Source organism: Sporolactobacillus putidus, from assembly GCF_014647035.1.
Lineage (GTDB): Bacteria > Bacillota > Bacilli > Bacillales > Sporolactobacillaceae > Sporolactobacillus > Sporolactobacillus putidus.
Map to the genome: position 1 here is coordinate 288,358 of NZ_BMOK01000001.1, position 57,671 is coordinate 346,028.

Annotated in this window: 51 protein-coding genes, 1 riboswitch and 1 other annotated feature (1 of these 53 running past the window's edge); of the genes, 15 read left to right on the forward strand and 36 right to left on the reverse strand. The window is 48.7% G+C overall.

The genetic code is table 11. The annotated features are described in order from the left end of the window. The 8 genes from ccpA to IEX81_RS01505 all read right to left on the reverse strand — a co-directional run. Positions 1 to 836 carry the 5' portion of a catabolite control protein A gene (ccpA, locus tag IEX81_RS01470; RefSeq protein WP_188801132.1) on the reverse strand. It extends 163 nt beyond the left edge of the window, so the window shows 836 of its 999 coding nt (coding positions 1-836); its start codon is at positions 834 to 836; its stop codon lies off the left edge, out of view. 226 nt (positions 837 to 1,062) lie between these two features. Next, complete coding sequence (locus tag IEX81_RS01475; protein WP_188801135.1) at positions 1,063 to 1,350, reverse strand: YtxH domain-containing protein; 288 nt, start codon at positions 1,348 to 1,350, stop codon at positions 1,063 to 1,065. A 13-nt stretch (positions 1,351 to 1,363) separates the two neighbouring features. Beyond that, complete coding sequence (locus tag IEX81_RS01480) at positions 1,364 to 1,792, reverse strand: DUF948 domain-containing protein (protein ID WP_188801137.1); 429 nt, start codon at positions 1,790 to 1,792, stop codon at positions 1,364 to 1,366. Between the two features lie 168 nt (positions 1,793 to 1,960). Continuing rightward, positions 1,961 to 3,274: a UDP-N-acetylmuramate--L-alanine ligase gene (gene murC / locus IEX81_RS01485; RefSeq protein ID WP_188801139.1), complete on the reverse strand. Its 1,314-nt coding sequence runs from the start codon at positions 3,272 to 3,274 to the stop codon at positions 1,961 to 1,963. Between the two features lie 543 nt (positions 3,275 to 3,817). Continuing rightward, the gene (locus IEX81_RS16760) at positions 3,818 to 6,271 is read right to left on the reverse strand and encodes a DNA translocase FtsK (protein WP_188801141.1); all 2,454 of its coding nucleotides are present in this window, start codon (positions 6,269 to 6,271) and stop codon (positions 3,818 to 3,820) included. A gap of 51 nt (positions 6,272 to 6,322) precedes the next feature. Then, positions 6,323 to 6,937, reverse strand: a complete 615-nt coding sequence (gene ytpR / locus IEX81_RS01495) for a YtpR family tRNA-binding protein (protein WP_188801143.1) — start codon at positions 6,935 to 6,937, stop codon at positions 6,323 to 6,325. 26 nt (positions 6,938 to 6,963) lie between these two features. Then, a complete protein-coding gene (locus IEX81_RS01500; RefSeq protein WP_188801145.1) occupies positions 6,964 to 7,779 on the reverse strand; it encodes a DUF1444 family protein in 816 nt (271 codons plus the stop codon). A 513-nt stretch (positions 7,780 to 8,292) separates the two neighbouring features. After that, positions 8,293 to 8,823 (reverse strand): DUF84 family protein, encoded by a 531-nt coding sequence (locus IEX81_RS01505; protein WP_188801148.1) that lies wholly within the window; start codon positions 8,821 to 8,823, stop codon positions 8,293 to 8,295. A gap of 339 nt (positions 8,824 to 9,162) precedes the next feature. Here IEX81_RS01505 and IEX81_RS01510 point away from each other — a divergent pair, with 339 nt between their 5' ends. After that, the gene (locus IEX81_RS01510) at positions 9,163 to 9,489 is read left to right on the forward strand and encodes a hypothetical protein (RefSeq protein ID WP_188801150.1); all 327 of its coding nucleotides are present in this window, start codon (positions 9,163 to 9,165) and stop codon (positions 9,487 to 9,489) included. A 36-nt stretch (positions 9,490 to 9,525) separates the two neighbouring features. On the opposite strand, the gene trmB is transcribed toward IEX81_RS01510, so the two are convergent. The 4 genes from trmB to thpR all read right to left on the reverse strand — a co-directional run bounded on the left by trmB (position 9,526) and on the right by thpR (position 12,783). After that, entirely contained in the window at positions 9,526 to 10,167 is a 642-nt protein-coding gene (gene trmB, locus IEX81_RS01515; RefSeq protein ID WP_188801152.1) for a tRNA (guanosine(46)-N7)-methyltransferase TrmB, read from the reverse strand. Positions 10,168 to 10,281: 114 nt separating this feature from the next. Further along, a complete protein-coding gene (locus IEX81_RS01520) occupies positions 10,282 to 11,079 on the reverse strand; it encodes a phosphotransferase family protein (RefSeq protein ID WP_188801154.1) in 798 nt (265 codons plus the stop codon). 289 nt (positions 11,080 to 11,368) lie between these two features. Next, on the reverse strand, positions 11,369 to 12,166 hold the full coding sequence (locus IEX81_RS01525) for a hypothetical protein (protein WP_188801156.1): 798 nt from the start codon (positions 12,164 to 12,166) through the stop codon (positions 11,369 to 11,371). Positions 12,167 to 12,228: 62 nt separating this feature from the next. Continuing rightward, positions 12,229 to 12,783 carry an RNA 2',3'-cyclic phosphodiesterase gene (thpR, locus tag IEX81_RS01530; RefSeq protein ID WP_188801158.1) on the reverse strand — a complete coding sequence of 185 codons (555 nt, stop codon included), beginning with the start codon at positions 12,781 to 12,783 and terminating at the stop codon, positions 12,229 to 12,231. Between the two features lie 257 nt (positions 12,784 to 13,040). Between thpR and cysK the strand changes: the two genes are divergently transcribed. The 4 genes from cysK to IEX81_RS01550 all read left to right on the forward strand — a co-directional run bounded on the left by cysK (position 13,041) and on the right by IEX81_RS01550 (position 15,743). Continuing rightward, positions 13,041 to 13,973 carry a cysteine synthase A gene (gene cysK / locus IEX81_RS01535; protein WP_229727421.1) on the forward strand — a complete coding sequence of 311 codons (933 nt, stop codon included), beginning with the start codon at positions 13,041 to 13,043 and terminating at the stop codon, positions 13,971 to 13,973. Positions 13,974 to 14,289: 316 nt separating this feature from the next. Continuing rightward, on the forward strand, positions 14,290 to 14,508 hold the full coding sequence (locus tag IEX81_RS01540) for a DeoR family transcriptional regulator (protein ID WP_188801160.1): 219 nt from the start codon (positions 14,290 to 14,292) through the stop codon (positions 14,506 to 14,508). 252 nt (positions 14,509 to 14,760) lie between these two features. Beyond that, entirely contained in the window at positions 14,761 to 15,198 is a 438-nt protein-coding gene (locus IEX81_RS01545; protein ID WP_188801162.1) for a DUF6884 domain-containing protein, read from the forward strand. A 113-nt stretch (positions 15,199 to 15,311) separates the two neighbouring features. Further along, positions 15,312 to 15,743 carry a hypothetical protein gene (locus tag IEX81_RS01550; protein ID WP_188801164.1) on the forward strand — a complete coding sequence of 144 codons (432 nt, stop codon included), beginning with the start codon at positions 15,312 to 15,314 and terminating at the stop codon, positions 15,741 to 15,743. A gap of 103 nt (positions 15,744 to 15,846) precedes the next feature. Here the strand turns inward: IEX81_RS01550 and IEX81_RS01555 are convergent, their stop codons facing one another. Together IEX81_RS01555 and leuS are read right to left on the reverse strand one after the other, a co-directional pair. After that, complete coding sequence (locus tag IEX81_RS01555; RefSeq protein ID WP_188801166.1) at positions 15,847 to 17,442, reverse strand: putative polysaccharide biosynthesis protein; 1,596 nt, start codon at positions 17,440 to 17,442, stop codon at positions 15,847 to 15,849. 328 nt (positions 17,443 to 17,770) lie between these two features. Beyond that, entirely contained in the window at positions 17,771 to 20,200 is a 2,430-nt protein-coding gene (gene leuS / locus IEX81_RS01560; RefSeq protein WP_188801174.1) for a leucine--tRNA ligase, read from the reverse strand. A 68-nt stretch (positions 20,201 to 20,268) separates the two neighbouring features. Next, positions 20,269 to 20,510 (reverse strand) — a binding site (T-box leader). Positions 20,511 to 20,685: 175 nt separating this feature from the next. Between leuS and mnmL the strand changes: the two genes are divergently transcribed. Continuing rightward, on the forward strand, positions 20,686 to 21,660 hold the full coding sequence (gene mnmL, locus IEX81_RS01565) for a tRNA modification radical SAM protein MnmL/YtqA (protein ID WP_188801176.1): 975 nt from the start codon (positions 20,686 to 20,688) through the stop codon (positions 21,658 to 21,660). An 87-nt stretch (positions 21,661 to 21,747) separates the two neighbouring features. Here the strand turns inward: mnmL and tbcS are convergent, their stop codons facing one another. Further along, entirely contained in the window at positions 21,748 to 22,815 is a 1,068-nt protein-coding gene (gene tbcS, locus IEX81_RS01570) for a tetraprenyl-beta-curcumene synthase (protein WP_188801178.1), read from the reverse strand. A 266-nt stretch (positions 22,816 to 23,081) separates the two neighbouring features. Continuing rightward, positions 23,082 to 24,308, reverse strand: coding sequence for a methionine adenosyltransferase (metK, locus tag IEX81_RS01575; RefSeq protein ID WP_188801180.1), 1,227 nt, complete (start codon positions 24,306 to 24,308; stop codon positions 23,082 to 23,084). A gap of 130 nt (positions 24,309 to 24,438) precedes the next feature. Further along, a riboswitch (SAM riboswitch) is annotated at positions 24,439 to 24,545 on the reverse strand. 224 nt (positions 24,546 to 24,769) lie between these two features. On the opposite strand from metK, the gene pckA reads away from it, so the two are divergent. Beyond that, complete coding sequence (gene pckA, locus IEX81_RS01580; protein ID WP_188801182.1) at positions 24,770 to 26,353, forward strand: phosphoenolpyruvate carboxykinase (ATP); 1,584 nt, start codon at positions 24,770 to 24,772, stop codon at positions 26,351 to 26,353. A gap of 206 nt (positions 26,354 to 26,559) precedes the next feature. Here the strand turns inward: pckA and ytkD are convergent, their stop codons facing one another. The 4 genes from ytkD to IEX81_RS01600 form a co-directional block, all read right to left on the reverse strand. Continuing rightward, on the reverse strand, positions 26,560 to 27,084 hold the full coding sequence (gene ytkD / locus IEX81_RS01585; protein WP_308424055.1) for an RNA deprotection pyrophosphohydrolase: 525 nt from the start codon (positions 27,082 to 27,084) through the stop codon (positions 26,560 to 26,562). A gap of 921 nt (positions 27,085 to 28,005) precedes the next feature. Beyond that, positions 28,006 to 28,800 (reverse strand): teichoic acids export ABC transporter ATP-binding subunit TagH, encoded by a 795-nt coding sequence (gene tagH / locus IEX81_RS01590; protein ID WP_188801184.1) that lies wholly within the window; start codon positions 28,798 to 28,800, stop codon positions 28,006 to 28,008. A gap of 15 nt (positions 28,801 to 28,815) precedes the next feature. Next, the gene (locus IEX81_RS01595; RefSeq protein ID WP_188801187.1) at positions 28,816 to 29,637 is read right to left on the reverse strand and encodes an ABC transporter permease; all 822 of its coding nucleotides are present in this window, start codon (positions 29,635 to 29,637) and stop codon (positions 28,816 to 28,818) included. Next, complete coding sequence (locus tag IEX81_RS01600) at positions 29,612 to 29,881, reverse strand: hypothetical protein (protein ID WP_188801189.1); 270 nt, start codon at positions 29,879 to 29,881, stop codon at positions 29,612 to 29,614. The genes IEX81_RS01595 and IEX81_RS01600 overlap by 26 nt, the downstream gene beginning before the upstream one ends. A gap of 12 nt (positions 29,882 to 29,893) precedes the next feature. Here IEX81_RS01600 and IEX81_RS01605 point away from each other — a divergent pair, with 12 nt between their 5' ends. From IEX81_RS01605 to IEX81_RS01640, 8 genes are all read left to right on the forward strand, one after another. Then, complete coding sequence (locus IEX81_RS01605; RefSeq protein ID WP_188801192.1) at positions 29,894 to 30,106, forward strand: hypothetical protein; 213 nt, start codon at positions 29,894 to 29,896, stop codon at positions 30,104 to 30,106. Positions 30,107 to 30,120: 14 nt separating this feature from the next. Next, positions 30,121 to 31,641, forward strand: a complete 1,521-nt coding sequence (locus IEX81_RS01610) for a spore germination protein (protein WP_188801194.1) — start codon at positions 30,121 to 30,123, stop codon at positions 31,639 to 31,641. 57 nt (positions 31,642 to 31,698) lie between these two features. Beyond that, the gene (locus tag IEX81_RS01615; protein WP_188801196.1) at positions 31,699 to 32,868 is read left to right on the forward strand and encodes a GerAB/ArcD/ProY family transporter; all 1,170 of its coding nucleotides are present in this window, start codon (positions 31,699 to 31,701) and stop codon (positions 32,866 to 32,868) included. Beyond that, on the forward strand, positions 32,807 to 33,919 hold the full coding sequence (locus IEX81_RS01620; RefSeq protein WP_188801198.1) for a Ger(x)C family spore germination protein: 1,113 nt from the start codon (positions 32,807 to 32,809) through the stop codon (positions 33,917 to 33,919). The genes IEX81_RS01615 and IEX81_RS01620 overlap by 62 nt, the downstream gene beginning before the upstream one ends. Positions 33,920 to 34,002: 83 nt before the next feature. Continuing rightward, the gene (locus IEX81_RS01625) at positions 34,003 to 34,185 is read left to right on the forward strand and encodes a cold-shock protein (protein ID WP_188801200.1); all 183 of its coding nucleotides are present in this window, start codon (positions 34,003 to 34,005) and stop codon (positions 34,183 to 34,185) included. Positions 34,186 to 34,606: 421 nt separating this feature from the next. After that, the gene (locus IEX81_RS01630) at positions 34,607 to 35,158 is read left to right on the forward strand and encodes a ribonuclease FAU-1 family protein (RefSeq protein WP_188801203.1); all 552 of its coding nucleotides are present in this window, start codon (positions 34,607 to 34,609) and stop codon (positions 35,156 to 35,158) included. Positions 35,159 to 35,176: 18 nt separating this feature from the next. After that, complete coding sequence (locus IEX81_RS01635) at positions 35,177 to 35,647, forward strand: GNAT family N-acetyltransferase (RefSeq protein ID WP_188801205.1); 471 nt, start codon at positions 35,177 to 35,179, stop codon at positions 35,645 to 35,647. 65 nt (positions 35,648 to 35,712) lie between these two features. Beyond that, positions 35,713 to 35,850 (forward strand): small, acid-soluble spore protein L, encoded by a 138-nt coding sequence (locus tag IEX81_RS01640; RefSeq protein WP_188801209.1) that lies wholly within the window; start codon positions 35,713 to 35,715, stop codon positions 35,848 to 35,850. Between the two features lie 115 nt (positions 35,851 to 35,965). Here IEX81_RS01640 and IEX81_RS01645 read toward each other — a convergent pair whose 3' ends face one another. The 16 genes from IEX81_RS01645 to glpA form a co-directional block, all read right to left on the reverse strand. Next, positions 35,966 to 37,288 (reverse strand): (Fe-S)-binding protein, encoded by a 1,323-nt coding sequence (locus IEX81_RS01645; RefSeq protein WP_188801211.1) that lies wholly within the window; start codon positions 37,286 to 37,288, stop codon positions 35,966 to 35,968. Next, positions 37,285 to 38,718, reverse strand: coding sequence for a glycolate oxidase subunit GlcD (gene glcD / locus IEX81_RS01650; RefSeq protein ID WP_188801213.1), 1,434 nt, complete (start codon positions 38,716 to 38,718; stop codon positions 37,285 to 37,287). Before glcD ends, IEX81_RS01645 begins: the two co-directional genes overlap by 4 nt. Before the next feature lie 155 nt (positions 38,719 to 38,873). Beyond that, positions 38,874 to 39,986 (reverse strand): CdaR family transcriptional regulator, encoded by a 1,113-nt coding sequence (locus IEX81_RS01655; RefSeq protein ID WP_229727438.1) that lies wholly within the window; start codon positions 39,984 to 39,986, stop codon positions 38,874 to 38,876. Between the two features lie 220 nt (positions 39,987 to 40,206). Beyond that, on the reverse strand, positions 40,207 to 40,416 hold the full coding sequence (copZ, locus tag IEX81_RS01660; protein ID WP_188801217.1) for a copper chaperone CopZ: 210 nt from the start codon (positions 40,414 to 40,416) through the stop codon (positions 40,207 to 40,209). A 67-nt stretch (positions 40,417 to 40,483) separates the two neighbouring features. Beyond that, positions 40,484 to 42,889: a heavy metal translocating P-type ATPase gene (locus IEX81_RS01665; protein ID WP_188801220.1), complete on the reverse strand. Its 2,406-nt coding sequence runs from the start codon at positions 42,887 to 42,889 to the stop codon at positions 40,484 to 40,486. Between the two features lie 24 nt (positions 42,890 to 42,913). Continuing rightward, complete coding sequence (locus IEX81_RS01670) at positions 42,914 to 43,255, reverse strand: metal-sensing transcriptional repressor (RefSeq protein ID WP_188801229.1); 342 nt, start codon at positions 43,253 to 43,255, stop codon at positions 42,914 to 42,916. A gap of 199 nt (positions 43,256 to 43,454) precedes the next feature. After that, positions 43,455 to 44,006, reverse strand: a complete 552-nt coding sequence (locus IEX81_RS01675; protein WP_188801231.1) for a hypothetical protein — start codon at positions 44,004 to 44,006, stop codon at positions 43,455 to 43,457. Positions 44,007 to 44,238: 232 nt separating this feature from the next. Beyond that, positions 44,239 to 45,714, reverse strand: a complete 1,476-nt coding sequence (gene aspA, locus IEX81_RS01680; RefSeq protein ID WP_188801232.1) for an aspartate ammonia-lyase — start codon at positions 45,712 to 45,714, stop codon at positions 44,239 to 44,241. Positions 45,715 to 45,938: 224 nt separating this feature from the next. After that, entirely contained in the window at positions 45,939 to 47,765 is a 1,827-nt protein-coding gene (locus tag IEX81_RS01685; RefSeq protein ID WP_229727422.1) for a Na+/H+ antiporter NhaC family protein, read from the reverse strand. A gap of 262 nt (positions 47,766 to 48,027) precedes the next feature. Then, positions 48,028 to 49,695 carry a glycerol-3-phosphate dehydrogenase/oxidase gene (locus tag IEX81_RS01690; RefSeq protein WP_188801234.1) on the reverse strand — a complete coding sequence of 556 codons (1,668 nt, stop codon included), beginning with the start codon at positions 49,693 to 49,695 and terminating at the stop codon, positions 48,028 to 48,030. A 183-nt stretch (positions 49,696 to 49,878) separates the two neighbouring features. Then, positions 49,879 to 51,408 carry a glycerol kinase GlpK gene (gene glpK, locus IEX81_RS01695; RefSeq protein ID WP_188801236.1) on the reverse strand — a complete coding sequence of 510 codons (1,530 nt, stop codon included), beginning with the start codon at positions 51,406 to 51,408 and terminating at the stop codon, positions 49,879 to 49,881. A gap of 24 nt (positions 51,409 to 51,432) precedes the next feature. After that, positions 51,433 to 52,269, reverse strand: a complete 837-nt coding sequence (locus IEX81_RS01700; RefSeq protein ID WP_188801238.1) for an MIP/aquaporin family protein — start codon at positions 52,267 to 52,269, stop codon at positions 51,433 to 51,435. A 243-nt stretch (positions 52,270 to 52,512) separates the two neighbouring features. Further along, positions 52,513 to 53,064, reverse strand: coding sequence for a glycerol-3-phosphate responsive antiterminator (locus IEX81_RS01705; protein ID WP_188801240.1), 552 nt, complete (start codon positions 53,062 to 53,064; stop codon positions 52,513 to 52,515). Positions 53,065 to 53,511: 447 nt separating this feature from the next. Then, positions 53,512 to 54,729 (reverse strand): anaerobic glycerol-3-phosphate dehydrogenase subunit C, encoded by a 1,218-nt coding sequence (locus IEX81_RS01710; RefSeq protein ID WP_188801242.1) that lies wholly within the window; start codon positions 54,727 to 54,729, stop codon positions 53,512 to 53,514. Further along, positions 54,722 to 55,870, reverse strand: coding sequence for an FAD-binding protein (locus tag IEX81_RS01715; RefSeq protein WP_188801244.1), 1,149 nt, complete (start codon positions 55,868 to 55,870; stop codon positions 54,722 to 54,724). Before IEX81_RS01715 ends, IEX81_RS01710 begins: the two co-directional genes overlap by 8 nt. After that, positions 55,863 to 57,482 carry an anaerobic glycerol-3-phosphate dehydrogenase subunit GlpA gene (glpA, locus tag IEX81_RS01720; protein ID WP_188801246.1) on the reverse strand — a complete coding sequence of 540 codons (1,620 nt, stop codon included), beginning with the start codon at positions 57,480 to 57,482 and terminating at the stop codon, positions 55,863 to 55,865. The genes IEX81_RS01715 and glpA overlap by 8 nt, the downstream gene beginning before the upstream one ends. Positions 57,483 to 57,671: the final 189 nt, after the last annotated feature.

A 57,671-nucleotide genomic window follows, 5' to 3' on the forward strand; every position in this document is an offset into this window, starting at 1 on the left:
AGGCGTGTGTTCTCGCTGCTGATCACTTCAATATCGTTCGGCACTTTCTTTCCCTCATCTTGAATTTCGTGGATGGCTCCGATCGCCATTTCGTCAGAGTCAACAAAAATGGCCGTCGGCTTCACTTCCTGGTTCAGAAACTGCTCCGTCGCTTCCTTGCCGGATTCATATGTGTAATCACCCACAGACAGCAGCGTTTCGTCAAAAGGAATATCGTGCTCCGCAAGTGCCCGTTTGTAACCGTTCAACTTATATTTTCCATTGATCGGCACTTCAAGCGGTCCGTTGATAAAACCGATTTCTCTGTGCCCGGTTTCGATCAGATGCGAAACAGCTTCAAAAACGGCCTGTTCATAATCAATGTTAACCGACGGAATCTGATTTTGTTCATCGACTGTCGCCGCAAGGACAATCGGCACAGAAGATTGTTTAAATTCTTCGATATGCTCTTCCGCAATCTTTCCCCCCATAAATACAATACCGTCCACTTGTTTACCCAGCAGTGTCTGAATCAAACGAATTTCCTTGTCCTTGTTCTGATCGGAATTGCACAGAATAATGTTGTATTTGTACATCGTTGCAATATCTTCAATGCCGCGGGCCAGCTCGGAAAAGAAGACGCTGGATATATCAGGAATAATCACACCGACAGTTGTCGTTTTTTTGCTTGCCAGACCTCGGGCTACAGCATTCGGACGATACCCCAGCCTTTTAATTGCTTCCGACACTTTTTTCCGCGTAGTCGGCTTAACGTTCGGATTTCCGTTCACTACCCTGGAAACCGTCGCCATGGAAACGCCTGCTTCTCTTGCTACATCATAAATCGTTGCGCTCATACCCTCATCCTCCTCGATTTTTCCGCCGCTTTGCTTCTCATCAACTTGAGCTTCGGTTCACACTCTATAACGTTTTCATTTTTCGGCACTCAAAAATTGCCTCAATATCAATTGACGCTTTTCATTCAGAGTATCAGAATGACACCGGCAATGCCATGCTTTCCACTGTAAAACAGCCCTTCCGGCAAAGACCGAAGTCCCTGTCTTCCCATAATTCCGTTGTGAATTAAACATAATCTCTTGGAATCGGAATCATCTGGCTGTTCTCGCCCATTCCGTCTTTTCCATCCCGCGGGACCGATCGTTTCAGGCTGACAGACTTATTCTTTGCAAGCTTTAAAAATTCGGAACCTTTTCCTTTCAGGGAAATGGTTTCCTGCCCAATGTTTTGCAGTATCTTTTTCCCAGATGGAGATGCGACAAAAAACATTGCCGCAGCACCAAGTATGCCGCCGAGAAAGACACCGGATAAGAAAGACAGTCCCCTTCCCAAACGTTCTGTTGAACCGCTCACCGGGCGTCCCTCCTTATTTGGCTTTTTTATTTGCGGAAGCGTTCTTCCAGCGCTGAATCAAATCGATCGCTGCCTTGCCCCATTGAACCGCCTGCGCTACTTTACCCGCATTTTCTTCTCCGCTGGTTTCGATACTCGACGTGACTTTCTGAACAGACGTGTTGATGTTGTTTAATGATTCACCGAAACCATGAATGGCATCAAAAACACTGTTGAGGTTCGCCGACTTTTTCTGAACATCAGTCGCCAGCAAATTCGTCCGATGCAACAGTTCCGTCGTCTCTTCATTCAGCCCCTTCATTTGCTCCTGAACATCTTCCAATGTTGACGCGACATCATCCATTGTTTTTTGCGCGGAGCGGAGGGTCTGCGAAAGGAAATACACAAGCACAGCAAAAGCGACTGCGATTACAGCAACAGATAAATACAAGATAATGATCACCGTATGTCCCCCTTTTGAATCGATTCGGTATTAGTTTGATAAATAAACACATTTCTATACCTCATCAAGTCGATGATCGGTACTTTGCCATCTAATCGGCATTCCATGTTCTATTTTATCTTACCATGTAAAAATGTCGAAAAAAAGCAGGGGGACTACAGAAACACCTTACGGATTCAAAATTTTTCTGTACTCATTCTGATATTTTTGAATATCTCCGGCACCCATAAAAAGCAGGACACTGTGATCGTATTTCTTCAGATCGTCAATATTGTCATTATGCAGAATATGCGAGCCCGGAATCCGGTCCTGCAAATCGTGGATGGACAGCTTGCCGCTTTTTTCACGGGCGGAACCGAATATGTTGCAAAGATACACTTCGTCTGCTGTACCGAGCGCTTCGGAAAACTCATCCATAAACGTCATGGTTCGCGAATACGTATGCGGCTGGAAAATCGCAACAATCTTTCTGTCCCGATACTTTTCCTTTGCAGCTTCTATGGTCACACGAATTTCGGTCGGATGGTGGGCATAGTCATCGATCATCACCTGATCCGTACCCGAAAGAGCGGTTTCCGAAAATCTTCGTTTCACACCTTGAAACGAAGCGAGACGTTCCCTGACAAGCTGAATCGGCACATTCATATAATTGCAGAAGGAGATAACTGCAAGTGCATTCAACACATTGTGGTTGCCATAACCTCTGATCTTAAAATGGCCATAAAAGTCATTGCGTATATAGACATCGAAAGACGTGCCCGTGTCGTCGGACTTAAAGTCAACATTCCGTGCCTGAAAATCGTTTTCCTCATTAAAGCCATAGTAGATAATCGGAACATTTGATTTGATCATCTGCAGTTCTTCGTTATCCCCGCAAGCGAAAATTGCTTTTTTTACTTTCAAAGCAAGTTCCTGGAAGGCACTCACTACATCATCAAGATCCTTATAGTAATCGGAGTGATCAAATTCTATATTCGTAATAATGCAGTAGTCCGGTTCGGAATGCAGAAAATGGCGTTTATACTCGCAGGATTCCCAGATGAAATACTTGCTGTTCTCGCTGCCGGATCCTGTTCCGTCTCCGATCAAGTAGGAAACCGGGGCGAATTTTTCAAAGACATGGGACAGCAGTCCTGTCGTGGACGTTTTCCCGTGTGTTCCCGTCACGGCAATGCTTGTGTATTTTCTGGCAAGATCGCCAAGAAAATCATAATAACGGTATACAGGTATACCTATTTCCCTTGCCTTAGTGATCTCTTCATGCTGATCCGGAAAAGCATTTCCGGCAATAACGACTTCATCGGATGCAATATTATCCTTTGTGAACGGCAGAATCCTGATATTTTTATCTTCCAGCGCTTTCTGAGTAAAAAAACGCTTTTCATAGTCGGAACCCTGAACTTCATGATGCAGGCCCTGCAAAACTTGAGCGAGAGCACTCATCCCGGTACCTTTGATTCCAACAAAATGGTATTTCGTCATACAACGACCTCCATAACATGCTTCGTGCTTGACCCAACCGGACGATATCAATAGTATACTCATTCTTACTTCAATAGGTGTTTTTGCCCCGTTTAAAAGTAGTCGTAATAATCGTCCGGCCCTAACGTATTTCTATATTCCGTGCTCGTCTCCTATTTTTCCCGTCAGCTATCCGCTGCATGCGCCGCCTCAAACCTTTGCAGACTGGGCATCGCAACGGCATGTCAATACTGATGCATCCATCTCATATGCCGTTATAATAAAACCGGCTTTATTCTTCGTTTTTTTTTCTGAACCCTATGTCCGTTCGGAAAAAAGGTATCAGAAAATCAAACCGCGCCATCACGTTTCCTAAAACAACTTGAAGGCGTGATTAGCTAGAACGTTGTTTCCGCTTCTGAATAATCACCCGACCTCTTTCATCATCCTGTTTCTTTCCTGATTAAACGTGAAAACCACCTGCTCCATGAAAGTTAAGAAAAAATTCTCGACACCTATTTTAACCTTTATCGCCGATGTTGTAAAAGCAAATTTTAGGAAACGCTAATACATTTTATCGCAGGAAATCTGCTCCTCAAATTTTTCTTTTGTCATCAGCACCTGGCGCGGTTTGCTCCCATTCGCACCCGAAACGACATTACGGCTTTCCAGTTCATCGACAAGACGTGCCGCGCGATTGTAGCCGATCCGAAAATGCCGTTGGATGCTCGAGACCGAAGCCTGCCCCTGTTCGACAACAAAAGCGGCCGCATTGTTGAAGAGATCGTCTTCCAGGCCGCCCGTTTCGGAATTCGCACTGCCGAAAGACTCCGCATCAAACAAGTACTCCGCTGCCGGTCGGTCTTTGAAAGCATCCGTAACGCGCCTGATTTCCTCATCGGAAACAAAGCATCCTTGCAGCCGCCTGAGATTTCGCGCACCGTTCTCAGCAAAGAGCATGTCTCCTCTTCCGAGCAGCCGTTCCGCGCCTCCGCCATCGAGGATCGTCCTCGAATCGGCTTGCGAGGCAACGCTGAAGGCGATTCGCGTCGGGATGTTCGATTTAATTAAGCCTGTAATCACATCCACCGAAGGGCGCTGCGTCGCCAACAGGAGATGGATGCCTGCGGCCCGCGCCTTCTGGGCAATGCGGCAAACGGATTCTTCAACATCCTGCGGCGAAACCATCATCAGATCCGCCAGCTCATCGATTACGATCACTATATAAGGAAGCTTTCCGCCGCGGTCCTCCCCGGCCGATTGCTTGCCATTGTAGCCGGTGATATCCCGAACCCCGGTTTTAGCAAACAGCCTGTATCTTTTTTCCATCTCTTCAACAGCCCACTTCAGCGCAAGCGCGGCTTCCTTTGGCTCGGTAATAACCGGAGCAGCCAGATGAGGGATGTTTTGATAAGGAGCAAGTTCAACCACCTTCGGATCGATCAGAAGAAAACGCAGAACATCCGGAGACGTTTTATAAATCAGGCTCAATATCAGAGAATGAATGCAGACGCTTTTTCCAGAACCGGTTGCGCCCGCAATCAGCCCGTGGGGCATTTTCGAAAGATCCGTCACAATACGGTTTCCCGAGACATCCTGTCCCAGCGCTGCGGTCAGCGGGGCTTTGCTTTTCAGAAAAGCATCCGAGGTCATAATTTGTTTTAAAAGCACCGGTTTCCGCAAATCATTCGGGATCTCAATGCCCACCGCGCTTCTTCCCGGAACCGGTGCGATCCGTATCTGTTTGACGGCAAGGCTCAGCTTGATGTCTTCCGTCAGGCTGAGCACCTTGTTTATTTTTACGCCCGGATGCAAATGAATATCAACCCGGGTAACACTCGGCCCGCGTACATGACCCAGAATATCCGCTTCAACCCGGAAATTCGAAAGCGTCTCCGCCAATGTTTTCTCTTTTCCGGCAATCCATTCTTCACTTTCTTCCCCGGATTCCGGAGGATCATCCAGAAGATCAAGCGGCAGCTGCAGTCCGGAATGGCCTGCTGCATCCGGCCGCTTCTCCGTGCGGCCTCCATGCCTTCCCGCATTTTCCAGGGATACACGGCCGGACTTATGATCGGCATGGAACATCAGTACGTTAAAAGGAACTTTCGACTGATGATGGGGACGGTGCGGCGATCTTGGCAGACTGCTGGTTACCGGCATTGTCTGGGCCGGCGCCGCCGTCTCCTGGGACACTGCCGCACCGTTAAGAAGTTCCGGGTTCGCGGGATCCGTTGATTCGGCATACGGACTGCCGGATCCCGCGCCGTCGTTCAGCAGCAAGGGTGCAGAATAGTCACCGGAAGTGCCCTCTTCTCGGCCGGACCGACGGGTCTCCCCGGATACGCTCGAAGCAGGAATACTGGAAACTGCGGACGGATGATCGGACTTCTCTTCCGGATGTCCGTCCTTTCTTTCATCGTTCCGGTCTTCGGACGCTTCGGGTGTTTCCGCCCGACGGTGAAGGGCAGGTTCCTCAATAATTTTCCGGTCAATGAGCGGCGGATCTTTCAGCGAAGGGAGAACGGCATGCTGATGCATCGTCTCACCCTTCTTTTTTTCCGCAATCTGCTTTTTTTCCTGCTCTTCTTTCAGAGTATCAAGATAGAAGTCTTCCGCCGGTTTTCTTCGGTAAAAATCCGCGGGCGGTTTCTTATAACCAAATACCGGAGAAGGGACCTTGGTCGGACGGAAGGGTGCCTTCCCTTTTTTCACATTCCTGTTTTCTTGCCTTGCTGTTCCGGCAGAGACGGATCTTCCGGCCCGATTTTCATCCGGCACTCCCGGAACATCTGCATCACGACGCAGCGGCTCGTGCCTTTCTTCGATCGAGACTTCTTTATACCCCGCGGGATAGCGCGAGGCCATCCTGACCTCGACATGGCGATGCGAGTCTTCGAAACGTCCCACAGAGCGCTGTCCTCTGCCTTTAGAAAGTTCCTGAAACTGGTCGTACCTGCTCCCCTGTTCTTCCTCGTCGTCCAAACCAAAAAGGCGGTGCCACCATTTTTCTGCCATTTCGGATTCACCTCTTTACTCTTGCAGACTTCAGCGTTATGAATGTGTCGATCAGGGATGTACTAAAGCGTAAAAATCCTGTCCCACTTTTGTCGTCCGGTCGAGAGTCAGAATTCCCCGTTTCTGCGGTGCACCCTGCAGCCCAAGCTCGCGGGCCGAACAGATCATTCCATCCGAGGCAACGCCTCTGAGAACTGAAGGCCGGATAATCATACCGTCCGGCATCAGCGCGCCAATCTTCGCGACAACGACGTTCTGGCCCTCACCAATATTCGGAGCTCCGCAGACGATCTGCAGCAGGTCTGCTCCAACATCAACCTTGCAAACATGCATGTGATCGGAATCCGGATGCTCTTTCATCTTGACCACATACCCGGTTACAATGGACGGCTGAGTATCATTCACGATCCGGTCCGAAAATCCCAGAGACGAAAGTTTTTCGTTCAGACGGCCTATTAAATCTTCATTCGCTTTGATCAGCCCCCTGTTATTTTCCAATGGAAGAAACGCCGATGCATTGAAAAAGTTATAGCCAAGCACTTCTCCGGTTTCGGCATCGAAGATCCCCGATACATCACCTTTTCTCTCAAATCTTTGCGTACCGCCTTCTTTTAAATAGGTGATCAGAGTATCACCGATTCCTTCACGATTATAATAAAAAATCATTCACTGCTTCTCCTTTATTGTAAATATTAATGACCGGTTGTCCGACCATGTATATGGCGTTTACCGGCAAGAATAAAAATCGGTTCAAGTTCCCCATTGTCATAAATAAAGGGAAGAATTGTGATCGGCACACTTCCCGATGCGAAAAATTTCATCGTCATTTGCGCAAGGATATCATACCCTGCAGGATTGACAATATCTCCGAAAATAAGCACGTCCTGATGGGGCACGGCAACAGTCAGATCGCCTGCAGCCTTGTTCTTCATGCGCTCCAGAAGCCGACTGTTCAATATCCTGCTCGCATCATATCCATCATTGTAATTGATAAAATAAAAAGCGTTGTTTTGGACAACATCTTTTTTGGGCTTGGCCGGAAGCGACCTCAAATTAAAATCTGCCGTCTCAAACAGCCGCTCCTCATCCATTCCTTCCTGTCTGAGAAACTGACGGTCGAGCAGTCGGTATGAATTTTCCAGATCAACCGCGTAGAATATTCTCGTTTCCGCGGTATGCGCCCTGGAAACAAGCTCCCTTCCGTCGGATGTTGCTCTCGGAAACGAAGCTGAACGGATGACCGGAAAAATTTTGTTCTCTTTCCCTTTGAGGTTTGGGGAACGTTTCATATCACGAAGAGCGCAATCTGCATAGTACACCGTTTCCTCTAGAGCACGGAGACCCTCCTCAGAGCAGCGGTTCAGAATATCCGCCAGAGACAAGGTTACGCCCTTTCCGCTATCCTCATCAATGACCCTGAGTTTGGCTGATTTATGATCATAACGGATGCGGCGTCCTTCCGATGCCAGTCTTTCCGTGAGGATTTTTCTTAATTCCTGCTGATTCATTGGCGAACTGCCTTCCCTTCGCTCTGAATAACATCATTTTATCATAGACTGGCCCTCAAAGTGCAGATGGAATAAACCGATAAAGAAAACTTGGCGATTGGCAAGCCTTTAGGCGAAGCCAGAGACTTAGTTGCTCTTACACTATAATCCTTGAAATTTTTATACTTTCCTATAGTGTAAAGAAAACTTGACGATTGGCAAACCTTTAGGTGAAGCCAGAGACTTAGTTGCTCTTACACTATAATCCTTGAAATTTTTATACTTTCCTATAGTGTAAAGAAAACTTGGCGATTGGCAAGCCTTTAGGCGAAGCCAGAGGCTTAGTTGCGGGGGCCAGGACGGCCTAATGCCGAACATGCCGCAGCGCTTATGTTCGGCCGCTTACACTACACTACTTTTTTTATACTTCCTATAGTGTTAAAAAAAATGCCGTTCTGAAAACCGCCGGCGGGTCCGGTTTTCAGAACGGATCATTCACTGCCGTGTATTATCAGTTCGAGTCCGATCCGGAGATCAACAATCATCTTTTTCCTGATGTTCATGGAGACCTTCAATCAGCTTCAAAATATGAAAAAACATATCGCTTCTCGTGACCCTGTTTTCTGTCAGTATGCCGATTGTCCCTCCATGTTTTCTCACGTTTTCCTGATGGGCGTACTCATCGGCAATGTCCCCGAGTTCCCGTCCTTTACGAACGCCTTCAGCAAGGATCTCCGGAAGCTTGATCCGCGCGCCGCCCGCAGTGATGATCTTGCCCGAGCGATCGGCAGCAGCTCCCCAGTTGCAGAGGAACATTTCTCCGCCCAGCAGACTGACACCGCCCTCCAGTCCGATTCCAACAGAAACTCCGCTGTCTTTCTCGAGTACCGCCCTAGCACGATTCATTGCCCCCTGGCGCGTTTCGTGATCGGACATGGGCATTGCAGAAACTCCTGACGGTACGTCAAAGCTCCTGACCTCGGCGTTCAACCCGCAAAAAGCGATCATGCGGGCAACAGCTTCAATTTTTGCCGGGTTTTTTGTTCCTACACCGATAATTTTCATAGATAAGATACCCCTTTTGACAGGTTCATTATTTTTCGTGAATGGCGGAATTTTAAAGAAAACTTGGCTCAGCCAAGTCTTTGACGACGGCCTGAGCCTTAGTTTTTCTTATACTGGATACCTCTAATCTTTTATTTTTCATACTTTCTTATTTGTACAGGAAATTTATTTTCGTTAATATGTGCCTTAATAACGCTGTTAAATTTTTGAAGACCGGATTACGGTCGTGCAGTCACGGCTTCACTTGGTTTATCGGATGATTCCAATTATAATGGTAAATGATATCTCTTACTGAGAAAAAGATTCTTCGACCAAGAAATAGAAATCGGAGGGATTATCATGAAATCCGGTCTTTGTGCCGTCATAGTGACTGCGGGAATCGCAGGTTTCAGTGCGGGAATCGCCGCCGGAAAACTGAAGGGCGGCAGCCATCGCCTATTAAGCTCAGAAAAAGTGCTTCATCTCGTCAGAAAAGCTGCAAAGGAAAGCCTTCCGGTTGAGGGGGCATGGATCTATCTTTCCCCTCAGACAATGACAAGGGATTCGCTTACCTGTAAGGTTTACAGGGGCGGACTGACCGCGGCGGGGGGAAAAACTGTCCGCCACTATGATTTTATTGCCGACGCGCGCACGGGAACCCTGATCGAGTTGAAGGCGCAGCAATGACACGTCAGGCCCTGTGTTCACCGGACACAGGGCCTTTCAATAGCCGCACACGGCTTCGCACCGATAAATACGCTGACCCTTTGCAGAAAATTTCTCCTCATATTCAGTCATCACATTGTCGGGAAACTGTGATTGATGTAAATCCAGGCTTATATTCTGTAAAATAAAACCGTATCTTGAGAAACTTTCCAGCGAATATTCGAAAAGCCCCCGATTATCTGTTTTAAAGTAAACAATTCCTTGATTTTTCAGTACATATTCATATTGTGCCAGGAAAGTCTGATAAGTCAGCCGTCTTTTCTCGTGACGATTCTTTGGCCACGGATCGCAAAAATTCAAATAAATGGAATCTACCTCATCTTCCGCGAACAATTCCGTCAGTCCGCGCGCATCCGCATTAATCAATCGTACATTTTCCGCTTCTGCGTCCAGGCACTTCTGAAGAGCCGACACAAGGATACTCTCGTGTAGCTCGATGCCAATAAAGTTCTCATCCGGGTGCTTCTTGGCCATACCCACGATAAACTGGCCTTTCCCCGTGCCGATTTCGACATTAAGGGGCGCTTCACGGTGGAAGACATCATACCACTCACCACTGTAGTCTTTCGGCGAATGAATCACAATATCTGAATACCGGTTCAGTTTTCCCTTTGCCCATGGCTTATGACGTACCCTCATGTCAAGCTCTCCCCTATACTCAGCGAATTTGTTGTCAGATAACCCGGCGTCTTTGAAAAAACACGCCCGGCCTTCACGTGATCCTTAGAATAGAGACAGACCGAAAAAAACCTGCTAACAGGTTATTTTCGCCGCATATTCATTCAGCCACAGTAAGTCTTTCTCAAATAGAATAATTTTCTTCATCTCCGCGTGTTCCTGATGCCAGAACATAAAGCGAAGCGTTGCAGCAATCATATGCCACACAAGCCGCAAATGAAGAGAATCGTTAAGGCTCCAGCCGTAAAGATTCAGCCATTCTTCCCAATTGTCTTCGTCAACATACCAGTAAAGCAGCATCGCCAGATCCATGGCCGGATCCGCAATAACCGCCTGATCCCAGTCGACCAGATAAAGAGATTTCCCGTCTTTGTCCAGAAGCCAGTTGTTATGGTTGATATCGGAATGGCAGACCGCTTTCTTTTCATATTCCGCCTGTCCGGCCATTTTTTGTAAAAAAAGAATGGCCTCCCTCAGCGCTTTTGTTTGTTCGCGCCCCTTTGCCCGATCGACAAGCTGTTTCAGGATCTGATCTGTCGAAACCGGTTTTTTCCCCAGCCTTTTCAGCATAAACAAAAGCGGATCCGAAGTGTGTATTTTTTTCAAGAGTCCGGCCACCTGTTTTGATGGCATTTCTTTTGGCATCAGCACTCTGCCGTTCATCCACTGTTGGGCAGTCAGAACATCTCCGTTGCCCATCCGCCGGGTCCACAAAAGCTTCGGAACAATTCCCTCGGCAGACAGTACGGCAAGAAACGGCGACGAATTACGTTTGATAAACAGTTTGTTCTTTCCTGACTCGGCCATATAGGCCTCTCCCGTCATTCCACCTGCAGATGATATAACCCATTCCTCGCTGTCAAAAAATTTCATCAAAACAGGTCACCTTGCTTTCAAAATCCGTTCAATAAAGAAAACTTGCCGATTGGCAAGCCTTTAGGCGAAGCCAGAGGCTTAGTTGTGACGGCCAGGACAGCCTAATGCCGAACATGCCGCAGGACGCGGCGATCTGTTCGGTCACTTATACTATAATCCGCTGAATTTTAAACTTTCCTATAGTATAAAAAAGGACCACCGCATAAAAATATACCACTTTCTCTATGTTTGAACAATCTTCAGACGGCCTCTTTCTGAAAAAACACATTCCGTCAAGACTCTGCACTTATGTCTCGGCATCCTGAAACCGGGATCCCGCATCCGTTTCACTATGAGCAAGCAGCGCTTCTGCAGCCATGATCTGTTCCTTTTTCAGCATCAGGGAATGTTCCGAAAGATTCTCATACCATTCCCTTTCACGGCGAAGATCAACGTAACGAATACCCGGCGTCTCATGGACAAACTCGATATAACTGGCCGGAGCAAAAACGGCCCCTGCCGTGTTCATCTTAATCCCTAGATTTTTCATCATTGAGGCTATGATTTTTTCCGTTCTGCGCAGAGAGATGAGCGGATTGAGCCATTCACGTGTCGATCCCGTCATAATCTCCCGCCATTTGCGTGCGGACATCTCCTGGAAAACGCTGCCTTCTTCTCCGGCCAGCGGTTTGATACACCAGATCGTGTCGTTCGTGATTAAGATAGAATCCAGTTGGACAGCCGCCGACTTTGAAAGCAATACCGGACAATACAGCACAAAAGAAACATCATTGACCGCCCGCAGAATCTTCTTCAGCCAGTTCTGGCCGCGTATCTCATCCGGGCACAGAGAGCGTTCGCCTGCCGTTCTCGTCGCCCAGTCCAGCTGTTCTTCAAACAGCCACTCATAAAACTGTTTTTCCGTGTCTGCATGAAACTCAGTATCTTTTGCACCCGGAAATCTCCATCCCGATCCCCCGAGGCCCCGTTTTTCCTTCCATTCGGCAAGTCTCCTGTTTTTAAGCCAGACAAAACGGCCGGCATAACCGGACAGATCGATTTGATAGCGCGAAACGCACTGCCTGATTTTTATCAGCTGAGCCATTCTCTCATCCACCTTTGCTTCCCCTACTATTGTAGTACAAAACGGGTGAAGGATGTCCCCCGTCATCTTCCAATAAAAAGAAAATGTTTCGCTGGAAGATAGCGGGGAAGTTGGTCCGGCCGAACGGCATACAAGACCATGCAGTCTGCGATCCAGGACAAGCCGCTCCGCGCCGGATCTCCGTCTGTTGCGCCGGCGAACGTTCCGGACTGCCATTTTTTCGCCAGTGTAATATGAGGCTTAAATGGCCGGCGGTCCAAAGAAAAATCCTGGCTGGACAGTATGCCGGCCGCGCGCGCTCTGAGCTGGAAGAGCTCTGTGGACGGTTCAAGGCCGGCATAAATCACGCGCGGGTGCAATTTTTCCCCGAATCCGGCCATTTCAGAAACCGTGATAGCGAACGGTGCCGTTTCCCGCGCAAGCAGCTCCATAGAATGACTGATTCGCTCAACCTTCCCCGGTGCAAGCGCGCCGAAGAAAAACAAGGTGATGTGGCAATCACGGAAATCCGTCCAGTAGCGATACACGCATTCCCGGCGAAGCCGATCCGTATTCGACACAAGCAGCCGGCCGGCCTTATTGGGAACAGGTATAGCGAGAAAATAGTGATCAGACATTATCAAACATCCCTTTCATATTGATCATATCGCCTGACGGCGCTCCTCTGCAACTTTTGACAGTCATCAAACTTTTTTCCATGTAAATAAATTAAATCATTTTACTCGGAAATATAAAGAAACAGGTCGACCTTCGTTCACTGCTTCCTGTATAATGGGAAGGAAAACAAGATGAATACTGTGTATATGCCGCTGTCCAAACGGCAACAGTGTTATAGTGCTTTAAAGAAGGAATTGCGAAAGAGAGATGCATACTTATGGTGAAAATTGCGGATTCGGTAGGCGATCTCGTCGGAAATACGCCAATGGTCCGGCTGAACAGGCTGCCTGACCCGAATGGCGCCTCCATCTACGCAAAACTGGAATACTTCAATCCGACAAAAAGCGTCAAAGACAGAGCCGCCCTGAATATGATTCTGGCCGCCGAACAGGAAGGGAAACTAAAAAAAGGATCCACTATTATCGAGCCGACGTCGGGCAATATGGGAATCGGACTGGCGATGAATGCGATTGCCCGGGGCTACAAGGCCGTCATTGTCATGCCGGATACCATGACGCCGGAGCGGATCAACCTCCTGAAAGCCTTTGGCGCCCGGGTCGTCCTCACTCCCGGCAAGGACAAAATGCCCGGCGCCATCAAAAAAGCTAAGGAACTCTCACAAACTGTGCCGAACAGTTTTATGCCCATGCAGTTTGACAACCCGGCAAATCCGGACGCCCACAGTCAATCAACAGCCCCCGAAATCATCCGCGACGTTGAGAAGCTTGGAATGCCGCTGAAAGCGTTCGTAGGGACAGCGGGAACCGGCGGAACAATTACCGGTACAGGAAGAGCACTTAAAGAAGCATTCCCGGAATTGACCGTCCATATTTGCGAACCGGCCGGATCACCCGTTTTTTCCGGAGGCAAACCCGGACGTCATAAAATCGTCGGTACCAGCCCTGGTTTCATTCCCAAGACACTTGATCTCTCCCTGATTGATGAGATTATCCAGGTAACCGATGAGGATGCCTATGAAATCACCCGCAGACTGGCAAGAGAGGAAGGCATTCTCTGCGGGCCGTCGTCCGGGGCATCCGTCTATGTCGCTCTCCAGGTCGCCAAACGTTTCAAACCGGATGACCTCATTGTCTGTATGATCAACGATACCGGGGAGCGCTACCTTTCAGGCGATATTTTCTCCCGCTGAACCTGAACCAATCCTAAAGCAGTTCTTGATGCGTGTCATCAGGAGCTGCTGTTTTTTTCTGAAAAAGCAAGCCTGGCAAATTAAATTTTAAAAAAGGATTTGGTTAAATTCACAAAAAAATCTAATAAAATATTTGACATTTACTAAATAAGAGGTATAGTAAAAATGTCAATGGGAACCTCTATGGGTGTTTCCTTTTACTCAGGGCTGTTTTGTACCTATCCGGAAAAACTCTCCTGCATTTTCTTCACAAGGTTGAGTATTCCTGTCAGTAAGAGACATATCTTTTTATTGATAAAAAATAGGGAGTGGTTTCTTGAGTCCTTCAACTGATCGTATGCTAAATCGCGTAAGGTCTGTTTATTTGTTTATTCGCAAGCAGGGAACCGTCACGACGAAAGAGCTGGTTGAAGAATTTGACATGACACAGAGAACAATGCAGAGAGACTTGAATATTTTAACTTATAATAATTTAGTCAGGAGTCCAAGAAGAGGTCATTGGACGGTGACAGACAAAAAAGTGAGAGTTTCCTGAGCTGTTGTTGACAGCTCTTTTTTTGTACAAATTAGAATGTATAAAATATAAAAGAAAAGCAGTATAAGAAAAACTGATGCTCAGCCAGCCGGCATCTAAGGCCTGACTTCACCAGTTTTTTCTTATGCGTACTGATGATATCGCAGCTTCGACGGGGTGTACATGGCATCTCCTGAAAGACGGGCAGCGCTAATTCATGTATAATTATTCCGAAAACATTTTGCGACGCGCTGCAAGGGGAGAGTAAAACGGATGAAAGAAAAGATTGGTCTTTTGGCAACAGCAAGAAAGAAATCACACGGTCCCGCTCCGGTCACCGATTTCTATAAAAGTTCACTGTTCATTAAGTCGCTTCATTATGCCCGGCAGGCTTATGATCGTTTTTACTTTTACAATGCTAGGGACGGCCTGCTGTTCCCCGATAAGATCATGGAACCTTACGATGTCTCGATCCGGACCTTCCCGCAACCAGAGAAGGTTGAGTGGGGAAAACGGGTGATTCACATGCTGAACGATTATGAAGATCTGGACTCGGTTTCTCTTTTCCTGCATGGGGGCAGGATCTACCGAAATTACCTTGAACCCGAACTTAACCGCCTTGGCATTGCTTTTACCGTTCCTCTTGAAGGGATGAGCATCGGAAAGCAGCTTCAATGGTATGATGAACATACGCTTCTTTCAGAACGGTAAGAAGAATAAGCCGATTTATTTTTCTCGGCAGGCCCCGTTCATAGTCAAAAGCCTTCCTGCATCATAAACTATTGAATCAGGCAAGAAACCAATGATCAGGGAGGCTCTCACTTATGGCTTACAGCGATGACAACAGGCCCCTGTCCGCAGCCAATCCTTTTTTCCACGATCCTGCTTCGTTTGGAGGCGGCACGCAGCAGCGGAACAATTTTTATTTTCCGCCCCGCCCTTTGGCCGCGGGATCGCAGGCAGGCGGTCCTTCAGAAACCCCCTTTCCCTACCCCTACACAAATGAAACGGCTGCCCCATTTATGGAAAACAGCTTCGAATGGTACGATCCGGTGAAAAGCGGAGGAGGCAGGATGCCCGGCCGGCCTCCCGAAACGGGCGGAGCCGGCAGGCTGGAACACAGGCTGATCATGGCCGAGAAAAGGCTAGAGCGATTCGAACGTGACCTTGAGCGCATAGACAGACGACTGCGTGTGGTGGAAAGAAGGCTCGGGTTTCCGATCCCGCCGGGCGGGATCCCCGGAATGCCCAGATAAAATATGTCCGGTTCCTGCAAAGAAAAGATGAATAACTATGCTTTTTACCGAGTAAAGAGGACCCGCAAACAAAATCGTTTACCGGGTCCTCTTATTTGAGTTTTTAGCGCATTCTGAGCGGACGGGATCTTCCCATGATTTTTCGAAGAAGTCCTGTCCATTTTGCGAGCACAAGATAGACAAGACAGCCGACACCAATGCTTAGAAACAAAACGATTGCCGCAGAACCTCTGCTTGTGGGAAACGTTCCTCCGAAAAGCTTGAAAATCAGTGAAATACTCAGCAGCATAATTATTGTATAGGCAATGATATGTGAAAGTTGACGGGCAATCATGGAGAAACGGTACCCGGTCGTTCTTCTGATCGTAGCGACATTGATGATGATCGACACAGTATAGCCAATATCGGTAGCGATAATCGGGCCGATCATGCCGAACAGCAGCATGCAGACCGGATTAAGAAGAAGCTTTAAGATAACGCCGGAGGCGAGGCTAATCAGTGTCGTTCGCTGATGATTGATCCCCTGAAGGATGGAGGCCGTGACTTCAAAAAGAGAAAAGAACAGGGCGCTTGGCGCATACCAGCGCAGAATGCGGCCGCCGATCTCAAGACCCGGGGAACTGATATCGATCAGCAGTCCGTGGACGGTGTAACCGAGAATCGAAAGCCCGGCCACAGCGGGGATCGTCAGAAACAAAACGAGTTGCAGCGCTTGTGTGATTTTCTGATTTACATCCTCCAGATCGCGCTTGGCATAGGAAACAATCATTGCCGGGACGACACTTGCGGCCAGCGAAGTCGCCAGCGTGTCCGGAATCATGACAAACTTCTGATCATTCATTGTCAAATCGGGGATGATGATTTTCAACATATTGTCTCCATAGTGAAGATAATGAAAGACCATGGCCTGATCAATGGCCTGATAAAGCTGCAGGGCGATGCCTACCGCAACGAAAGGGACGGCGTAGGCGGTCAGTTCCCTGTACATCGATAGGAGAGAAATTCTGGCCCTTCTCGCTCTGGTCTGAACATTTTTCCGTGCATCAGGCCGCCTGACGACCCAATAGCGCATCACGACATAAAGTCCGGCAACGGCGCCGACGAAGGCGGCAAAAGTGGCCAGGGCGGCGGCTGTTACCGCGGAGCCGTGTAAAATAACCATCACTATGAAAGCGCTGATCAGTATAAAAGCCACCCGGACGATTTGTTCGGCAACCTGTGAGGCCGCTGTCGGCCCCATTGACTCAAAGCCCTGAAAATAGCCGCGCAGCAGGCTCATCACCGGAACGATGATAATGGCGATACTGACGACACGCATAACGAGTACGACATTGCCGACGTCCGTTTTCCCGACACCATACAGGTTGGCAATCCATGGAGAACCGAGAAAGAGGCAAAGAAATCCCAGAACACCTGTTGCCGACATCAATAAAAGGCCCGACCTGAGCAGACGTCTTCCCGTCTCATAATCGCCGAGCGCGTTGTATTTCGACACGAATTTGGCTACAGCAAGCGGCAGCCCCATGGTCGAGATGCTCAGTATAATCGCATAAGGCGTATAAGCAAACTGATAGAGAAAAGTGCCCTCATAGCCGGTCATTGCCTGATAGGGAATAAAGAAAAGAATACCTAAAAATTTAGAAATGAAGGCGGCGACAGCAAGAATCATCGTCCCCCTGATTATTTTTGAAGTGGCCATTATGTTCGCTCCCGAAGCCGTATACTCGGGCTGTTCGCCCGCGACCCTTTGTATTTTACCACATTAATTTTCATTTCGATAAAAAAGATAAGTCATTTTTTGAACGATTTTGTCGACATGCAGCTTTTTGCCGAAAGGTTAGGGCATTCAAAGAAAGACGGCGGTCCTGTTTTGTCGGAGGAGGCAAACGATGAATTTTTTCTGCCCTCATGCCGGGCGCACAAAAAATCCGCTGCGTATTCTGATCCCGCAGCGGACAAGATAGATGTCACTCGTTTAATTTTGGCGTGTTTTCGGATCTGTTCCGTCCACAGTCAGCCGAATGTGATTATCGAACAACAATATTGACGAGTTTGTCGGGGACGGCAACAACTTTTTTTACCGTTTTTCCTGCCAGACGTTGGGCAATAGCCGCCTCCAGCATCGCTCTTTTTTCAAGAGCTTCTTTTGAAGTGCCCTTATCAACGGTCAGTCTGGCGCGGATTTTCCCGTTAACCTGAACAATGACCTCAATTTGTTTTTCAGCGAGTTTATGCACATCATAGCTCGGCCATGCCGATTTCTCAACGGATTGATCATGGCCAAGCAGCGACCAGATTTCCTCGCCAATGTGCGGGGCAACCGGAGAAAGCATCTGGATAAAGCCCTCTGCCATCGTTTTGGGAATCTGCTCCTGTTTATAGGCTTCATTTATAAAAGTCATGAGCTGAGCGATAGCGGTATTAAAGTGCATGGCTTCGTAATCTTCGGTAACCTTCTTTACCGTCTGATGGTATACCTTCTCAAATTCGGTGTCAGGCACCGCCGTTTCAGAAATCGCTTCTGAAAGCTTGCCGTTTACATCGACATAAAGCCGCCAGATCCGGTCAAGAAATCTGCGTGATCCGTCGATACCCTTTTCCGACCAAGCAACCGCCGCGTCGATCGGGCCCATAAACATTTCATAGAGACGAAGAGTATCCGCGCCGTGGGAAGTAACGATGTCATCCGGATTGACGACATTGCCCTTGGATTTACTCATCTTTTCATGATTGCTTCCAAGAATCATGCCTTGATTCACCAGCTTATGAAACGGTTCTTTTGTCGGTACGACACCAAGATCATACAGCGCTTTGTGCCAGAACCGGGCATACAGAAGGTGGAGCACCGCGTGCTCCGCGCCGCCAACATAAAGATCGACCGACAGCCATCTTTTCAGTTTCTCCGGATCGGCTAGCTGCTTTTTATTATGCGGATCCACGTAACGAAGAAAATACCAGCTGCTTCCGGCCCACTGAGGCATCGTATTGGTCTCCCGACGGCCTTTCATGCCGGTTTCCGGATCAACGACATGGATCCAGTCCGTATCGTTTGCGAGCGGGGATTCGCCCGTTCCCGAAGGCCTGATATTTTCCGTTTTCGGCAGCCGGAGCGGCAGTTCTTCTTCTGGCACCGGCTTCATCGATCCGTCCTCCATATGGATGACCGGAATCGGTTCGCCCCAATAGCGCTGGCGGCTGAACAGCCAGTCGCGCAGCCGGTAAGTCACTTTACGTTTTCCGACCTGGCGTTCCTCTAGCCAGGCGATCATTTTCATGATCGCTTCTTTCTTGCCCAGACCATTCAGAAATTCCGAGTTCACATGCTTGCCGTCACCGATAAACGCTTCTTTCGACAGATCTCCCCCGGCGACCACTTCGATGATCGGAAGACCGAATTTCTGCGCGAATTCATAGTCACGGCTATCATGCCCGGGAACAGCCATGATTGCGCCGGATCCATAAGTAATCAGCACATAGTCGGCGATCCATATAGGGATTTTCCGGCCATTAACCGGGTTGAGGGCATAGGCACCGGTAAAAGCGCCGGTTTTCGTCTTATTCAGGTCCGTCCGTTCAAGGTCGCTTTTTGCGGCCACCTCTTGACGATATGCATCGACATCGTTCCGCTGTTCCGCAGTTACAATTTTATCAACCAGTTTATGTTCCGGAGCCAGCACCATGTATGTTGCGCCGAACAGGGTGTCCGGCCGTGTCGTGAAGACCGTCACGGATTTTCCGGGATGCCCGTCAACCTGAAAGACTACTTCTGCACCCTCGGAACGCCCGATCCAGTTCCGCTGCATTTCCTTGATGCTCTCCGGCCAGTCCAGTTCATCGAGGTCGCTTAGCAGCCTGTCGGCATATGCCGTGATTTTCAGCATCCACTGTTTCATCGGTTTCCGGATGACCGGAAAACCGCCGCGCTCACTCTTGCCGTCGATGACTTCTTCATTTGCTAATACGGTGCCGAGCGCCGGGCACCAGTTGACCGGAACCTCCGCCATATAGGCAAGACCCTTCTTATAAAGCTGGAGGAAAATCCACTGCGTCCACTTGTAATAGTCCGGATCGGTTGTATTGATTTCACGGTCCCAGTCGTATGAAAAACCGAGCGACTTGATCTGACGCTTGAAGGTCTGTATATTCTGTTCAGTAAATTGTGCCGGATCATGCCCGGTGTCAAGCGCATACTGTTCGGCGGGAAGTCCGAACGCATCCCATCCTATAGGATGAAGGACTTCAAACCCTTGCATCCGCTTCATCCGGGCGAGAATATCCGTCGCCGTATAGCCCTCAGGATGGCCGACGTGAAGGCCCTTTCCCGAAGGATACGGGAACATGTCCAGAACGTAATATTTCGGTTTATCCGAGTCATCATTTGTCTTAAAAGTATGATGATCATCCCAGTATTTTTGCCATTTCGCTTCAATTTTCCGATGGTCGAAAGCAAGTGCCATGGCGAATTCCTCCCTTTTGAACACTCTTCTTTGTTGAAAAATATAAAACCCCCCGTCCTTAACTTCATGTCAGGGACGAGAGGTTGATCACAATAGCTATTCCCGCGGTACCACCCAAATTGGTGCCCGCTCTGCCCCGGCAGAACGGCACCCGCTTGATCCCTTAACGCGGGGTATTCGGTCATGTCATCCAGTCAAGGATGCCGACACGGCTCCCAGGCGAGTTCACTTACTCATCGGACCGGCTTGCACCAGACGCCGGTTCTCTGGTACCGGATCATAAGCTACTGTTCCTTTTCATTGTCGTTTAAATTATCATGCTGTACCTTTCATTGTATGTAATCTGACAAAACATGTCAATACAGATCGGACCCGCGTTTCAAAATTTTTCATTTTTCCTAAAACTGGACAATCACTTGAAGCTTTATGTTTTTGCCGAACTCTGCTAAAATTTGCGATAGATTGCCGAAAGGGGCCCATGATGCATGCCCGAAAGAAACCGGCCGGATTTTTTCGGCCCTGACAAACGTTACTATTCCTGGAATACTTATCTCAGGAGCAAGTTCGGAAAAAAAGTTTTTAAAGTTCCGCTGGACGGCGGATTCGACTGCCCGAATCGTGACGGCAAAGCGGCCTACGGCGGCTGCACGTTCTGCAGCCAGAAAGGTTCCGGAGACTTTGCCGGCGACCGCCGTGACGATCTGATCACACAATTCAATACGGTGAAAGCGAGAATGCTGCAGAAATGGCCTCATGCAAGCAGTTATATTGGGTTTTTCCAGGCTTTCACCAATACGTACGCACCGGTTAAAGTGCTTCGGGAGCGTTTTGAAGTCATTCTCGAACAGGAGGGCTGTGTCGGATTGTCTGTTGCAACACGTCCGGATTGTCTTCCGGATGATGTTGTTGATTATTTGGCGGAATTAAGCAGCCGCACCTTTCTGTGGGTCGAACTCGGCCTGCAGACTGTGCATGATCGGACCGGACTCCTGATCAATCGTGCACACGATTATCAATGTTTTGTTGAAGGTGTCGAAAAACTGCGCAGAAAGAATATTCCGGTCTGCGTCCACATTATCGACGGACTGCCCGGCGAAACACCGGAAATGATGATGGAAACTGCCCGGGCGGTCGCGGGACTTGATGTACAGGGCATCAAAATCCACCTTCTCCATTTACTAAAAAAAACGGCGATGGTCAAGCAGTATGAAAAAGGTTTGCTGAAGTTTCTGGATTTCAATACCTATGTGAATCTCGTCTGCGACCAACTGGAAATTCTGCCGCCGCACATGGTCATTCACAGACTCACCGGAGACGGGCCCGCCGATCTGATGATCGGTCCGATGTGGAGCCTGAACAAATGGGAAGTACTTGACGCCATCGACGACGAACTGGCGAGACGCGATAGCTGGCAGGGAAAATATAATCAGTATCCGGATACCCGATCAGCCGAAAACTGATTGCAGCAGGTGAAGACGGAGAAGGCAGGCGCTCGAACGGGCGCCTGCCTTTTTCATACATATGTCTTTCTTTACTTATGCATCCGCTTAGCTGCTCTGGCGCAGCCTCCGGTACAGCCAGCCGTTGACGAAGAAAAACAAACCGCAGCCTCCGGAACCCCGGATTAATTTTCTGGCGAGAACCCGCACGTTGCGCTGCCTGGCCACCTTCCGGTCAGCCAGATAGATGCCAAGAAGCCCGCGGTTAATCATTTTGTGAAAATTTCTGTCCGGCATGCCGTCGATCGCCGCGTCCGCTTCTTCAATAAAATGGTTAAAACGGTCCATCATTTCTTCTTCGCTGTTGTAATAGAAGCAGAAGTTGAGATCTCCCTCCTGTTTATCCTCCTCCTGATCAACGAAATAATCCATTAAAATGTGCAGACCCTGCACCCATGGAAAATAGCTGTTTTTAATCGTCTGAACGAGCTGTTCCATCTCATGCCCCCGCGCAGCAGCATAGGAAACAATACAAAAAATGCCAAGAGTAGAACCTGAACAGGCAGCAAATTCATACCAGCTCATTTCAGGAAGCCTGTCCCTGTACTTCTGAAACCAGGCCACCAAACGCGGGACACGCTGATCCTTTTCAACATGCTTGTGTACCTGAAGATCACAGTAAAATCCGGCCAGTTCATGCAGAGATGGCTGAATGTCGCCGAGCGTGTTCAATCGGGACAGAACGCCCTGACAGGTCGATACAAGATCCTGAAGATAGCCGCCGTCGGACGAGACGTCCCGATATTGATAATAGTCGGCCGGGTCCGCACCCGGGGTCAGAGCATGCATCATTGCCCCGTGAAGGCTGCGGAAGTCTTCGGGATCAAGCGATACACTTCTGTCGCACAGATTGTCCAGATAATCGCTGATTGTCTGATAGGCGACGATAAAAGAAATGGCGTCGGTCATTTTTTCTCCGGCGAGTAAGCTGTAAATCGCGCCGCCTTCACAGTGAAAGGCTTTTGATTGAAGGCTTGCAAGCGCCTGTCTGCGCAGCTCCGGGTCCGGAATCAAGAGTGCCTTCCCTTTCCAGTTTTCAAGTTCGCTGTGCACTTGCGGAAGCACTTTCCGATAAATCTGCGCCATCAATCTCAACGGTCCGGATGGTACGGCCATGAAGGATGCCTCCTTTACCCGTTTCAGTTCGTCTTTCTTAAAACCGCTTACGCTATGAAATAGTTTTCGTCTTCCCACTGCCCGATCCGTCTGAAAAAAACATTTTATCGGATACGGCATTCGTTGTGCCCCATTTAATCCTTTTTTATTATACGCTTTTTCCGAAACATAATTTCCGCTCTTTGTATCTCTCTTGATTTCCCGGACAACCCAAAAAGCCGTTTCTCATCGCTTAAGTGCAACGAAAAACGGCTTTAAACATCGTTTTATTTTTCGGATGCCGAAGAGCCTGCCAGCACCTGCTGTCTCAGCACTTCCGCTTTATCCGTTCTTTCCCAGGGAAGATCGATGTCGGTCCGTCCAAAATGTCCGTACGCCGCTGTCCGGAGGTAAATCGGCCTGCGCAGATCAAGCATTTTGATAATGCCTGCCGGGCGCAGATCAAAATTGTCATGAATCAATTCCACAAGCCGCTCTTCCGTCGCTTTCCCTGTTCCAAATGTGTCGACGGAAATCGAAACGGGCTGAGCAACACCGATCGCATAGGCCAGCTGAACCTCGCATTTTTCCGCAAGACCAGCTGCGACGATGTTCTTCGCCGCATAACGTGCGGCGTAGGACGCCGAACGGTCGACTTTCGTCGCATCTTTGCCTGAAAACGCACCGCCGCCGTGGCGGGCGTATCCTCCATAAGTATCGACGATGATTTTGCGTCCCGTCAGACCTGCGTCGCCCTGCGGCCCCCCGATGACAAAACGCCCCGTCGGATTAATGAAGAATTTGGTTCTGTCGTCGATCAGGCCCTTCGGCAATATCGGCGAGATCACATATTCGTGCAGATCCTTTTTGATTCTAGCTTCGGTAATGTCCGGATCATGCTGTGCAGAAACGACGACCGTGTCAATACGGGCCGGATGGCCTTCCTCGTCGTATTCCACCGTTACCTGCGTTTTACCGTCCGGCCTCAGGTAAGTCAGTTCGCGGTTTTTTCTGACGTCGGCCAGGCGTTTGGCCAGTTTATGTGCGAGGGATATCGGCATCGGCATCAGTTCAGGCGTTTCGTTAACCGCAAAGCCGAACATAAGTCCCTGATCACCGGCACCGATCGCCTCAATCTGATCATTTGTCATTCTCCCTTCACGCGCTTCAAGCGCCTGATTCACACCCTGTGCAATATCTGCCGACTGTTCCTCAATGGACGTCAGAATCGCGCAGTTTGAAGCATCAAATCCGTATTTGGCGTCATCATAGCCGATTTCTCTGATCGTCTGGCGAACCACCTTCGGTATATCAACATAAGTCGAAGTCGATATTTCTCCGGTGACAAGGACCAAGCCGGTGTTTACGGCCGTTTCGCAGGCAACGCGCGCATTGGGATCCCCCTTCAGGATTTCATCAAGAATCGCGTCCGATATCTGGTCGCAGATTTTATCCGGGTGACCTTCAGTTACAGATTCTGATGTGAACAGCCTTCTTGAATATTTTTTCGTCATTTTCCTTCCCTGCCTTTCAAACATTATATACAAAATAGTTGTAACGGTACCCGTTCCGTAGCTTTTGTTTTTAAAAGGCATGAAAAAAGCCCGGTCCCTGTTAAGGATTAGGCCGATTCTTATCACGCGCCTCTTATCAATCAGAAGAGCAGTTTCTCCTGCAGGTTAGCACCGTGCCTTGTTCGGCCGGTTGCCGGGCTTCATCGGGCCTGTCCCTCCGCCTACTCGGAATAAGAGCAGCCGTATTATAATTCCCATAATAACGCAGGGATTTATCACTGTCAACGAAATTTGTTTGGTACTTCGGCGCTATCCAGAAGACCATTTTCAGCAAAATTAATTTCGGAAGCGTCAACAATATGTCTTTGCAATTTTTCAAAAATAATTATTGATCACTTTTTAAGTGTGCTATACTTTAGTTGTCGGTAGCATGATGCCATATACAAGGAAGGGATGTTATTATGAATGCGACGGTTTCTAATACGCTCATCTCTGGACTATTCAAAACGAGGAACACGTTCGTGAATCTGTCTTCTGCAGAGCTCGTGGAGAAAGCGCTTGCTAAAAATGAAGGCGCTTTAACGGACAAGGGTGCCTTGGTTGTGACCACCGGAAAATATACAGGACGGTCTCCCGAGGACAAATTCTTCGTAAAAGATGAAACAACACAGAGCAAAATTGACTGGAGCCGGAACCAGGCGATCAGCGAATCTGTTTTTACCAGGCTTTATCAAAAAGTGGTTCGCTACTTGAATAGCCGGGAGGATCGTTTTGTTTTTCAGGGTTTTGCCGGGGCGGATCCGAAACATCGTCTTTCTATTCAGGTTGTCAACGAATACGCCTGGCAGAACCTGTTCTGCCGTCAGCTGTTCATTTGCGCCACTCCGGATGAACTGAAGAGCCACAACGCCGATTTCACCGTTCTTGCCGCTCCGGGATTCAAAGCGGATCCGGCAGTTGACGGTACCCGTTCCGAAGCATTTATCATTATTTCCTTCACCCATCGCATGGTTCTGATCGGCGGCACCGAATACGGGGGCGAAATTAAGAAATCGATCTTTACTGTGATGAACTATCTGCTTCCCCAGGAACATGTCATGTCGATGCACTGCTCGGCGAACCAGGGAAAGGATGGAAAAGTCGCCTTATTTTTCGGTCTTTCCGGAACAGGAAAAACGACTTTATCCAACGTGCCCGACCGCGACTTAATCGGCGATGATGAACACGGCTGGTCGGATCAAGGTGTGTTCAACATTGAAGGTGGCTGCTACGCAAAAACGATCCGCCTTTCAAAAGATAAAGAGCCTCAGATTTACAACAGCATCCAATTTGCCTCTGTTCTTGAAAACGTTATCATACATCACGATGACCGCACACCTGACTATGACAACGGCTCTCTGACAGAGAACACCCGGGCCGCCTATTCGCTTGAAAATGTCCCGAATGCGCTGATTCCGAGCGTCGGTGGGCACCCAAATGCCATTATTTTTTTGACGGCAGATGCATTCGGAGTGCTGCCGCCAATCAGCCTGCTTACGGTCGAACAGGCCATGTACCAGTTTCTTTCAGGATACACAAGCAAGCTTGCCGGTACTGAGAGAGGCGTCACGGATCCTGAGGCTACTTTTTCAACCTGCTTCGGAGCACCGTTTATGCCGCTTCCGGCATCGACATACGCCGAATTGCTGGGCGCAAGAATAAAAAAACATTTTGCGAGCGCTTATTTGGTCAATACAGGCTGGACAGGCGGACCTTACGGTGTAGGAAACAGAATGAAGCTGGCCTATACAAGAATGATGATTCAGGCCGCGCTGGAAGGAAAATTATCCAATGCGGAGACGGTCACCGATCCGATCTTCGGCCTGCACATTCCGAAAAAATGCCCGGGCGTTCCCGACCGAGTCCTGATGCCGTGGGAGACATGGCCCGACCGAGATGCTTACGACAAAAGCGCCCGGCAGCTTGCGAAGAAGTTTAAAAACAACTTCAGCCATTTTCCCGAGGCATCCGAAGTCATCCGGTCTGCAGGGCCTCTGGCTGAATGATTAATTTCCAATCGTCAAAAGACATCGCACCTTGTAATGGGGTGCGATGTCTTTTCTAACACTATAGGAAAGAATAAAAACTTTAAGGATTATCATGTAAGCGACCGAACAGATCGCCGCGTCCTGTGGCATGTTCGGCATTAGGCCGTCCTGGCCCCCGCAACTAAGGCTCAGCCTGCGTCAAAGGCCCCGCTTCGCCAAGTTTTCTAATAATTAAATATGTCCTGGTGAATATCCCATGCGGGGTGCCTGCTGAACTGCTCGGAACTGATCACCTTCATTGACTCGGAAAGCACGCGGTCTTTCATCAAAAAACTGTACCTTCTGTCTGTTGCAATCGAATCGGGCAGCCTGCTGATAAAACGCGGACCTCTTGTTTCCAGATAACTGTTTTTCAGCTCAATCCGGTCGATCTCGGCGTAATAAATATTCTTGATAATGGATTCGTTTCTTCCGTCAACACGATATTGTCCGATCGGAAACAGGCGGCCGATGTGTGCACCTGTCTCTTCTTCGACTTCCCGGCGTGCGGCATCATCCGCATGCTCACTCTTTTCCACCTTGCCCCCCGGAAATTCGAGACCTCGTCTGGAGTGGAGCGTGAGCAGCCATTGCTCATGAAAACGGCATATGACCCACACATGCTTCGGATGCTCAGAAAAAGGATAGCCAGCGACAGCAAGGCTGACTCTGTTTCCGTAAAAATCATGGAATGTTTTGATTTCACCCAAAAAAAAAGCCTCCCCAGTTCGTTCACCATCACCGAAAAGTCGGCAGCCGCCTGCCGGCTTTTTTTTCCAGCGATTTTACTGACCATTCTCTGCCCGCGGATAAGGGGATGAATGATCCGTCTGTCTTATTGTACCACGTTTTTCCCCGAGCTTTTCCCGGTTCCGCCTGTTTTCATATAGGCCATGTAACGCGCAACTTATCCGATATCTTTGCTCCGCCATTTTTGATAGCGTTTCCATTCATTTTCAAGTTCAGACAGCGTCCATCTGTTCAAACTGCCTGGATCGCTGGTAACCTTGTGGGTCTTGAGCATTTCAATCAGATATTTTTTTCGATTTTCAACTGCGGTTCTTAATAAATTAATATTGTTCATGCTCTATCGGGCAGCCGGATAAGTAAACGTTTTCAAAAAATCCGGCCCAAACCCTTCGCTCCTTTCCCGTCACGGATTGTTCTGTTCCTATTCCGGATCTGCTTTCCTTTTTTTGCGCTTTAAAAAAGCAGGCGGATTGCGGTAACATCGCTTTCAAGGGACTCAACTGCTTTATGACATGCAAAAAAACATGATTTTTTTAAGTGGCGCCGTAAGGATTCGGATAACTTTTATACTTATTTTAGAATGCACTTATTTTCACAAATTTAATCATCGATATTTATACTATACATCAAGAATGCAGAAAAGTGTGCAATTCTGCCAAAAAAGTGACTATTATCATAGGAAAAAGTCAAAAATGAAGTTTCAGGTTGCCGAAAAACGGTTATATTATCTATAACCCTAACCCCAATACACTTTATTAAAAATCCCGCTCGTAGGAGCGGGATTTTTTTCATTTTACAAGCGGCCAACGTTCAAAAAACCTGATTAAGCCCGACATGATGTGGTTCGTCCGTACGTGAAATCCGGACGTCTACTCAGCGCCTTAAGCGTTAACCATGCGGCTCTGTCTTACTTTCTCCTGAAAATCAATTTGCTCCTGCCTGCTCATTTTCTTAAAGTCTTTGATGAATGCTTCATATTTAGGCATAACATCTTTCATCAGCCCGTAGTCGTCGATGCGCCCGTACTGGATCCACAGCGCTTTTTCACAGAATTGTTTCATTTGTCCAATCGAGTGACTGATAAAGAAAATCGTCTTCCCGCTTTTCTTGAACTCATTCATTTTGTCCAGACACTTTTCGGCAAACGTCTGGTCGCCGACGGACAGCGCTTCATCAATGATCAGCACATCAGGATCAATGTGGATCGAGATAGCAAAGCCGAGCCTTGAGCGCATCCCGCTCGAGTATGTTTTAACCGGCTGATCGATAAAATCACCGATATCGGCAAATTCAATGATATCAGGCGTCAGTTCTTTGATTTCATTTTTATTGAATCCGAGCATCAGGCATTTCAGTTCAATGTTTTCTCTTCCGGTCAGCTCCCCTTTCAGACCCGAAGCAATCGCAATCAGCGCCGTTTCTCCCCTTACAGTTATCGTACCCGATGTAGGCGGGACAACGCCGGCAATGATGTTGGACAGAGTTGATTTCCCGGAACCGTTGACACCGATGATGCCGATGACATCGCCCTTGTTTGCCTCAAAGCTGATGTCCTGAAGCGCGTAAAACGATTTGCCGAAGCTCTTTGGAGAAATAAGGTCAAGGATCTTCTCAGAGTTTTTACTGTACATTTTATATTTTTTCGTGACGTGGCTCACGATAACCGATTTTTCCATTATGACCTGTCCACCTTACAGATAGTCTACGAAGTGATCCCTGAATTTCATATGGATCGCTGAACCGAAAATGAACATCAGAATGACGACAGCCCAAAAATAAGCTGTGTATTTTATATGTTCAATGCCGTACCACGATATGCCGAGAAGTGCGGCTCGATACCCCTCGACAAGATAATACATCGGATTGAGCAGCATCACATTCTGCAGAAAATGGGGCAGCTTGGACGGTGCCCACAGAAACGGTGTCAGATAGATCATCATGCGCATCAGCGAAATCAGGATCTGCTGCAGATCGCGGACAATGGTCGTAAGCGTCGACGTAATCAGTGATGCGGACAGCAGAAAGGCCAGCGCCGCAAACATGAAATAGGGCAGTTGAATAATATAGAGACTGATTTTGTAATCCGTAAACTGTAAAATCACGACGACGACGGCTGTTAGCATTAAATGCTGGTAAAATTTCTCGAAAATGATATAGCTCGGAATCGTGCTCATCGGAAAATTCATCTTGGCGATAAACCAGATCCGCGAATAAATGGATCTCCCGCCTTCCATGATGGCCTGATTGAGAAAAAACCAGAGAAAAATTCCGGAAATCAGCCAGACAATGTAGGGAACCTCTAAACCGTGTCCCATATATATTCTCGTATTCCGGCTCAAAATATAGCCAAAAACAAGCCAATAAATAAGAATCTGAATGGTCGGGTTAAGAATGACCCATAACATACCTAAATAATTGTTGCTGTTCTCACTTTTCAGTTCGTAGAGCGACAGCCTTCTGATCAGATAAAAGTTGCCGACCTGCTCTTTAATCACTTTCCAGGCAGATTTCATAGTTTAATCCTTCCGCATCGCTAAAGTCATGCGTATTTTTCATGGCAGGCTCCGCAAAACCTCCATCAAATACTTTAACACAGCTTCGGTAAAAAAGGAAACCCGCCTTAATGTGCCAATGCGGCGCATTCATTATTGAAAAACCGCCTTTTTCAACGTGCATGATTTGCTTTTTCCAGGGAAAACTACCACCAGTTATTCGATTGCCGTTTCTCGTTGCGGCCGGTTTATTTCTTGTTTTCAAGGAGGAAGATCCATGTTCAGCGCCTTTCTGTTTCTCAGCTACTTTCTCCTGCTCTTCATCTTTTTCACGGGCGCCTCCTTGAGATTGGACATGTTTACGCAAATCACGACATACGCGCTTATCCTCTGGACGTGTGTCGTTCCTTTTTGGGTTATCGTGATTGAGGAGCGGAAACAGGAGAAGAAGAAATATCAATCATCCGGGAAAAAGAAACAAGAATCCTAATGTGAGGGACCGTCATGTTCTGGAATAAAAGAAAAAATCAGGAAATGAAACAGGATGAGAGTGCGGCACCTAAGACCATGACAGATTTGCTGCTCCGGCTCAAAGATCACCCCGATTTCTCCCATTATCGGCACAGCCGGGGAAGTTTCCAATGCTGGATATCATTTTTCAATTCGCTCGTCAATGTCGAATCGGTGCACCGTGATGTACTGCCCTTTTTATATGATGAACACGTTCACAGCCTTTCTGATATCCAGGAACGGATACCTGTTGAAAAAGTCGAGCAGACGACGGATCTGAAAACGGTTCAGTCCAAGCTGATGGAAGGAAGCATTATTATTCAGGAAAGAGAGGACAGTCCAAAATGTCTGATTGTTCCGACTGTCTTAAGGGAAAGCCGCCAGGTTGAGCCGCCGGAAGTTGAAACGAGCGTGTTCGGTCCGAAAGAGTCATTTGTCGAAGCACTCGATACGAACATCAGCCTGATGCGAAAGCACATCCCCATTCCGCAGTTCACGATTGAACAAATGCGGATCGGCAAGATCTCGAATACACGCGTCTGTATAGCCTACATCGACGGCGTTGCCAGTAAGGAAAATGTCAATACGGTCCGGCAGCGTCTGCAGGATCTCGAACTGGACCATCTGACAGATACATCGGCTCTTTCCCAGCTGGTTGCCGACAACAGCCATTCGCCCTTCCCTCAGTTTATCGACACGGAACGCCCGGACCGAACGGTTAACGCGCTGTATGAGGGAAAGGTTGCGGTTCTTGTTGACGGGTCGCCGAACGCGCTGATGCTGCCGACAACAATAATTGAGTTTTTTATTGCCTTCGATGATTACTTCATTTCCTGGTATATAGCAACTTTCACCCGTCTCCTGCGCTTGTTCGCTGTCGCTTTTTCCGTCTTCTCTTCACCGATGTATGTCGCCGTGCTTACCTACCATTATCAGCTGATACCAATTGATTTGCTTGGGTCGTTGATCACATCGAGAAGCGTGGTGCCGTTTTCCCCGATGGCCGAAGCCCTTGTACTGGAACTGATGATTGAGCTGCTGCGAGAAGCGGGCGCCCGCCTGCCGACAAAAGTCGGTCAGACGATCGGCATTGTGGGCGGTATTGTCATCGGTACGGCATCTGTACAGGCAGGACTGACGAGCAACGTGCTGCTTATTCTTATCGGGATGTCGGCGCTGGCCGCCTTTACGACACCGAGCTACCGGATGGGTACGACCATCCGTTTCATCCGCTTTCCCTTTATTCTTGCGGCGCAGCTCTGGGGGATGCTCGGCATCGCTCTCTGTTTCGCTTATTTTGTCAGTCATTTGCTGAAACAGACGTCGCTCGGACGCCCGTATATCGAACCGATTTATCCGCTCAGGCTGACCGACCTGAGAGACTCTTTTATTCGTTTACCCAATACTTCTCAGCCGGAGCGCCCGATGCTGCTCAGACCGGAAGATGCCGGCCGTTTCAATAAAAAGCGAGCGAAACAAAAGGTTGGAAAACAGAAAACGGATATTGACGAGTAAACGTCTCGTCCGTCAATCGTACGTCGGCTTGTCAGTCTGACTTGGAGGTGCCGCGTTTTGAAACAATTCCGGATCAATGAAACTCATCAGGTCTCGCCCGTTTACGCCCTTTTCATCATCAAGGGCATGCAGGTCGGAGTCAGTGTGTTTTCCTTTCAGCGTATTGTCTCGCGTGATTCAGAACAGGACGCCTGGATTCCGGTGATGGTCATGGGGCTCAGCACTCTGGTCATCATGTGGATCATGCTCCGGCTTTTGAAAAATGAGCAGGCATACGGTATGCCCGATCTGTTCGCCATGCATCGACGTTTTTTCGGTCCATGGATCGGCAATCTGTTCAGCGCCGTCATCATAGCCTATGAATTTTGCATCGTAATCATCTTTATGCGGGCCTACATCGAGCTCCTTCAAATGTGGGTATTTCCCAGACTGCCGGTCCTAAGTTTCACCGCCATTTTCTGCCTAATTGTCTGGTACATCGTCATGGGCGGGTTCCGGACGATTACAGGCACGTTCCTGCTCAGTTTCATTTACCTTCTCCCTCTCTTTCTAGTTAATAGCTTCAGCGTTACCGAGGCCCATTTTAACAATTTGCTGCCGCTGTTCGACCACTCGCCCGCTGAGCTGGCCCGGTCATTCATCAAACTAAGTCCGTGTTACCTCGGTTTTGAGTCATTACTTTTTTTCTACCCATTCCTTAAACGTCCGCAGCAGGCCGAAAAATGGTGCTATTACGGCCTGCTCACAAGCCTTTCCGTCTATGTAACGACAACGGTTCTTGGAACTGTCTATTTTAGCCAGGGGGAGCTTCAGACGCTGATCTGGCCATTGCTTGATTTTTGGAAAAGCATTCATTTTCCTTTGTTCGACCGCTTTGAATACATTGGCATTGTCTACTGGCTAACCGTTCTGATTCCCAATATTTCTATGGGCGTCTGGATTGTTTCCCGGGGGATCAAACAGTCCGCACCTGTTATCAAGCAAAAGTACGCCCTTGTTCCTGTCCTGCTTCTGCTCATCTTGATCTGTGTGGTGATGAAGGAACGGTCGCAAATTGACTGGCTTAACACGACTGTCTCCCGCGTCGGCCTGTGTATTATTTATATCTATATTCCCTTTCTGCTGTTCTGGCAGTGGATCCTGAAAAAAAAGGAGGGAATGACTCATGAAAAAGAGCTTAGTCATCATCATGATGCTGATGCTGCTCAGCGGCTGCATCGAAGATAATATTATTGACGACATCCTGATGGCTGAAGCAGAGGGTTACGACTATATCGGAAACAATCAGGTGATTGGAACGATCACGACGCCCAACTATGCCCAGGGAGGGGTCAGCGGATCGGGGGGCGGCGGTTTGCCTGCGACAGCGTCCATGATGAGCTCGGCGACAACCGTCACCTATGACGGACGGTCGCTCGCGGAAAACCTGCAGCCTAAAGGCCAGAAAAAAATCAAAGTCGGAAAATTAAGAATCATGCTGTTTAACGAAGCCCTCCTGAAACACGGATTTGAAAAAACAATCCATTTTCGTAATCAGGACCCGGAAGTCGGACGCGATATGTACCTGGCCATGGTCGACGGCAGTACCAAAGATCTATTAACGGCCACCTATCAAACGGCCATCCCCATTTCGCGCTATGTATACGATCTGATTTTCCAGAATCAGCAGCAAAATTTTCCTAAAAACAACCTGTCTACATTTTTGTATAGTTACTACGGGCGCTATGCGGATCCGATGATGCCGATCATTAAACGAGAGAAGGATCATATTGTGCTCACCGGAATCATGTTTTTTAAACATGATAAATATGCCGGACGCATCAACGGGCAGCAAAAAGCATTCATCTTTAAAACATTGGTTGAAAACTTTAAGTTTGGCTTTTATGACTACACGTTTCAACAGAACGAACACGCGGTCCTGGAGAATGTCAGTTCGAGCAGACAATACGTTGTCAAAAACGGAAACAGCGCAACCCCTGATATTTTCGCCACGATTCGAATCACCGGCTATGTGCGGCAGGGAAGTCCTCTTTTGAAGACGAAGGACTATAATTCGACGATCAAACGAGGCATGGAAAAAGATCTTGAAAAACAGATCAAGAAAATGGTTGCGGGATTTCAGAAGAGCGGCATCGATCCGATCGAACTAGGACAGATTGTCCGCAGCTATACCCGCCACTTCGATGGTGCCTCCTGGAGCGACCGCTATCCAAACGCCCGGTTCCACGTAAAAACGAAAATCAATATCGTTGAAACCGGCGTTTCACAGCCAAGGTAATAAAGAAAGCTAAGCATTTTCGTTTATATATCCGGCTAAATAGGATATAATGATAAGATTAACAGGAAAGGGGATTTTGACACATGGGATTTAATCGAGGCCCTCAAGAACCGGTTCCTGAAGCAGAAACGGCTGTCTGGACTTGCACCAGTGAAACATGCTCGGGATGGATGAGAGATGCCTTCTCGTTCGACAGTCATCCGAAATGCCCGCTTTGCCACTCTGAAATGAAAAAGGAAATGAGAATGCTTCCGGTCATTGACTGACCCGTGATACGGAGCCGGCCGCTTCAGTCTGGCAAGCGTTATTCAAACAGTCTTTAACTATAGCAGGATGTTTCTTTTGAAAATCTTTTCACTGGAAGCATCCTGCGTTTCTTTTATACAAAACAGTTCGGTCTGTCGCTTCAGGCGTCATCAATCCCATCACCACAAAAATCGGAGGAAACTCTGATCCCATCACCGATTTCCCCCGGACGGTTTAAGGCTTTATTTTTGTATAATCCTTCAGGCTGTTGCCTTGGATTTTTCTTTGGCAGAAGTTCTTTTTTCCCAAAAACCCGGTCCCCGATACTTTATTCAGCCGAAACGTAATACTTTCTATAAGTACAGAAAAAATGAGAACTTGACCACCCAATTTTTGGGTGAGTTACGATACAATAGACAGGTAGGAACAGAAGGTGATTCTTTGAAGCTGAATAAAATGAAAAGAAAATACGCCGACAGAAGGGGGTGGCGGCGCATCATTGGAAGCCATATGACCCGAAAATCCTTCATGTGGCCTTCGTTTCACGGAGAGGCCGTGCTGCTAAATTTTGACGAAGTGAAAGCTCCTCTTTCGGTCATTTACGGAGGAATCCGTACGAAAACAGTGGATCAGTCCTTTTCCTGGTTGCAGCTTTTTCCTGCCTGCCCGGCCCATTTTGTTCTGACGGCGATGTTTAACGCAGAAAAACAGCTGGTTCAGTGTTACTTCGATGTGACATACCAGGAAGGACGCGATCCGGACGGCGTCCTCTGGTTTGATGATCTTTATCTGGATATCATTCTTTTTCCGGGCCATGATCTTTATCTGGTTGATGAGGATGAACTGACCGAGGCGCTCGACACCGGGATCATCACCCCTGAAATGTATGATCGGGCCTGGCGGACGGCACGAAATCTTGTGAACTTCATTAAAAGCAATCCTGATCATTTTCTCGATCTGGCCCGTGACTTGCGCAGCACATTTAAGGATTAAATGACAGGGGGCTTTCCTGTGACCGTAAAGATAACAGAAATGAAAGAGACTGATTTCCACCCCTACATGCGCCGGATGGTACAGGAATATGCCGTCGAGAAACAGCGGACCGGGACGTGGACGGCAGAAGAAGCGCTGCAGAACGCGATCGACGAGTTCAACCGCCTGCTGCCGCGCGGTTTTTTTACGCCCGACAACCATTTTTTCACGTTCTTGGACGATCTTGGAAGAGGCATTGGGAGGTTATGGCTTTATTATCACCTGAATGATTTAACACGAGACGCGTTCATTTACGATTTTGAAATTTTCAGCGCTTTTCGGGATCAGGGTTTCGGCCAGGCCGCGCTGAATGAGCTTTTTCACTATTGCAGGAGGATCGGTCTAGAAAAACTGAGCCTGCATGTTTTTGCCCATAATCAGCGCGCGATTCACGTCTACCGGAAGCTCGGCTTCACGGCAACAGACATTAATATGTTCAAATATTTGTAATGCCGCTCATATCTGTATAAGACGGCCTCCCTCAGCGCAGTTTATGACTGCAGGAGGTGTTATGCGTGTCTGAGACAAGAAACAAAGAATACAGGGTGAACAAAGGAAAAACAGCATCAAGTGTCAATCCTGCGGGACGGCCGCCGGATGCGCCTGCCGCTCCGTCCTCTAAACTTGAGGACCGTGCACGTAAGGGAAAATAACACCGTGGCTGAAGCCCCGTTTTAAAATGATTAAAAACCGTGATAAAAATGCATCACGGTTTTTAATCATGGTCAATTTTCATACTCTACCAGCGAATGAGCATACTGTTCGGTCTTAATCAAGTGCTTCAAGCAGCAGATCGGCGATGTGCACCGCCCTTACCTGACCGGATTTATTCGCCCGCTCAATCCCCAGCTTCATTTCAAGCAGACAGCCCGGATTCGCTGTAACAATCGTCTTTGCATGTGTTTTTTCAACTTTTTCCATCTTATGGTCGAGAATCTGCATCGCCATATCCGGTTCCACAATGTTATAGATCCCCGCTGAACCGCAGCACGTATTCGCGCCTTCCATTTCTTCATAATGCACGCCTTCAATCGACTTCAGGAGCGTGCGCGGCTCCTCGAACGTCTGCATCACGTTGCGCAGATGGCACGAATCCTGATAAGTCACCGTCTGCTCGGGCAAATGAAGCCTGTACTTGTTCTGAAAGTCAAGATCGACAAGAATCGCAGAAATATCTTTAAGTCTGGAAACAAAATGTTTCGCACGATCAGCCCATTCAGGCTCATCCTTGAGGATATGATCATATTCAATCAAAAAGGCGCCGCAGCCGCCGGCATTCGTAATAATGTAATCGGCCTCTTCCTTCTCAAATGCTTCGATATTCTGCTTTGCCATCTGCTTTGCTTTCTCCAGCTCCCCGCTGTGCCCGTGAAGAGCGCCGCAGCATAGCTGATTCTCCGGAATGACGACGTCACAGCCCGCTTTCTGAAGCAGCTTTATCGTTGCATTATTTGTTGAAAAGAACATCGTGTCCATCAGACAGCCGGCAAATAACGCTGCAGTCGCCTTTTTTTCTCCTTCGTGTTCAAAGAAACGTGGACGCTGTTTTATTTCCTTGCGTTTCGGAACCTCAGGCAGCACTTTCTCCATCGTCGCCATGCTTGAAGGAAAAAGTTCCATGAATCCGATCTTGCGGACCGCTTTGGACAGGCCGCTCCGCTGATAAAATCCGAGCAGGTTTGTCGCTTTTTCCATTCTGTTCTGATGCGGGAACAATTCTTCAAAAATCCCTTTTCTGAGCAGTTTCACCGGTACCGATTGCTTCTTGTTCGTCTGGATGATGCTTCGGGCATCTTCCAATAAACGGCCGTATTTCACACCGGACGGACAAACCGGTTCGCAGGCCCTGCATCCGAGACAGAGATCAAGAGAATGCGCGATGTCGTCGTCCGGCTCAATGACTCCGTCGGTAATCCCCTTCATCAGCGCAATCCGGCCCCGCGGCGAATATTTTTCCTGCTGACCGGTTTCGATATAGGTCGGACAGGACGGCAGACAAAAACCGCAGCGCATACAATTGAGCAGTTCATCATAATCCATTTTCTCTTTGAATTCTTTCTGGATTTTCTTTTTCACTGAGGTCGTCATCATTTTGCCGCCACCATCCTTTCTTTCGACTCATCTGCGAACACTTTGCCCGGATTCATAATATTTTTCGGATCGATCGCCTGCTTGATTCCGCGCATGACTTGCAACCCCGCTTCTCCGAGCTTCCATTCCAGATAGGGTGCTTTCGTCATGCCTATCCCGTGTTCTCCAGTGAGCGTGCCGCCCAGTTCAATCGCTTTCTCGAATATTTCGGAGAATGCTGCCTCGACACGCTGCATCTCATCTTCGTTTCGCGAATCAGTCAGGCAGGTCGGATGAAGGTTGCCGTCTCCAGCATGACCAAACGTCGAAATCCGCACATTGTATTTTTCAGCAATTTCCGATATTGCCCTGACCATTGTCGCGATTTCCGAACGGGGCACTGTGGCATCTTCCAGGATTGTGGTCGGCTTCAGCCTGGCGAGTGCGCTCAGCGCCGATCGTCTCGCTGTTGCCAGCTTTTCCGCTTCTTCTTCGGAAGCGGCAAGCTGAACATCCACGGCCTGTTCGCTGCGGCAGATCTCCGCGATTTTCTTAATGTCCCGGTCAACGATCTCCTGCGGTCCGTCCTGGACAATCAGGAGAATGGCTTTGACATCGGTCGGCAGCCCGATGTGGGCGAAATCTTCGACCGCCCGCAAGGTGTCTTGATCCAGAAACTCAAGCGTGGCCGGTATCATTTTATTCGCTATAATTTTAGAAACCGAGCGGCCGGCCGCCTCGATATCCTGATACAGCGCGAGAATCGTTTTCTGTGCTTCCGGCTTGGGAATAAGCTTCAACGTGGCTTCCGTGATCACGCCGAGCGTGCCTTCCGAACCGATAAAAAGACGCGTCAGATCATAACCCGCAACATCCTTGGTCAGTTTTCCTCCGGTTCGGATCAGTTCGCCGTTTGGCAGGGCAATCTGGAGCGCCATGACATAATCGCGCGTCACGCCATATTTCAGTCCGCGAAGGCCGCCCGAATTTTCACTGATGTTTCCACCGATTGTCGATATTTTCATGGAACTCGGATCCGGCGGATAGAAGAGCCCTTCCTTTTCTACCGTATCGCAGATGGTCTTTGTGATGACACCCGGCTGTACCGTCACCGCCAGATTTTCCTTGTCCAGTTCCAATATTTTGTTCATGCGTTTAACCAGCAGGACGACTCCGCCTTTGACGGGGCAGGTATCCGCGCAAAGATTGGATCCTGAACCTCTTGAATAAACAGGCGTTTCCGTTTCGCTGCACAGTTTGAGAACTGCGGCCGTTTCTTCCGCATTTCCGGGTGCGACGACAAGATCAGGGAGCGACTGATAATTCGGTGTCGCGTCATAAGAATAAACCAGCCTGCCGCTTGTTGTATCGTCAACATTTTCTGTTCCAACAATATCGGCGAGCTGCTCTTTCAGCTTGTTTAATTTCTTTTTAACTTTTACTGAAGACATGTTCTCTCCTCCGTTTCTTTTGCTGTAAAGTTTGTCTCCTCTATTTTTTGTCTAATTCACGTTGTTTTTGTGACGATATTGTGTCTGTTTAGTAACATTATAATTTAATAGTTCTGTTTTTTCTATGTTTATATCATCAAAAATAGCGCTTTCATTCACGTAATTTTTGTCTGATCATCTAAAAACATCAAGGCAAGATAAAGAACAACACGGCTGCGCATGTCTCTCGTGTCCAGGCCCGTTTCCATCTGCAGCTTTTTCAACCGATAATGCAGCGTGTTGATGTGAATATGCATGACGTCGGCCGTTTCTTTGAATGAGAACCTGTGGGCGAATAGGTTTCGTAATGTACCAAGCAGTTCCTGATCCGACAGCACGCTGCCGATCACGCGTTCAATAAATAGCTTCTTCGTGTCTTTATCCAAGCCGTCGCTGATCATTTCCAGTGTCAGATCTTTGTCATACATGATCGGCCGCAATTTGCCGGTCACGTTCAGCGCGCGTTTGGCCTGGTGAAAAGAATACTTCAATTTTTCTGCGGGGAGAGCTGAACCCACGCCGATCGTCGACTGTTCTCCCGTCCATTTATTAATGCTGAACGCCCATTTTTCGACCTGACCCGGCAAATCACGCTGCTGATCGGATACGTCGGCCAACAGCAGCAGGTGATCATTTCCCCAGCGAACAAGGATATCATCCTTCTCCAGGTCAAGAAGTTCCTGCAACACGGCAAGCGTCCGGCCATCCTCCTTCCCGCTAGGTTTGGGCACTCGTATGAAAACGACCTGGCGATCACAATGGAGATTGACATTCAGTATCTTTGCTAGGCTGAGAAACGAGTCATCCCATTCACGGTTATTCAGCCAGTCAAACGCAAATCCTTCTAGTGTCCGTTCGCGAAAATCCAGCTGTTCCTGATAGTAGCTTTCATGAATAAGCAGTTCCGTCATTTTCTGCAGAAGATGGCCGTAATTGGCAACTTTCTCCGGTTTTCCAGTGATGCCGATCACACCGACGACGGTATTCTGAAAAAAGATCGGCAGATTGATCCCGGCCCGGACGCCCCGCCACTGTCCGGCCGTTTCTTGGGTAATGATCAGCGCTTCTTTTCTTTCAATCACCAGGCGCGCCCCTTCATGAAGCTGCCCCAGCCTCTCTCCATCGGTACTTGCAATAATGATGCCGTTCCGGTCCATGACGATGATGCTTTCCTCAGTAAGCAGCCGGACTTCTCCGACGATTTTCTGCGCAAGCTGTGCTTCCAGCATAATCAACACTTGCCTTCCTCTAACTACTTCTTATTATAAAGGATAAAGCGCTTTCTGCCGAATAAAGAGTGTTTTCGCTGAAAAATCGGTATTGGAAAAAATAGTTGACTCTTTTTGGGTAAAAAAAACGTCTCCTTTGTATGTCAGGCATACGAAAAAGAGACGTTTTTTCTTTGCGGCGGAACTTTCTGATTCCGCCATCCTGGTGATTCACAACGGTTTATCTGACCACATCATAACCTTGGTCTTCTACAGCGTCTTTCATCTGTTCAAAGTTTACTTTTTGTTCGTCATAGCTGACATCCACTTTGCCGGTTTCCAGATCGACGGAAACGTCGGAAACGCCGGCCAATCCCTTAAGCGCGCCTGAAACAGCCATCTTGCAGTGACCGCAGCTCATGCCTTTGACTTCCAGAGTTCTTTCTGCCATAAGATCACCTCCTTCGAGACAGTGATGAATCAATTGAACAGCTTGTGCATGCCTGAATAGGGCATAGCTAGATGCGGATGCGCTTCAATCTCAGACTGTTTGAAACGACCGATACGGAGCTGAAGGCCATAGCCGCTCCGGCTACCCATGGGGCAAGCAGACCGAGCGCTGCGACGGGAATTCCGATGGCGTTGTAGAAAAGCGCCCAGAACAGGTTCTGCCGTATGTTGCGCATTGTTTTCCGGCTCAGATCCAGCGCCTTGGCCACATGTTTCAGATCACCGCCGACCAGCGTAATGTCGGCCGCCTCAATCGCCACATCGGTGCCCGTTCCGATCGCCATGCCGATATCGGCAACAGCCAGGGCGGGTGCATCGTTGATACCGTCGCCGACCATTGCTACGTTCAGCCCTTGTTTCTGGAGCTCTTTTACTTTTTCCGCCTTTTCTTCCGGAAGAACTTCCGCGAAAACATGGTCGATCCCCGCTTTTCGGGCAATCGCCTCCGCTGTCTGTCTGTTGTCACCGGTGATCATGTAGACTCCGAGGCCCCGCGCCTTCAGATCGGCAATCGCCTGTCTTGAAGAATCCTTGATTGTATCGGCCACTGCAATAACCGATTGCAGCCGACCGTCCGCTGCGGCAAACATGACCGTCTTTCCATCGGATTCGAGTGTCCGCGCATCCATGGAAGCCATGCGGATGTCGATTTTCTCCTGACTCATTAGGCGCCGGGTACCGACCGCCAGCTTGTGGCCGGCGACTTCGGCGGTGATGCCGTATCCGGCATGTGCTTCAAAATGCTCAGGTGCGGGAAAAGTATGGATGCCCTGATTTTTTCCGTAAGAAACGATCGCTAAAGCAAGAGGATGTTCGCTGGCGTTTTCCGCAGCAGTTACCAGCGTCAGTAACCCGCGCTGATCCATGTCGCCGAATGTGACGATGTCCGTGACTTCGGGTTTTCCGTTTGTAATGGTTCCGGTCTTATCGAACATGATCGCCTGAAGATTCTGTGTGGCTTCGAGATATTCGCCGCCCTTGAAAAGAATGCCGTTCTCAGCCCCTTTGCCGGTCCCGACCATGATTGATGTCGGCGTTGCCAGACCAAGCGCGCACGGACAGGCAATGACGAGCACGCTGATCGCGGCTGTAAGCGCTGGTGTCAGCTCGCCCGGGTAAATGGCTGATATCCAGATGACAAAGACAAGAACCGAAATTGCGATCACTATCGGAACGAAAACACCCGAAATATTATCGGCGAGCCGCTGAATCGGCGCCTTCGATCCCTGCGCTTCCTCAACGATCCTGACGATGCCTGCGAGGGCGGTATCCTTGCCTACCTTTTCCGCTTTCATGATCAATGAACCGTTAGCATTGACGGTCGCGCCGATCACCTTGTCGCCTTTATTTTTTTCCACCGGCAAGGATTCGCCGGTAATCATCGATTCGTTCACTGATGACTGTCCGTCTACAACGATACCGTCAACGGGGATTTTTTCTCCCGGACGGACACGGAGCAAGTCGCCGGGTCTGACTTCATCAACAGATACCTTCCGTTCGCTGCCGTTTTCAATCAGGGTCGCCTCTTTCGCCTGAAGTTCCATCAATTCGGTAATAGCCGTTGTCGTCTGTCTTTTCGCGCGGGCTTCAAGATACTTTCCAAGCAGAACAAGCGTAATCAGAATCGCGCTGGTCTCAAAGTAGAGCGCGGGATTTGCAATTCCGGCAAACTGATAGCGAAACGTTCCGACCACGCTGTAAAGATAGGCCGCACTCGTGCCGAGGGCCACGAGCACATCCATGTTGGCGCTTTTATTGAGCAGCGCCCGCGCTCCCCCGTGGTAGAACTGCCAGCCAATGTAAAATTGAACGATGGTCGCAAGCGTGAACTGGAACCATGGATTCATCAGCAGTGACGGCATGGGCATACCCGTTTTGAAGGGCAGATGTCCGACCATCGTATAAAGAAGCGGAAGAGACAGCAGGACCGACAAAATCAATTTGTTCCTTTTTCTGTTAAGCTCTTTATTTTTTTCACTATCCCCTGAATCGTTCTGGGGAACGGCTTCGTAACCGAGTTTTTTTACTTTATCAAATATTAAGTCCGGTTCCGCAATCCCGGGCTGATAGATGATCGTGCCGGTTTCCGTCGCAAGGTTCACTCTGACGGAAGAGACGCCGGCCATCCGGCTCAGCCCTTTTTCGATCCGCGCGGCACATGAAGCGCAGGTCATGCCGCGAATCGCAACATCGAGACGCTTTTCACGAACACCGTAGCCAAGTTTTTGAATTTTTTCAGCGACATCTTCCGGCTTTGTCTGATCTTCATCCAGCGTGACCTGCGCATTCTCAAGCGCCAAATTGACATTCGCCGTGACCCCGTCCATCTTATTTAGCATTTTCTCAATTCTGTTTGAACAAGAGGCGCAGGTCATGCCCGTGATACCGATCTGCATTTCCTTTTTTTTAGCCATATTCGCACCCCCGATCCTCTATTTTTAAAAAAGTTTCAAAACCTTTAACAGTTCATCAACCTGGTCGTTTCCGTGGCCATCTTCAATCGCCCGGGAAACACACGTTTTGGTATGTCGTTCGAGCACGGAGAAACCAATTTTTTTCAGGGCGGCCTGAACAGCGGACAGCTGAATCAGAATGTCGACACAATAGCGGTCGTCCTCAACCATCTTCTGCAATCCGCGCACCTGACCTTCCACTCGTTTCAGCCGATTGACAATCCTTTGCTTCTCTTCGGCTGTCCGCGGTTCGGCCGGCGACCTTTCCGGCTGCAAGCTGAGTTCTGTATCTTCCCGGGAGCAGTGGCAGTCATCAAATTGATTCATTCGATTTCCTCCCTTCCTCGTTCATCATACCCCCATAGGGTATTTTTATCAAGCAAAAAACTTAAAAATAAAAAATGATTATTCCGTTAGCTCATGATCAATCATTGTCTGTGTTGCTGAACTGCCGATACGCAGGTGATAGAAAAGTTCCACGCCGCTTAAGCCTTTAGGGAATCGGCCCAAAGTGCGAAAGAATCATTCAGAACGCAAAGATTATCGGTGAACGGCGATATTTTCCGCTGAGCGGCGATATATTTTCGTGAACGGCGATATTTTCTGCTGAGCGGCGATATATTTTTGCGAAGGGCGATATTTTCTGCTGAGCGGCGATATATTTTCGCGAAGGGCGATATATTCCGCTGAGCGGCGATATATTTTTGCGAAGGGCGATATTTTCTGCCGAGCGGCGATATATTTTCGTGAACGGCGATATTTTCTGCTGAGCGGCGATATATTTTTGCGAAGGGCGATATTTTCTGCTGAGCGGCGATATATTTTCGTGAACGGGGGATATATTCCGCTGAGCGGCGATATTTTTTCGCGAAGGGCGATATTTTCTGCCGAACGGCGATATATTTTCGTGAACGGCGATATTTTCTGCCGAACGGCGATATATTTTCGTGAACGGCGATATTTTCTGCTGAGCGGCGATATATTTTTGCGAAGGGCGATATTTTCTGCCGAACGGCGATATATTTTTGTGAAGGGCGATATTTTCTGCCGAACGGCGATATATTCCGCTGAACCCCATGATGGCGAAGCCAAAGGCTTAGTTGCGGGGGCCAGGACGGCCTAATGCCGAACATGCCGCAGGACGCGGCGATCTGTTCGGTCGCTTACACTGATCCTTAAAATTTTTATACTTTCCTATAGTGAATAAAAAATGTCCGCAAGAATTCTTTCTCCTGCGAACACTGTACAGTTCTGTTTTGCCCTGAGAATCAACCGAAAATGCATGGACTGTTCCGCGGTGATTGCCCGGTTCAGGGGGTATTGCCTGTTCTCTCTATTTTTTGGGTGCCGTTATTTTGTAAAGGCGGGTATTTATCCAATTTTTCTCCTGAAATGCCCGGCGTCGTCATCTCATAAGGATTGAGGATGGCGCTCAGTTTTTCTTCCGGAAGCACTCCGTTCTTGGAACATATTTCACGAACCGGTTTCCCTTTTAAGATCGCTTCACGGGCGATCCGGGAAGCCGTTTCATAGCCGATATGCGGACTGAGTGCCGTGATCACACCAACACTGTTTTCAACATGGGCTCGCAGACGTTCTTCGTTGGCCTCAATGCCGCTCAGGCAAAAGTTTGTAAAAGAAAGGAAGGCACGGTCCATAATCGTCAGCGACTGCAGCAGATTGAACACGAGCACCGGTTCCATCACATTCAATTCCAGCTGCCCGGCTTCGGAGGCCATCGAAATCGTCAGATCGTTGCCGGCCACCTGAAATGCGACCTGGTTAATCACTTCAGCAATGACGGGATTAACCTTTCCAGGCATGATTGACGACCCTGGCTGACGGGCAGGCAGAGCAATTTCACCGAAACCCGCTCTCGGACCTGAAGCCATCAGACGTAAATCATTGGCAATTTTCGACATGTTGATCATGCATATTTTCAGTGCGGCTGAAACTTCGGTATAGACATCCGTATTTTGTGTCGCATCGACAAGATCTTCTGCCTCTTCCAAAGGCAGGCCGCTGATCCCCGCCAGATAGACCGCAACGCGTTCCCTGTACTTTAAATTGGCATTCAGACCGGTTCCGACCGCTGTCGCACCCATGTTCACTTTACAGAGATCACGGCCCGAGCTCCTAATCCGTCCGATGTCCCTTGCTATGGCCTGACCATACGCCGCAAACTCCTGCCCAAGCCGAATCGGTACGGCATCCTGAAGATGTGTACGTCCCAGTTTAACGATAGAATCAAAGGCCTTCGCTTTTTCCAGAAACACGTTGTGCATGTCTTTCATCGTCTGCAGAAGTTTTTTCAAAAGCTGAAGCGATGCAATATGGGTCGCCGTCGGAAAAACGTCGTTTGTCGACTGGGACATATTGACATGGTTGTTCGGGCTTATTCCGGCATAATCGCCCTTCTTTTTTCCGATTAACTCCAGAGCCCTGTTCGCAATCACTTCGTTGGCATTCATGTTTATCGACGTTCCCGCCCCGCCCTGAATCGGATCCACGATAAACTGATCATGCCACCTGCCGGCAATAATTTCCTCCGCGGCCTGAGCAACAGCCCGGCCAATTTCCGGATTCAGAAGTCCGGCATCCATATTTGCCATAGCTGCCGCTTTCTTTACAACAGCCAGTGCTGTAATTAACTCATCATGTATTTGATACCCTGTGATCGCAAAATTCTCGGCAGCGCGCAGTGTCTGAATCCCAAAATAAGCGTCTGCCGGAACTTCCCGTGAACCGAGAAAATCATGTTCCGTCCGCAAATTGATGTTTGCCATGGCCCTCTTTCCTTCATACGAAAAATGAATAGCTGATATCTCCATCAGCAATATACGTAATCAATAAAACTTTAGTGAGTTTATAGAGAAAAAGCGGCCAATTCACCCTATATGGTATAAAATAAAACGGACAGTTACCCACAAGTCGATATATTTTATAATTTTCCAGACAACGAGAAATATATCTCAAACCTTTTAAAAAAAGTATCTCCGTTTCCATCGTGCTATTTAAAGATAAATGAAGCGATGATGAACAGCACAAGAGCAATCCCAGCTCCGATTGTTGTCGGTATCAGTTTCCATTTACAATATTTCATGACCTCCATATCCATCATCGTACACAAGGTCACACTGTTGTCGCTGAGCGGGGAACAGGTCGCACCATAGGTTCCGCTTGCAAAGACGGCACCTGTCACAAGAAAAAGGTTCGCCCCGGATTGATGAGCAAGTGTGATGCCCAAAGGCATTAAAAGACCCCATGTTCCCCAGGAGGAACCAATGAAGTAGGACAGGAAGACGCCAAGGACAAATAGGATCGGAGCGACAAAATGAGGAGGAATCCATCCGCTGATATGCTCGGTTATATACTGAGAAAAACCAAGATCAGTGGAAACGTCTGAAACGCCCCAAATAAGGGCCAAAAGGACAATGACAGACATCAGCTGATTGCCTCCGTTTATGAAATGGGTGACCACTTTGGCAATCGGGAATTTTTGAAACATGACCAGAACAATCGTTAGAATCAGGGTGATGAGTACCGATTCAAGCATGACATCCAATTCATTCACTTTCAGGAAAGCCTCGGTAAAAGAATGCGCTTTTGTTCGGCCATTCCACCAGCTTAAAAAAAGTGTAAGACAAACTAAAAGTACGATTGGAATAATCAGATTGTTAGGTTTTGAAGGTGTATTCTCTTCTTCGCCATTTTGATTTCCTGCATCATTTATCTCAGGTCGATCAGACGGATTGGCTGCGCCCAAATGACGGGCATACTCTTCATGATACAGCTGGCGATAAGGATCATCAGTTCTCATTTTTTTTGGACTGGAAGTATTTAATGGTGCATTGGCCACTCTTCCCTTCACGGTTTCCTTTATATCATCCATTTTCCCAATGGTTGTCGGATTTGAAGGTGATGAAGAATGAGAGATTTCAGCTTGTCCAGTCATCGGATTTATAGGCCCTGTACCGACTTTATCGTATTCGTTAGTTTGCAGAGTCGTTGGCGCTATTTTGGGATTGTTTTGACCGGATAAAAAATGCTCCAGACGCGTTTCGTGAATATCGGAAAAATCATCAGGTTCAGCTGCCATTTCCGGATTTGAACGTAAATCATTATTAGGATGGGGTGGCACTCTATCCGATTTTTTCTGACTGAGACCGGCAATGGGCTCTTTTTTGTTTTTAGGCTGCATAAAAAAAGTGTAGTAGAGCCCGATCAGTATGATCGCATACGAAAAAAAGTTAAAAGGAATGCTCTTGATATAAACCGTATAGGGCTGCGCGCTGATTCCATTTTGTTTGAATGAGGTATTGATTAAACTGACCATATAGCCAACAAATGCTGTTGCAATGGGCACAAGAGTAACAACGGGATTTGAGGTTACATCGATGATAAACGCAGCCCTTCGCTTTGACATTTTCAGCCGTTCCTGAAGGGCTTTAATAATAGGGGCTACTGTGACTATCCGGAAATCAGGGTCGCTGAAAGTCCCGAGAGTGGAAATCCATATAAGCGCCATGGCGCCTTTTTTTGTTTTTATTCTTTTTGTGACTAAATCAACAAAGCCTTTAATTCCGCCGGCCATTTTTATGACGCTGAGAAGCCCTGAGAAACCATACAAAAACAAAATTATTTTTACGTTGTTTGGTTTGACAATAGCCAGCAATATGTAATCAAGAAATTTACGAATTCCGCCAAAAAATGAGGGTTCGATGATATAACTGCCGACAAGCAATGCTACAAATAAACCCGGTTGAACCTGACGTGTAAATATTGATATCGGAATGACCAAAAGAAATGGGATAAGCGATAACCAAGATGGATGCATACGGGCTGCCTTCCTTAAGCTAAGATTCTTTATGAGTATGGCATTAGGCAGGTAGAATTATGCAAACATGGTTTTTCCGGCAATGCATTCCGTTCTCGGTTTGAATCACCGTCTCAGGACGCTGATCTTTTTTGAGGTAAAGAAAAATTTCGAGGTTGTGAAAGCAAAATGACAAAACCCCTGCATTTTTATACAAGGGTTTCTTAGAATACCAAACCATCAATAGCCTTCTTTTTCTTATTAGTGGGCCGGATGGAAGCAGTTATTCATTGACCGGATTCGAAGCCTCGTCAAAAGCCGTTGCCAACTCTTTACGATATTGATCGGTCTGCTCCTTGCTCCAGGACAACCGGGCGGCCATAAATTCAATGATCGGTTTTTCCCATTCTCTTGCCCATTTGATGTCAAAGAGCGTCGCGCCGGTTCTTCGGGTGAAGTAGTCGACAGGTGAGACGGCCATTTCCTCTGTCAAAGCATATTCGATTGACGCGTAAATGGATGCCGGAAGGTGATGCACTTCCGCCTCGCCCTGATGCGAACGGATCAAATCAAACAGCGCATCCGTATTCGTTCCGTACTTGCAGACCAGATCATGTGCTTCCCTCTCCGTCAGGCCCAGTCTGATTCCTTCTGCGATCTTTCTCTTGATAAAAACAGGATAATGCTCTGATCCGCCGAAATGGCCTCCGGATAATTCAAGGTGCGCCGTTTCGCACCCCGGATCGTTCGTTCCCATCTCCCTGTTCAGCTGGCCGGCAACTTCGTCAACCACACGTTCCGCCATTTTACGGTAACCGGTCAGTTTGCCGCCGGCAATCGAAATCAGGCCCGATTCAGAGAGAAAGATTTCGTCTTTGCGGGAAATTTCGGAAGGGGACCTGCCCTCTTCCTGAATCAGCGGACGAACGCCCGCCCAGGAGGACTCGACGTCCTCGGCCGTCAGATGAACAGTCGGAAACATACCGTTGATCGCTTCAAGGATGTAGTCGCGGTCCTTCGCCGTCGGTTTGGGATTGATCGGGTAGTCCGTGTATGTTGTGTCCGTGGTACCGGCATATACTTTTCCTTCGCGGGGAATGACAAAAATCATCCGTTTGTCTCCGCCCGTTGTATCAAAATAGAGAGACTGGTCCACTGGAAAACGTTTGCCGTCAATGACAATGTGCACACCCTTAGTCAGATGAAGATGCTTGCCTTTCTTTGAATGATCCAGTTCCCGGATGGAGTCCACCCACGGCCCGGCAGCATTGACAATCTTCTTTGCAAAGATACTGTACGACCTGCCTGTCAGACGGTCGGTCACTCTGGCTCCGGTCAGCCGGCGGTCCGAACCGTAAATCAGATCTTCAACTTTCGCATAATTGACGGCTGTTGCACCCCGCCGGACCGCTTCTTTCATGACTTCGATCGTCAGCCGCGCATCGTCCGTCCTGTACTCCACGTAATAGCCGCTTCCAAGCAGTCCTTCTTTCTTCAAAAGCGGTTCCCTCTCCAGTGTCTCCTCTCTGCTGAGCATCACCCGGCGTTCGCTCTTCTTCACACCTGCCAGATAGTCATAGAGTTTCAGGCCGAGCGATGTGGAGAATTTGCCAAAAGTTCCATGTTTATAGATCGGCAGCATCATTTTCTCAGGGCTTGTGACATGAGGTGCATTTTCATAAACGATCGCCCGTTCTTTACCAACTTCGGCAACGATTTTGACTTCAAACTGTTTCAGATAACGCAATCCTCCATGGACAAGCTTTGTAGACCGGCTCGATGTGCCGCCGGCGAAGTCCTGCATATCAGCCAGCCCCACGGTCAGCCCGCGCACTGCAGCATCCAGAGCAATGCCGGCTCCGGTAATACCGCCGCCGATAACGAATAGATCCAGCGGTTCGCCGGCCATTTTTTCAAGATATTGCTTTCTTTCAAATGTTGAAAAAGTCATCCGTTCATCCTCCAGTTTTTTTCGGGTCATATAAAAAAGAGACCGCCGGTACACTGCGGATTCCTGAAAACGACGGATTTTCCGGGTGTACTCAGCGGTCTCTCCAGATTCATGACCGATTATTAACTTTTACGTGTCTCCATTTTCCCGCAAACACTTGCAAAATGCCAGTGATCTGCTCTCTCATTCTACTTCTGCCACCGGACTTGTTTGTTCAACGGATGGCTTGAACGCCCGCGTGGCTTCCACCGCCTTTTTCCATCCGCTGTAAAGCGTGTTGCGCTTTTCCACACCCATCTGCACATGGAAAATTTTCCCTCGTTTCCATATTGTTGCGATCTCGCTGCGGTCTTTCCAGACACCGACGGCAAGCCCCGCCAGATAGGCGGCGCCCAGAGCCGTGGTCTCATTGTTTGTCGGCCGCTCGACCGGTACACCGAGAATATCGCTCTGAAATTGCATCAGAAAATTATTCAGGGAAGCGCCGCCATCCGCCCGCAAGGTTTTTAATTTGATTCCGGAGTCTTCTTCCATGGCATTCACCACATCTTTGGTCTGGTAGGCGAGCGATTCAAGCGCTGCCCGAATAAAATGTTCTTTAGTTGTCCCGCGCGTCAGGCCAAACATCGCGCCGCGAGCATCGCTGTCCCAATATGGCGTACCCAGTCCGACAAATGCCGGCACGAGATAAACACCGTCGGTTGATTTCACACGGACGGCGTAATTTTCGCTTTCAGGCGAAGTTTTAAGCATCCGCAGGCCGTCGCGCAGCCATTGAATCGCTGATCCGGCAACAAATATGCTGCCTTCGAGCGCATACGTAATTTCCCCCTCAAGCCCCCAGGCGATCGTCGTCAGCAGTCCGTTCTTCGAATGCACCGCCTTTTCTCCGGTATTCATCAGCATAAAACAGCCGGTTCCGTAAGTATTTTTCACCATACCCGCGTCGTAGCAAGCCTGGCCGAACAGAGCGGACTGCTGATCACCGGCGATACCGGCGATCGGCACTTCTTCACCGAAAAAATGATAACTGATCGTCTTCCCGTAGACTTCGGAAGAAGCGTGCACTTCAGGAAGCATTTTCGCCGGCACGCCAAGCATATCGAGCAGTTCGCCATCCCACTTCAGGTCATAAATGTTGAACATCAAAGTACGCGACGCATTCGTATAATCCGTAACGTGCACGCGCCCTCCGGAAAGTTTCCAGATCAGCCATGTATCGATTGTACCAAAGAGCAGTTCGCCGTTCGCCGCTTTTTCCCGGGCCCCATCAACATGATCAAGGATCCATTTCACTTTTGTCCCGGAGAAGTAGGCATCGATCAGGAGCCCGGTCTTACTCCGGACCATTTGATCATAGCCTTTGTCTTTCAGTTTTTTGCATATATCCGCCGTCTGGCGCGACTGCCAGACAATCGCGTGATAGATCGGGTGGCCGGTGTGGCGGTCCCAGACGACGGCTGTTTCGCGCTGATTGGTGATGCCGATTCCGGCAATTTTCTGAGGTTCAATTTCGCTTGTGGACAGAGCGTCCGCTATGACCGCCAGAATGGATGCCCAGATCTCATTGGCATCCTGCTCAACCCAGCCCGGATTAGGGAAATACTGCTTAAATTCTTTCTGCGAGGTCTGAACAATTGAACCGTTTTCATCAAAAATCATTGCTCTCACACTTGTCGTTCCTGCATCGAGCGCCATAATATATTTTTTCATTTTTTATTCTCCTTATTATCTTGATTATCTTTGGCCTGCAGCGGATTCCTGTGATGCTAACATTTCAACTCGGCGTTTCCGTTCACTGAGAACAGCTGAAGCAATAATGACGGCAATAATCATGGCGAATATCCAGAAAGCGGGCGTCGCTGTGCCGATAAAAAATGTCTGATAGAACAAAGCTCCGAAAACGCCGCCGATGATCGGTCCAAATACGGGAATCCACGCATATCCCCAATTCGAGCCGCCCTTCCCCGGGATCGGCAGAAACGCATGGGCAAGTCGGGGAGCCAGGTCACGGGCCGGATTTATCGCATAGCCTGTCGTCCCGCCCAGCGACAGCCCGATAACGACGATCAGAAATCCGACGATCAGCGGATTCAGGCCGAGCGCGAATTGATTCGCCCCGATTGACATAATGCCGACCACCAGCACAAACGTCCCGATCACTTCGCTGAGTAAATTCGACCATTTATGCGGTATGGCCGGTCCCGTACAGAAAATGCCGAGCTTCACGGATGGGCTGTACGTCTCCCGCCAGTGCGGAAGATAGTGGAGATAGACAATGCATCCGCCGAGAAAACCTCCGATCATCTGCCCCGCCAGATAAGCCGGCACCTTACTCCATGGAAAAGCTCCTACGGACGCAAGTCCAAGCGTCAGTGCAGGATTGAGATGGGCGCCGCTGAAACGGCCTACTGCATAAGCGCCGACTGCCACCGCAAGCCCCCAGCCCAACGTTATGACAATCCAGCCGGAATTATTCGCATAGGACTTCTTCAGGTTCACGCCGGCGCACACACCGTCTCCAAGAATAACCAAAATCATGGTGCCAATCAGTTCTCCCAAAAAACCGGACATCAATATCCCCTCCCTTTTCATCCTTCGATGAAATCGGGCATAAAAAAACACTTCAGAAAGATTCACGCATTCTAAGCATGCATGACTGAACTGAAGTGGAATGACCCGATCTCAATATCCAGATACTATGAATTAACTTTTCATAACTAATAATAAATCCAAATGTAAACGCTGTCAACGGTGGGCTGGAATTTGCCTGCCCTTTGCCTGTTTTGCGAGAACGCTGCTCGAAGCCTTGTTTTTTCACGTGAAATCCCACAGCTCTTTGTTTGATGTTGAGATAGCGACCGCTCCTGCAGAAAATGCGTCTTCTGCTTCCCCTCTTGTGCGGATCAGTCCGCCGGCAATCACGGGGATGCCCGTCCGCCGGTGGAGCTCGCTAATCATGGACGGAATAAGTCCGGGAAGCACTTCGACCATATCGGGACGTACCTGTTCAAGCTGCCGGTAGCTTGTTTCCATTGATCGCGAATCCAGTAGGAAAATTCTGAGGACCGTGACAATGCCCCTCCTTTTTGCCACGTCGAGCATGACGCTTCGTGTCGAAATAATCCCGTCCGGACGCACGTTCTGGCAGATAAACTCTGCGGCGCAAAGATCATTCTTCAATCCCTGAATCAGATCGGCATGCAGAAACAAATGTTTTCGGTGCCGCTTCGCCATGCGGACCATTTCGGCAATCTGGGCGACATGACTGTCAAGAACAACGACAGAACGGATCGGCATTTCAAGCAATTGTTCATAGTCTTTCATGTTATTGATCGCCGGTATCACACTTTTTTCCGTGAATAGCATCCATGCAGCTCCCTTCGGCCATTTCTGTATATAGGCAATCATCCTATTTTAATCATAACACGACGATAAAAAACCGCCCTAACTATTTCCCTTTGACGCTCTGGTTCGGGTCAGCCCCTTTCCTCATAGGGCAAAAAAAGAGGGTGTCTCAAAAGTCAAATTGATGTGAGACACCCTTTTAATAAGCTAAGAAACAAAGCACCTAAAGGATAAGTTATGAATCAAGAGCGCAGGTGCGCGGGCTCCTGCGGGAACAGCGAGCCAGGGGAGACCCCGCAGCGTATGTGTATCAAGCGAGGAGACTCCCGGGTCGCCCACGGGAAGCGAGCAACCGGAACGCAGCAAAAGCTGTTTGCGGATAACCTTTTGGAACAACCTCATGGAGTTATACGTTTAAACGGATTTCAAATCCGCAAGCAGCCGGGTCGCTAAGTACCGGCTTTCCAGTCATATAGCACGCTTTGCCCGTTCATAGGATTCAGCAAGGATCTGAATCGGATGTTTCACGGCCTTGTCCGTCAGCTGATCAAGCTGATTTTTGCACATACCGCATTCCGTCACCGTATAATCCGCACCCAGATCTTTTACGGATTCTGCCATTGTGCGACCGAGTTTCATCGACACATCGTATTTCTCTTTTTTAAAACCGAACGTGCCGCATTGTCCGCAGCAGCCTGCACCCAGATCCTGAACATCGTATTCGGGGATGAGTTCCAGCATATCCATGGCCGGATTTCCCATTCCCTGGGCCCTCATGTGACAAGGCGCATGATAACCGGCCCTGTCTTTCATCGGGGCGAGATTCACATTCAATTCGCCTTCTTCCTTCAGCATCCGTAAATATTCGTCGGCATCATATACATGAGCGGCCAGTTCTCTGGCTTCATCAGTCCCGTTGATCGACAAGTACTCTTTCTTGAGTGCAAGGCTGCAGCTCGTGCATGTCGCAACCACGTCGTATCCTCTGCGTGTATAAGCGAGAAGACTTTCAATATTATCGCTCGCATTCTTCTGTGCCCGGTTCATGCGGCCATTGGCCAGCATCGGAATACCGCAGCATTTCTGCCGGGGTATGGCAACCTCAATTCCGTTATACTCCATCACTTTAACAAAACTTCCGGCAACTTCCGGCGCGTTGTATGTTGCATAGCAGCCGACAAAATAAGCAACTTTCCGTTTGCTTCCAGACGTCTTGTTTTTGTAAACCCGGTTAAAGTTTTTAAATTGATAGTTTGGAAATTGACGGTCTTCCGGAATGCCCATCATTTTTTCCATCATTTTGCGTATCGGTTTCATCTTCATTGCCATGTTGGTCACGGGGGCAAAAGCGGAGGCCATTTTCCCGACCAGTTCCGCATTGCTTAAAACAAAATCGCGAAAACTAAATCCTGATTTTTCCGTATGAATGGCTTTGGCATAAGCCGTCAGCGTTGAAACGTGAACATTTTCAGGGCAGGACATATCGCAGTTGCCGCATAAGGTGCAAAATTCGATCCGCTTATCATCAATAATCTGCTGATTGTCGACAAGCCGTTTTAATTCCGGACCCAAATGTTTCGGACCGCCAAAATCAAGCGTCACGCCGGAAACGGGACAGCTGGCGACACAGGCATTGCACTTCAAGCATTTTTCATACGTGGTTTCCAGTATATTCGGATCAAGCATTTCCGACCCCTCCCGTAACAGACTGACGAAGCCCGCAGACCGCTTCATAAGTCGATAATAGAGTGTACACGCCTCCGACGATTCCATGGCAGATCATCTGCACCCCTTTGCTCGCTCCCACCGGATACAGGTTCACCGGAAGGCGGGCCATTACCCCGGATGAATCCGTCTCAAGATGCAGCGCAGACTCCTTTATTCCCTCTGGAGTGATCTCAAAACCGCCGCCGAGAACACCGCCGGTAGCAAGAATAAATTGTTTTCCGCTCAAATTGCTCACGCGGCCCGACGTTTTTATCCTTAGAGATTTTATTTCTTCTCCGTCCATATTGGCTCCGACCACTGTCGTATCGGCATAGAAACGTACACCCGACCGGATGGCTTCCCGTTTCAGCCGGTCGTTGAGCCGGATTGCCGTTGCATTCGGCGGCATTCCGGGAGCTTCCGTCACTTTCGCTCTGAGTTCGGAATGAAACTGTCCAACCGTTTCTTTCCATTCGTCTTCCCCGAGTGAAGCGGGAAAAATAAAAAGATCGGGCCTGCCGATTTGCTTTTGCGCCATCTGTTTCTTAATCTGTCCGATACAATCCGTGCGAATATCTCTCTGATCAAGGAGCCGTGCCGCATCCAGCTGGGTCATCAGCCGCTGTGAATACTTTCCTAAATGGATCCTGATCGAATCAATGGATAGCAGGGGACGTTCTTTCTGAAGATTTTTCCGGATAAAAAGCGGCTGAAAATCGGTAAGCTCATTAAAGCCTACAACAACCGCCGATCCTTCTTCCGTGACCGGAGAAATAGTCTCAGGATACAGGGCCGTGTGCTTGATGCGACCCGATCCGGTTACGATTGGAATGAGATCCTGCGGTTCGCCTTTATAGGGGTAACCTAATCGATTCATCAGCGTTTTAAACTTCCGGATTGCATCGTTGAGTCGTGATTGTTGCCAGGAACCTAAATGATAAATCCCCATCCACTCATTCAGATTCCCGTCCGATCCAGGAATAAGATCCATCACTCCGGTCGACTGCATGATTTTCCCTGCTCCGGTCGTCACCAATGCCGTACGGCACCCTTCTTCCCTCGCCCAAATGGCAGACAGCATGCCCGAGAGTCCCTGACCGATAACTACCACATCATACATTTTGATGCGCCTCCTCTCCGAATCCCAAAGAAACCCGGTAAATCGTTTCCATTAAGAGTAATTGCCGGGCAGTTTCTCCCGTCGCAACGACTCCCATTCCCTTTTTCCTTTCAGAAACGGCATGAAGAAGCGCGCCGTCCGCTTCCTCAATCGTCGCCCGCCCTTTTTCAGCGGCGAGGGCGGCAGCCCGGAAATTGCAAAATGTTCCCTGGCACGGCCCCATTCCAAGACGTGTCCTGCGCCGGATGCCTCCAAGGCGAAAACTTCCTTTTTCCGGCATCGCCGCTTCTATCTCCGCCCAAGTGACCTGCTCGCATTCACAGACAATGTGACTTGACTCCTCTTCTTTCAGAGCGGACTCGATCTTCGGAGCCTGCACGCCAGCCCAGTTCCTTAATTTGTGCCTTGCCGCCGGTGCGATATCCGCTTTATTGAACGAGTCCCCGGTCCTTCTTCCCGAAACGGTCTCCACATTCGTCGTGCAATTTGCCTGAACGCCCAGTTTTTCACAAACCAGATCGACTGTTTTTTCCGCCATGAGCCGGAACGTAGTCAGTTTGCCGCCCGTAATCGTAATAAACCCGTCCATGCCGTCCCGTTCATGATGATCCAGCAGGGCCATCCCCCTGGTCACATCTCTTCCGCTGGAGCCGCGGCCGGCGGATGTCTGATACAGCGGACGGCTGCCGCTGTAGGCACGGATCAGGCGCATGTCATCTATCGAAGGAATCAGTGCTTTCCCGTCGGCCAGCATATGTTCCAGTTCCGGCCTGCTCAGAGAAAAGTCATTCGGATTTTCCGTATTGACTCCGGTCGTGCCGAAAATGGTCACGTCATGAGCAGGGACAAAAATATCTCCGTCCCCCGGCATACGCAGACGGTTGATCACGCGCTTATTAAAACGATGGCTGAACACGACTAACATTCCCTTGTTATTTATGATCTTTAAGGGTACTCCTGCCATCCCGGCAATCTCCATTCCCCAAGGTCCGGCCGCATTCACGACAATATCTGCACGAATTTCTTTTTCCATTCCGGTAAGTACATCGCGGATGCACACCCCGACAACCCGTTCCTGCTCAGTTACTATGTCTGTGACTTTGTGATAAGTCAGTGTTTTCGCTCCGCGGCGAACAGCATCGGCACACACATCCACAAGCAGGGTGAAATCGTCCACAGCTCCGTCGGGTACGCAGAAAACGGCCTGAGCCTTTTTATTTAGATACGGTTCTTCACGCAATGCCTGTTCGACCGGGATTTCCTCGACCGGTATGCCCAGCTTTTTACAGGACCTCAGCCACTTTTGAGCATAATCATCATCGTCTTCCGGGAGTTTGACGAACAGGCCTCCTGTTTTTTCGATCGAACCGGGAATCGTTTTTTTCAGAATCAGATTTTCATGATAGCTTTCTACCGCAGCTTCCGGATCGCGGACAGCATACCGTCCTCCCGAGTGCAGCAAACCGTGATTCCGCGTCGATGTTCCGTGACCGAGATCACCCTGCTCGACTAAAATGGCTTTGATTCCGCGTAAAGCCAGGTCGCGCAGGATCCCGGCACCGGTTATTCCTCCGCCGATAACAACCACTTGTGTCTCCAGCACTTCTTCCATTTTTCTCCCCCCATTTTTTTCCAAACAATTAATGAACTGATCCAATTGCTGCAAGGCTCAGGTCACCGATCCACGGGATTTATTCTGTAAGCGGATTCGTAAATAAGTTTGGGCAATCATCTGCCGGACTTATCCATCCGGAAAAAACGGAAAGTAAAAAGCCACAAAAACATGCGCGAACGGGTTTAA

What these genes read in the sequence shown, in the direction of transcription:
- ytpR (WP_188801143.1), bottom strand. Translation starts at nt 6,937, where the DNA reads ATGATTTTTTATTATAATCGTGAAGGAATCGGTGATACTCTGATCACC.
- murC (WP_188801139.1), bottom strand. Translation starts at nt 3,274, where the DNA reads ATGACGAAATACCATTTTGTTGGAATCAAAGGTACCGGGATGAGTGCT.
- IEX81_RS01710 (WP_188801242.1), bottom strand. Translation starts at nt 54,729, where the DNA reads ATGCTTGATCCGAATATACTGGAAACCACGTATGAAAAATGCTTGAAG.
- IEX81_RS01520 (WP_188801154.1), bottom strand. Translation starts at nt 11,079, where the DNA reads ATGAAATTTTTTGACAGCGAGGAATGGGTTATATCATCTGCAGGTGGA.
- IEX81_RS01685 (WP_229727422.1), bottom strand. Translation starts at nt 47,765, where the DNA reads ATGCATCCATCTTGGTTATCGCTTATCCCATTTCTTTTGGTCATTCCG.
- glpA (WP_188801246.1), bottom strand. Translation starts at nt 57,482, where the DNA reads ATGGAAGAAGTGCTGGAGACACAAGTGGTTGTTATCGGCGGAGGAATA.
- IEX81_RS01665 (WP_188801220.1), bottom strand. Translation starts at nt 42,889, where the DNA reads ATGGCTAAAAAAAAGGAAATGCAGATCGGTATCACGGGCATGACCTGC.
- IEX81_RS01645 (WP_188801211.1), bottom strand. Translation starts at nt 37,288, where the DNA reads ATGATGACGACCTCAGTGAAAAAGAAAATCCAGAAAGAATTCAAAGAG.
- IEX81_RS01700 (WP_188801238.1), bottom strand. Translation starts at nt 52,269, where the DNA reads ATGTCCGGTTTTTTGGGAGAACTGATTGGCACCATGATTTTGGTTATT.
- pckA (WP_188801182.1), top strand. Translation starts at nt 24,770, where the DNA reads ATGAATGCGACGGTTTCTAATACGCTCATCTCTGGACTATTCAAAACG.
- tagH (WP_188801184.1), bottom strand. Translation starts at nt 28,800, where the DNA reads ATGGAAAAATCGGTTATCGTGAGCCACGTCACGAAAAAATATAAAATG.
- IEX81_RS01610 (WP_188801194.1), top strand. Translation starts at nt 30,121, where the DNA reads ATGTTCTGGAATAAAAGAAAAAATCAGGAAATGAAACAGGATGAGAGT.
- IEX81_RS16760 (WP_188801141.1), bottom strand. Translation starts at nt 6,271, where the DNA reads ATGGCAGAAAAATGGTGGCACCGCCTTTTTGGTTTGGACGACGAGGAA.
- IEX81_RS01525 (WP_188801156.1), bottom strand. Translation starts at nt 12,166, where the DNA reads ATGGCTCAGCTGATAAAAATCAGGCAGTGCGTTTCGCGCTATCAAATC.
- IEX81_RS01705 (WP_188801240.1), bottom strand. Translation starts at nt 53,064, where the DNA reads ATGCTATTCACGGAAAAAAGTGTGATACCGGCGATCAATAACATGAAA.
- IEX81_RS01715 (WP_188801244.1), bottom strand. Translation starts at nt 55,870, where the DNA reads ATGTATGATGTGGTAGTTATCGGTCAGGGACTCTCGGGCATGCTGTCT.
- thpR (WP_188801158.1), bottom strand. Translation starts at nt 12,783, where the DNA reads ATGTCTGATCACTATTTTCTCGCTATACCTGTTCCCAATAAGGCCGGC.
- copZ (WP_188801217.1), bottom strand. Translation starts at nt 40,416, where the DNA reads ATGGCAGAAAGAACTCTGGAAGTCAAAGGCATGAGCTGCGGTCACTGC.
- glcD (WP_188801213.1), bottom strand. Translation starts at nt 38,718, where the DNA reads ATGTCTTCAGTAAAAGTTAAAAAGAAATTAAACAAGCTGAAAGAGCAG.
- IEX81_RS01605 (WP_188801192.1), top strand. Translation starts at nt 29,894, where the DNA reads ATGTTCAGCGCCTTTCTGTTTCTCAGCTACTTTCTCCTGCTCTTCATC.
- IEX81_RS01510 (WP_188801150.1), top strand. Translation starts at nt 9,163, where the DNA reads ATGAAATCCGGTCTTTGTGCCGTCATAGTGACTGCGGGAATCGCAGGT.
- IEX81_RS01620 (WP_188801198.1), top strand. Translation starts at nt 32,807, where the DNA reads ATGAAAAAGAGCTTAGTCATCATCATGATGCTGATGCTGCTCAGCGGC.
- IEX81_RS01555 (WP_188801166.1), bottom strand. Translation starts at nt 17,442, where the DNA reads ATGGCCACTTCAAAAATAATCAGGGGGACGATGATTCTTGCTGTCGCC.
- IEX81_RS01690 (WP_188801234.1), bottom strand. Translation starts at nt 49,695, where the DNA reads ATGACTTTTTCAACATTTGAAAGAAAGCAATATCTTGAAAAAATGGCC.
- aspA (WP_188801232.1), bottom strand. Translation starts at nt 45,714, where the DNA reads ATGGCAAACATCAATTTGCGGACGGAACATGATTTTCTCGGTTCACGG.
- mnmL (WP_188801176.1), top strand. Translation starts at nt 20,686, where the DNA reads ATGCCCGAAAGAAACCGGCCGGATTTTTTCGGCCCTGACAAACGTTAC.
- leuS (WP_188801174.1), bottom strand. Translation starts at nt 20,200, where the DNA reads ATGGCACTTGCTTTCGACCATCGGAAAATTGAAGCGAAATGGCAAAAA.
- glpK (WP_188801236.1), bottom strand. Translation starts at nt 51,408, where the DNA reads ATGAAAAAATATATTATGGCGCTCGATGCAGGAACGACAAGTGTGAGA.
- cysK (WP_229727421.1), top strand. Translation starts at nt 13,041, where the DNA reads ATGGTGAAAATTGCGGATTCGGTAGGCGATCTCGTCGGAAATACGCCA.
- tbcS (WP_188801178.1), bottom strand. Translation starts at nt 22,815, where the DNA reads ATGGCCGTACCATCCGGACCGTTGAGATTGATGGCGCAGATTTATCGG.
- metK (WP_188801180.1), bottom strand. Translation starts at nt 24,308, where the DNA reads ATGACGAAAAAATATTCAAGAAGGCTGTTCACATCAGAATCTGTAACT.
- IEX81_RS01550 (WP_188801164.1), top strand. Translation starts at nt 15,312, where the DNA reads ATGGCTTACAGCGATGACAACAGGCCCCTGTCCGCAGCCAATCCTTTT.
- IEX81_RS01670 (WP_188801229.1), bottom strand. Translation starts at nt 43,255, where the DNA reads ATGAATCAATTTGATGACTGCCACTGCTCCCGGGAAGATACAGAACTC.
- IEX81_RS01675 (WP_188801231.1), bottom strand. Translation starts at nt 44,006, where the DNA reads ATGGGGTTCAGCGGAATATATCGCCGTTCGGCAGAAAATATCGCCCTT.
- IEX81_RS01545 (WP_188801162.1), top strand. Translation starts at nt 14,761, where the DNA reads ATGAAAGAAAAGATTGGTCTTTTGGCAACAGCAAGAAAGAAATCACAC.
- IEX81_RS01505 (WP_188801148.1), bottom strand. Translation starts at nt 8,823, where the DNA reads ATGAAAATTATCGGTGTAGGAACAAAAAACCCGGCAAAAATTGAAGCT.
- IEX81_RS01500 (WP_188801145.1), bottom strand. Translation starts at nt 7,779, where the DNA reads ATGAATCAGCAGGAATTAAGAAAAATCCTCACGGAAAGACTGGCATCG.
- IEX81_RS01625 (WP_188801200.1), top strand. Translation starts at nt 34,003, where the DNA reads ATGGGATTTAATCGAGGCCCTCAAGAACCGGTTCCTGAAGCAGAAACG.
- trmB (WP_188801152.1), bottom strand. Translation starts at nt 10,167, where the DNA reads ATGAGGGTACGTCATAAGCCATGGGCAAAGGGAAAACTGAACCGGTAT.
- IEX81_RS01655 (WP_229727438.1), bottom strand. Translation starts at nt 39,986, where the DNA reads ATGCTGGAAGCACAGCTTGCGCAGAAAATCGTCGGAGAAGTCCGGCTG.
- IEX81_RS01595 (WP_188801187.1), bottom strand. Translation starts at nt 29,637, where the DNA reads ATGAAATCTGCCTGGAAAGTGATTAAAGAGCAGGTCGGCAACTTTTAT.